The following is a 56398-nucleotide window of genomic DNA, read 5'->3' on the forward strand; positions in this document are numbered from 1 at the left end:
CTGACGTGGAGCGGGAATCAACGCATCATGCGAGAAGGGGCCCGGCGGGACGCTGGGGTCGGCGGAGGGTTACCGCTGGGACCAGGTGCGAGCGAATGCGAGGAAGGCGTCGTCTTCGGTCGGGTTGGTGACCGTGACGCGGACGCCGTCGCCCGCGAAGGGGCGGACAATCACGCCAGCTTCCGCGCAGGCTGTGGCAAACGGGACCGACTGCTCGCCCAGCATCAACCACACGAAGTTGGCTTGGGAATCGGGTACCCGGTAACCCATCTCGCGCAACGCTGCGGTCACGCGACCACGTTCGACGACCACCGCGTTGGTGCGGGCGAGTAATTCGTCCTGGGCGCGCAGGGAGGCGATAGCGGCCGCCTGTGCCACATTCCCCACGGTGAACGGCACGTGCACCTTCCCGAGCGCCTCAATGATCTCCGGGTCGCCGACCGCGTAGCCGACGCGCAAGCCAGCCAGTCCGTACGCCTTCGAGAACGTACGCAGCACGACGACGTTGGGGAACTCGCGCCGCAACTCCAACGCGTCGTAGGCCAGCGGTCCGTCGAACCGGGTGTACTCGAAGTAGGCCTCGTCGAGCGCCACGACGACGTCGGCGGGTACGGCGCGCAGGAACTCGCGCAAAGCGTCCGCCTCCACTGCGGTGCCGGTCGGGTTGTTTGGGTTGCACACAAAGATCAGGCGGGTGCGGTCGGTGATCGCCGCAGCCATCGCGGTCAGGTCGTGCACGGCGTCGTCGGTGAGAGGCACTTGGACCGGCGTGGCACCGACAACCTGGGTGGCGACCGGATACATCTCAAACGACCGCCACGCGAACAACACCTCGTCGCCGGGGCGACAGGTAATAGTGATCAGGTTTTGGCACAGAATCACCGATCCGCAGCCGACCTGAACTTCGGCGGGTGTGACGCCCAGATTTTTGGCGAGCCCGTCAGTCAGGTCCACCATGCCGTTATCGGGGTAGCGGTTGACGACGGTGGCGGCTTCGGCGATCGCGGCGGCCACGCTCGGCAGCGGGGGATCGGTGACTTCGTTGCTCGCCAGCTTGATCGCACCCGGGAATGTCTTCCCAGGAACGTAGACGGGAAGGGTGTCCAGGTCTGGTCGGATTCGCATGCTCACCCCACAAATGTACGTCTGACCTGCGTCGCTGTCCGCACTTGGCTGGTGATTTGCTTCCTGGTGCCGGTCCTGTGTAATGTTTTGCCCCGGCGGGTCGAAGGACTCCACCATGGAGGCGTGCCAGAGCGGCCGAATGGGACTCACTGCTAATGAGTTGTTTCGTGAAAACGAAACCGGAGGTTCAAATCCTCTCGCCTCCGCCGACCGAGACACGTGCTCGGTACAATTGAAGAAGTCGGATCGTAAGATCCACTACGCGCCCGTAGCTCAACGGATAGAGCACTTGACTACGGATCAAGAGGTTAGGGGTTCGAATCCCTTCGGGCGCACATCGGAAGCCCCGTCACCATCAGGTGACGGGGCTTCACCCGTTTCTAGCCAATGCAAATTGACGCCCGTCGCGAACGACCAAGCGATGACGATGGCGCGGCTGGGCTTGCGCTCGCCGCTCTCGTAGTTCGAGACAGATCGCTGGGAGATACCAAGCTGCCGCGCGATCGACGCCTGAGTAAATCCCGCGTGTGAACGCGACTTCATCATGCGGTCGTTCAGTTCAAATTCCAGCACAATGCCTGCTTGGTTGCCTGCTGTAGTCATGCGTGCAAGTTTAACCAAAAGAACACTAAATGGCACCATCGCTTGACTGTGCATATTTAGCACGGCTACCGTGCTGAATATGCACAATGTAATTACAGCGGCGGAAGTCGCAGATTTACTACAGCTGTCACGTACCGAAGTCATCCGCAGAGCGGGCGACGGGCGTCTCCCCACTACCTCGAAGCTGCCGGGCCGCACTGGTGCCTACCTGTTTGATCGCGCTGCGATCGAGGAACTGACCGGTGCGTCGTGCTGACGCCCGCGATCGCCGCCTATGGCCTGCCAATCGTGATCGTCCTGATCCTGTTCGCCCTCGCCTCGCTCGCGGTCATCGCGTTCGACCTCGCGCGCCTGGCCCGCAAACGCTCGACCGTCGCCGCACGACGTGCAGCTGTGCAACGGCATCCCGCCGGACGACATCGACGGGCGCCCGCCCCGCTCGACGTACTGCCGACGAGGCGCGTCCTGTGAGCCCCATATTCGCCCAATCGCTCGATGCCACCAAGATCGCAGGCATCTACTCGGTGACCGTCGAATCCGACCCCGCCGACCCAGAATTCGATTTCGTCGGCATCAGCTGGTCCGCAAACCCCACCGGACACGGGCCGACAATCACCACCTCGCAAATGATTTCGCTCCTACGCGCCGAAGCAGACCGGATAGAGGCGAGCTGTTCGTGCGTCGCGCCCTCGCGTCACGTCCACTGTCCGGTTCACGGTGACGGACTATGCCCACCAAAGACCCCGACGACGACGGCGTAACCGTCCGGTGGCGCTCTGAGTACCCCTCAGACGTGGAGGACAAACGTCACGCGATATTGGCCGCTAAACCGGCGTGCGGTATGTGCGGTCGTTTGTTCCATCCCAGCTACACCCCGCCGCGTGACCTGATCTGCCGCGACTGCCGCAATCAGCCACCACCGGCACCTGATCCCCAAGAAGTCCTGTTCTAGGCACCACATCCCCACCAGCTTTAAGCCCGCCCTGACCCGGCAGGTACGTCGCCCGTTAGAGGGGCATTTCAGCGCGTGCCCAAATGTCAGCAAGGGCACACCCGATTCACTGAGTCGCTGGTAAAGGCGGACTCGGGCAGCAACAACGGCAATCAGTCGTGGCTCAGTGAAATATCCCAGTCCCGGCGTGGCGAGTAATTCCCGACCACGCGTTAGCAGGCTCCATACCTTCCGGCTCCATACGGCAGAGGTAGAGCCCTGCTGATCCAGTCTCACGACGATCAGCAGGGACGCCCACCACCCGACCTCACCACCGGCAGGCGACCTGCCCAACGAGGCCCACAGTCCCGCAAGGGACACCAACAGAACAAGAGGCACCAAAAATGAACCGATACGTCGCGCTCGACCTAGAGACAACCGGCCTGGATATCTTCGAGGATCACCCGCTAGAAATCGCTGCTGTCGAGCTCCCGACCGATGACCCTGACACGCTGTACGGACAGACGATGGTGTTCGTGCCCGCGCACAACACTCGCGACGTGCTCCGCAACGCGTCACCGCAGGCGCTCGCAGTGAATCGCTACTACGAGCGTCGACTGTTCGAGCAGGAGCTCACGCACGCCGAGACCGAAGACCATGCCCGCGATCTGCTGAAGATGCTCGACGGCGCGACCCTGGTTGGTGCGAACGTCGCCTACGATGCCGCTGTGCTGTGGCGGTGGCTGCGTAAGTTCGTCCCGTACACCACGCGCACGACGCCGCCCTGGAAGTTCCGTCTGTACGACGTGGAGCTCGCTACCGCGATCGCGCTCGACCTGGACGCGATCCCGTCGCTGAGTAAGTGCTGCGAGCTGTGGGACTTGGCGCTGGCGGGCGACCTCGCCCATACCGCGCTCGGTGACACGTTCGCAGCTGCTGACGTGTTCCACGCACTGACGACCGCGCACACCGCGCGCCGCGTCGCTGACGCGCTGACTGATCCGGTGCCGGTGCCGGTCCCAACGTTCAAGCGGTGCGGCCACGTCTTCTACGCCGCCAATCAGTCGCACGTCTGCGTCAAGATCAACCTGCACGCGGGTCGCCACAGCACGATCGCCAACGGCAAGCCGCTATATGACCTGAGCCCTCAGTGACCGGTAGTAAGTGGGGCGGTCGCCGCGCGTCTCGACTGCGCGCGGCGACGTTCGACGCCTGGGGCACCGTCTGCCATATCTGTGGCCTGCCCGGTGCCGACAGCGCCGATCACGTCATCCCGCGCTCGCTCGGTGGCCCCGACACCCTCGACAACCTGCGACCGGCTCACCTGGCCTGCAATCAGCGCCGGGGTAACTCACCCCTCAAAGGTCCGCCGGTAACCGTTGTGTGTGGCCCACCGGCAGCAGGAAAGACCACTTATGTGCGCGAGCACGCCCGCCCCGGCGACGTGGTGATCGACTTCGACGCGATCGCCGTGGCCCTACAGCCGCCCGGCGCTCACTCGCACGATCACCCTGCCGCGATCCTGCGCGTGGCCGCAGCTGCACGACAGGCCGCTGTCGCCGCCGCAACGAACGTGCGCGGGCAAGCGCGGCACGTCTGGCTCATCGACTCCATGCCCACACCCAAGCGACGCGGCGGGTACAAGGCCAGTGGGTGGCGCGTGGTGACCATCGACCCCGGCCACGATGTGGTGATGAGCAGAGCGGTGCAGCGACCAGCTCATGCCCTCGACGCGATCGCGCGATGGTACGGCGACGACCCGGTGACGAGCACGACACCGGACCCGTCGCGCGACTGGTGACGACTGCATAAACCACTGCATAAATATACGGCGGGCGCCCGTATGAATATTCATGCGAATATTCACGACGCTGCATAATATGCACCGCGGCGCAGTGAGTGTGTCGCGGTCCGAACCTTTTTGAACGAGCAATGTCCTCGGACGGACCCCTCCTATCCCCTCGTTTTTTCCCAGGTCACCCAGGGTGGGGGGTGGTACATACACACTCGGGCGCACATGTCAACTATGTATAAAGCGGTGCATATTATGCAGTCCGATTCTGCATGTTTATGCATGGATTGATTGCATAATATGCAGTGGTCTCGTATAAAAGTGGTATGCCTCGCCCCGATCCGACCGCCCCGCGCGCTGGTCAAGCTGCCCTGTTTGAGCCCGTCGAGGCTCTGCCGCAGTCGCGCGCCGGGCAGGTACTCCGCGGTCGGCACTCGGTGGCGATGGATGAGGCGCTGGACGCTGCTCGTGACGCTGAAGTCGTGGGCGACATCGACGCCGGTATAGCCACGGTGCTGCGCGCCGGTGCCTGGGCGCTGGACAGCATGGAGCAATCGAACAAGTACTACGGCCCTGCCAAGCTGCTGCCCGCGATCACTGAGGCATTGCGCGATGCGCACATGACCCCCGAGTCACGGCAGACCGACACAGACAGCGCCATTCACGAGCTGCTGGCAGATTTCGCCACGGCAGACACGACGGTCACCGATGACGACACCGCGCTATCTGACCCCGCGTAGTAGCCCGTACACGTTCGGTCCCAAGATCGGGCGTGTCTCGGCGATGCTCGCTCGCAAGCTCATGCCGTGGCAGGTGCTCGCCGCTGACCTGATCGGTGAGTGTGAGCACGGTGGGCGGCTGATTCACCCGCTCGTGGTGATCACAGTGCCCCGGCAGTCGGGCAAGACGGCGCTACTTGCTGCCGTCATGCTGCATCGGCTGCTCTCGGTGCCCGGTGCGCGCGTGTGGTACACCGCCCAAACCGGCATCAAAGCGCGTGAACAGATGTGGGAAATGATGGACGCGATTGAACAATCGCCGCTGTCGAAACTTGTCAAGTGCAAACGCGGTGCCGGTGATACCAGCTTCGAGCTCGTGGCGACCGGCGGGCGCGCCAAGATGCACCCGCCGACCGCAGATAGCTTGCACGGCAACCAATCTGACCTGAACGTCATCGATGAGGGCTGGTTCTTTGACGAGCCGCAAGCTCAGGGCCTCATGGGCGCAATCACCCCCACACAATCGACGCGCAAGAACGCGCAGACCATCATCATCAGTACCGCCGGTACCGCAGAGTCGGTGTGGTTTCACGGACTGGTCGAGCGCGGTCACGACGGCGCGCTGTGCCTGGTCGATTACGGCGTAGGCGATGATGTGGGACCGGACGACTACGCCGCGATCGCTGCCGCGCACCCGGCCATTGGGCACACTCAGCAAGCATCGATTCTCCCGGCGGCGCGCGAACAGCTCAGCGACGGCGAGTTTCTGCGCGCCTACGGCAACCGTCGCACACGAACCGAATCGCGGCTGCTGCCCACTGAGGTAGTCGAGGCAGCAACGTTCACCGCCAAGCTGCCGCCCGGTGCCGCAGTGTTCGGCGTCGCCTTGTCCTTTGAGCGCGATGACGCCGCGATCGTGGCGTGCATGGCCGTCGATGGTGTGCCGTGCGTGGAGCTCGTGGAGCAATTCGACTCCGCTAACGGCGTCGCCGCCCGGCTGCTCGAGCTCGTCCGCAAGCACGACGGGCACGCCGCGATCGCGCCCGGTGGCCCTGCCGGTTCCATCGCTGACGAGTACGTGAACGAGTTGGCCGGTGAGCGTGATGTCGACCGTCTGCGTTGGGTCAACGATGCCGAATTATCAAGTGCTACAAGCGATTTCCTTGACCGTATCCGCCGCGATCCGCCGGGCGTCCTGGTGCGCGGGCATCCCGCGTTCACTGACGCGTTCGATGCTGCCGCTCTGCGCAACTCCGGCGACCGCCTGCACTGGTCGCGCCGTGGCTCTGCCGGTTCGATCGCGGTCCTAGAAGCGGCGACTCTCGCGGTCCGCGCGCTCGCCACCATTCCCGCCGCCCCTGCCGCCCCCATGATTTGGAGCTGATATGTCGAAGAACCCACCGGTCCGCACCAAGGACGCCTTTAGCATCGACTCGACCCCGTGGACTGCCGTCGCGGTCTGTCGTATGCCGGGCTGCTCCTGGCGCGGATCCGGGCACAGTCGGGCCAGTGTCTACCGGTTGCTTGCCTCGCACCTGACCCATACTCACGCCGAACACCAGCGTGCAGCTGAATGTCGTGTACGTGCGCGCCGTGGCCGCGATATTTCAGAAACTCTCATGCCGATCGCGACGGTAGACGCGTGAGTTTCTTCGACCGTGTGCGTACCGCACTTGCTGCCCCTGCCGCCGTGGCCGGGCAGGTGCGCTACCTGTCCCCATACGACGACAGCAATCACCTGCTGTCGGTCGTCGCGCCGGACTGGTTGCCCAGCAACGGTGCGATGACGCGTGAGCTCGCGATGTCGGTGCCCGCAGTCAAGCGAGCTCGCAACATTATTTGCACCACGATCGCGCGTATCCCGCTCGACGCCTATCGTGGCGACGCCGCACTCACCGGCACCGATCGCCCGCTGTGGCTCGACCGCACAGACGGCCCGATCAGCCCGTATCACCGCATGGTGTGGACGATTGACGACCTGCTGTTTTCGGGCTGGTCACTGTGGGCAGTCAAGCGCAACACCGCCGGGCAGGTCATCGCCGCTGACCGCGTACCGATCAACGCCTGGCGCATCGACGGCGCGAACGTCATCTACATCTACCCCAACGGGGTCGAGACGATCGCGGACCCGTCCAGCATCGTCCTCATCCCCGCCTCCGATGAGGGACTACTGGCACAGCCCGGCCCCATCCGGCACGCCGCCGATCTGCTCAATGCGGCCTCGACTGCCGCCGCTAACCCTGCCGCATACCTCGACCTGCATCAGACCAACGGCTACGACATGACCGACGACGAGCGGGACCGCATCATCAACTCGTGGCGCTCTGCCCGTCGCGGCGAGAACGGCGGCGTCGCGTTCAGCTCGGCAGGTATCGAAGTCCGCGAGCTCGGGACGTTCAACGAACACCTACTGCTTGACGGTCGCAACGCTGCCGCCCTCGACATCGCCCGCGCGATGTCAGTCCCGGCGCTCGTGCTCGACGCCGCGACCGATTCGTCCATGACCTACGTCAACGCCCAAGCCAAGGCGCAAGACCTCATCGACTACGGCCTGTCCGCGTTCATGGCACCGGTCGCCGCGCGCCTCGGGCTTGACGACGTATCCCCGCGCGGTACCTCGATCCGATTCAACCTCGACGCGTTCACCGGCGACGGCGCAACCGCAGGCACCCCCGACGACGGCGGCAGCTCGACCCCGCCCGCCCCGACCGAGACAGGAACCAACAATGGCTGACCAATTCCGCGCCGACCGAGACATGCTCTCGCCCAACGATGACGGCGTGCGTTATGGGCGCCCGTCGCTGGTCATCGCTCACACCAACGAGGGCGACGCGAACGGTCGCGCCGACGACCTCGGCGCATGGCTACAAAAGCCTGAGTCTGAGGCGTCCTACACCATGATCGTCGATCGCGCCGGACGCACCGTGCGCAGCAACGACGACAACTACGTTCCGTGGGCTGCCGGATCACCGGCCAACGAACGCGGCCTGCACCTGTGCTTTATCGGGCGCGCCTCGCAGTCGCGTAAGGACTGGCTCAACCAAGACAAGCAACTGCGCGCCGGTGCCCGCGTCGCCGCCGACTGGTGCCGCCGGTACAACATTCCCGCCGGGTGGCTCTCCGGCGACCAAATGCGCTCGGGCCTATCCGGTATTGGCGGTCACGACACCACCGTGCAGGCATGGCACGCCACCGACCACACCGACCCCGGCACCGGATTCCCGCGTGACCGATTCATTCAGCTCGTGAACGAATACCTCACGGGCGCAACAGAACAGGACGACGGCATGGCATTCACCGACGAAGATCGCCGCAAGCTCAACTACATCTACAACCAGCTGCGCCCCTGGCCCCAACTCGGTGCCAACGCCAAGGGTGAGCCGCTGACGCTGGTCGATGCCGTCGCCTCGATCAAGGATGAGGCCGCGTAATAATGGCCTTCATTTTCGGTGTGCTCACCGGTGTGGGGCTCACCCTGACGGTGCTTGGTGGGTGGCTGTGCTACATGCTCGGCAAGGTCGGTGATGGCCTGTGAGTCACCGCCTACCCGACGATGATGCCACCACGCAAGTACGGCACCCCTCGCGCGCTGTTGTCCGGTCCTCGGTCGCCGCGACGGTGGGTATTGTCCCGCTCCTGTGGCCCCTGGTTAATCGCGAGCTCGGCCCCATCTGGGCGACCGTCGCGGTCGTGTCTGCCGTCGCCGGTAACGCGGTCATCACTCGACTGCTGGCCTACCCCGGCGTGGAGGCGTGGCTACGGGAGATGCTGCCCTCGCTGGCCGCATCGCCGCCCGATCGCCGCGACCGCCTCGACCTGTCCGCGCCGCTGCCAACGGTCATGGCCTCCGATGGTGGCGATGTCGTCATGCTCGACGGTGGCGGCGCGGTGCACGCCTCCGACACAGACGAACGGATCGTGTCCGGTCTGGTCATTCCGTGGGACAAGCAAGGCAACACCACTGCCGGTCCGCTGACGATCCCCTCGGGTGCTGTCCGTGTGCCTGCCGACATCACGCGAGTCAAGCTCATGTTCAAGCACACCGGCACCGAAGGACACAAACCGGTCGGTCGTGCCCTCTCGTACGAGGGCAGACAAGACGGGCTGTGGATGACGTTCTCGATCGCCCGGACACCGGACGGTGACGCCGCGACCCAACAGGTTGCCGAACACGTCTTTGACGCATTCAGCGCCGAACTACGCAAGGTCAAACAAGACGGCACCCGCGTCACCGATTCGATCCTGACCGCCGTCGCCCTCGTAGACACACCCGCCTTCGCCGATGCCCGCGTGCACACCCTCAAAGCGCAATACACCCCCTCAACCCAGGAGAACGAAACCGTGAACGTGAAAGCCTTCATTCAGTCCCTCATGGCCGCTGGTGCCAGCGCTGAGACCGCGCGCGCCAAGGCCGCAGAGTTCTACGATGCCGCAGACATCGCCGCCGTCGATGTCACCGGATTCATCGCCCCAACCTCACCCGCCCCGACCTCACCCGCCCCGACCTCACCCGCCCCGGCTGCGCCTGTCGCGGCCAACGCTGGCTACACTGCACCGCTCGCGCCGGTCGTGCCCGCTGGTCTGCCTCAGCATCACAGCCCGGCAATTGTGCACGCGTCGGCGTTCGACGCGGCACAGACCATCCTCGACCTGTCCCGTAACCGCGATCAGGTCGTGCACGCCGCTCTCGCGGACATCACCAACTCCGGGCTCACGGACGCGCTGCCCCCGGCCTGGTTGGGCGAGCTGTGGACCGGACCGGCTCAGACGCGCGAGCTCGTGACGCTGCTCAACACCAAGCCCTTGCGGTCGTGGCGGATGCAGGGCTTCCGGTGGAAGGACCGGCCCCTGGTTGCCGCGTACGACGGTGACAAAACAGAGATCCCCACCAACCCGGTGAGCATTGAACCCTACGAGTCTGAGGCAACCCGCTGGGCTGGCGGTCACGACCTCGACCGCAAGTTCTGGGACTTCGGCGACGCCGGTATCCTCGCGTCCTACTGGGCCGCGATGAACGAGTCCTACGCGATCGTCACCGACGCTGCCGCCGGTGCGTTCATCGTGGCAAACGCTAAGGTCGTCGCGCCGATCGCACCGACCGACGCCCCCAACGTGCCGCCGATCGTCCTGGCAATGTACGCGGCCAAGAACAGCGTCAAGAAGGCCACCGGCACCAACCCGTCCTACTACTTGGCTAACCCCGCCGATCAGCTCGCACTGTTGACGCTGACCGCATCGAACAAGCCCGCGTTCTGGGACCAGCTCGGCGTCGATCCGTCGATGCTGCTGTGGCGCGATCAGGTTCCCGCAGGCACCCTCATCGCCGGTGCCAAGCCCGCGACGACGTTCTGGGAACTGCCCGGCTCGCCGCTACGGGTGGAAGCTGAACACCTGAGCCACGGTGGCCGCGACCGCGCCATGTTCGGGTACACCGGGCAGACCATCGACAACCCCGACGGTCTGGTCAAGATCGCGTTCACCCCTGCGCCATGACCTCGCCTACCGCGCCGGTCATCACCGATGAACGGGTTGCTAAGTGGCTCGGCATGGATGCACCCGATGATCACGTCACCACGGTGACCGCCGCCGTCAACGTGTATGTGAGGGAGATACACGGTGACGGTGAGCTCGGTGACGCGATCGGGCTCGGTGCGCTCATGCTGGCCGCGCTCATCCACCGACGCCGCAACAGCCCCGGCGGTGTCGAGTCCTTTGGCGACCTCGAACCCTCGTTCGTGGCCCGCTATGACCCGACGATCAGCCAGCTACTCAAGCTCGGGAACTTCCGGCGTCTGGTGGTGGGCTAAGTGTCTGAGCTCGTGGCCGCGCTCGATCGGGTCGTGACCGCACTACGCGGGGCGGGCCTGGCCGCGACGACCGACGCCCGCGACCTCAACCCGCCGTGCGCCTGGGTCACCGTGCACGACATCGGGACCCCGACGCTATGCGGTGGGTATCAGGTGCGCGCCGACGTGTGCCTGATCGCCGGTGATGCCGGATCACCGCAATCGTTGACCGCACTTGGCGCGCTGCTCGACAAAGCGCTGACCGTCCTCACGTTGGAAGAACCGGCCCGCCCGATGACCGTGCAGCCGCCCGGCGTCGGCGTCGCGCTGCCCTCACTCGTCATCACCACCACCACCTGAAAGGCACCACAATGGCTATCAAACGCAACATTCCGCCGCTCGGCCCCGGCTCACTCGTCTTCGGCGAGGTCTCCGTCGATGAGCTCGACATCAGCTGCCAAGTCACCGCCTGCAAGATCACCATTGACAGTGACAAGGAAGACGACCTACCCACCCTGTGCGGCGGCGTCATTGTCGGCGAAAAGACGTACACGTTCAAGCTGGAAGCGAGTGCCGCGCAAGACTTGGAAGCTGACGGCCTGATCGACTGGACGTGGAAGAACGCCGGTAAGGAGATGCCGTTCAAGTTCATCCCGCGCAAGGAAGAAGTGGCGACCGTCGCCGGTTTCGTGACCATTGATCCTGTCGAGCTCGGCGGCGATATCAAAAAGCGCAACATCAGCGACTTTGAATTCGACATTGTCGGTATCCCGACGTTCACCCCCGACGCGACCCCCGATAGCGGCGAGTACCCGCCGGTAGAAGCACCGGCGGGCTAACCGCGTGCAGACCTTACGCGTGGATGTTCGCGGCGATAAGCGGATCGCGGCGAGCCTGCGCCGCGCGGCGGTGCGTATGGACAACCCGCGCCCGGCATTGGCGCAAGCGGCTAAGGCTGTCGCGGCTAAGGCCGGCGAGCTCGCGGCCAAACGCACCGGGCGACTGTCCCGGCAGAACCGGGCGCGGGTCACCGTGCGCACCGCGACGGTCAGTAACCGTACCCGCTACGCCTGGTATCAGGAAGAAGGTACCCGTGTCATGCGGGCGCACCCGTACCTGCGCCCGGCACTGACGACCACTCCAATCGGTGAAATTTTCCAAGACTTCGCCAACGACATCACCAACGACATCTAAGGACCAACCACAGTGAGCACTATCAAGCGGATCATCCTCAACGTCCTCATGACTGACGGCACCGAACACCTCGATGTCGTGGTCACCAACGCCGACCGGTTCAAAGGCGAACACATCGGACGCCGCCAAAAGTGGGCGACGCTTGAAGAGTCACCGCAGACCTACATGATGTTTTGGGCGTACGCGGCCCTCTCGCGCCTGGGCAGGTTCTCGGGCACCTTCGATGACTTCGTGCAGCAATCAGAAACCGTCGATGAGGCAGGCACCGAAGACGTGGACCCTACGGGGACAGCGACGCCGGGCGTCTAATCGCCTCGCTCGCTGTCGCCCTGCAAGTCCCGCCGTCCTCTCTGTCCAATGAGTCAGACGAGATGCTGGCAACCCTCATAGACATCCTCGAACAACAAGCACAGGAGGCTAAGCGTGGCTGAACAGACCGCCGTCGTGCGGATCATTTCGCGCACCGACAACTCAGGCATCGCCAAGATGTCGCGCAGCCTCGCCAAGTTCTCCGCGATCGCTGCCGCCGCTGTGCCCGCTGCCGCCGGTGCAGCGGCCAGCGTCGGAACCATCGCGGTCGCCGCCGCCGGTCTCGGTGCTGTCGCGGCCCCGGCGCTCGCGGTAGTGCTCGCCGGTCTCGACGGCATCAAGAAAGCAGCGGGCACCATTACACCGCAGTTCGACTCGTTCAAAGCCGCGATGTCGAGCTCGTTCTCGGGAATGTCCAAAGGTTTCGGTCTGCTCGGTGCCACGCTCGGGCGGATCACCCCCGCGATGGCCGGTGTCGGGACCGCGATCACCGGCGTGTTCAACACCGCCGCCGCCGCGATCGCCCGCAACTCGGGCAGTATCAGCAAGCTCGCGGCGACCTCGGCGGCACTGGTCACCAAGATTGGCCCCGCCCTCGGCACCCTCATCAGCAAGATGTTGCAGTTCGCCGGGTCGATCAAGCTCGATTCGATCCTCGGTGTCTTCACCCAACTGTGGGCACTGCTGCAACCGATCATCAGTTTGTTCACTCAGCTCGCCGCAGCTGCTGGCCCGTTCGGGTCGGTGCTGGGCATCATCGGCGGCGCGATCACCGCGATCACCCCGGCGCTGGTGGACCTCGCCGCAACGGTGGGACCTGTTCTCGCGCAGTCGTTTACGACTCTGGTCCCGACTATCGGGCAGCTTGCCGACGCGTTCGCGACGGTCATCACTGCGATCGCCCCGGTACTGCCGGTCATCGCGCAGCTGGTCGCCTCACTCGTCTCCGGTCTCGGCCCGGCCCTGCCGTTCGTCGTCGCCGGGATGCTCGGTCTCGGTATCGCCGCCAAGGGCCTCATGGGCATTGCCTCGGTCGTCAAGACATTCGGCAAACTACGTGCCGAGCTCTCGGGCCTGACGATCATTTCCCGGATCGGCCCGGCACTGGTGGCTGTGCGCGCCGGATTCATGACCGCTGCTGCTGCTACCTGGTCGTGGACGGCGGCACTACTTGCCAACCCGATCACGTGGATCGTCATCGGCATTATCGCTCTGATCGCGGTGATCGTTTTGATCGCCACGAAAACCACCTGGTTCCAGACGATCTGGCAAGCAATGTGCGCGTTTGTTATCGCCGCCTGGAATATCGTCTGGAACGCCATTAAAACGGTCGCCACGGTCGTACTCGCGGCGATACAGGCATATATCCAAATGTGGGTCACGGTCATCACCGCGATATGGACGGTGATTCTTACGGTCGCTACTGCCGTGTGGAACGGGATCGTCGCCGCCGTACAGTTCGCGATATCGGTCATCTCTGCGATCGTCTCCGCCGTTGTCGCCGGAATATCTGCCGGGTGGAACGCAATCATGGCGGTCGCCTCGGCAGTGTGGAACGCGATCAGCTCGGTCGTCTCCGCCGTCGCCGGTGCCATTAGCTCCGCTGTCGGCGGCGCAGTCAATACCGTGATATCGGTATTCAACCGACTCAAGGGCGTCGCGTCGTCGGTGTGGAACGGCATCAAGGGATTCATTGACGGCGTAGGCAATGCGATCCAAACGGTTATCGGTTTCGTCTCGGGCCTCATGGACAAGCTCAGTAGCGCCGCCTCGATTGTGTCGAGCCTCAACCCGTTCGGTGCGGTCGCCTCGGCGCTCTCACCGGGCCTGTCTGTCAACCTCTCGCCCCCGCCCAACCTCTCGACGCTGCAACTGTCGGCAGGATTCCCCTCGTTTACCGATCTCGGTGGCCTCGGCGGCGGCGGGCGCCCGACGCAGGTGATCGACGCCCGCACCATCGTCAATGTCGATGGGTCTGGGATCGCGGACCCGCAACAGGTCGCGCACGCCGTGGCCGGGTCGGTGGGCCGCAACAACAAAACTCGTGGGCTGACCTTCGCCGTCAAGGTCGGTGGGTGACATGCCCAACCCGACACCGACTGTATGGGTGCAGGTCCGCCAACCCGGCGGGCCGATCAACACCACCAATGTGGGCTGCTCGACCGTCCTGGACGCCGAAGGACGCGAGTGCCTGCCCCATCGGCGGGCCAGTATTTTAGGTGAGCTCACCGTCGATTGGGGCCGCTCCGATGTGTGGGCTCAACCGGACCCGGCAGTGTTCACGATGACAGTGTGGCAGTCCGATGCTGCCGCCCAAGAATGGCCAGATTTCGACCTCGCTCACGCGACACCCGGCAGCGGCATGGTCAGTTTGAACACCTCGATCGGACTGTTAGACGCCCACGGGAACACCTACTACGTTTTCCAGGGCCGCATGACCAACGTCGATGCCGAACGTCAACAGGTTCGCACCGAACGCGGACTAGAAAACGGTTGGCTGCTCCGTATCCAGGCATCGGACCGGGCAGGCGGACTCGCCCAAGTCGATAAGCAAGGGTTCGTCAAACTTGACGCCGGGCGCACCATGAAAGCAAACGCTGATTTCCTCAACGTGTTTTCCGGTTGGGCCAACATTCGAGAAACCTATTTCGAGGCTCAATATCAGAACGGAAAATGCCGGTACGTCGATATGGTCGACAAGACACTGTATGACGTTCTCGTCGAACTCTATGCCTCGTTCTCGCACCAGTTTTGCTATAACTCGCGCAGGAACACGCTTAACCGTATTCCTGCCGCGTACAACCATGGCGCGTACTCGCTCGCACTTGGGCGCACCGCAGTCGGTGGCACAGTCCGCCTGTATGCGCCTCGATGGGTCGATAACACCGGGCGTGAAGACCCGCAAGATAGCCAGTCGTACGCGTCGGGGTATATCGGTGGTAATCAGGTCTCCGGCGATGTCCGCATATCGGCAGATCAAGGACAGGCGATATCGCACATTGAGTGCAAGTGGCACGACGCCTCCCGCACCGATGACGATGTAGTCTCTCGCGTCCTGGTCACCTCGAGCGCTAACCGTGGTCTGCTCCGCTTTGACTCGTGGTTTTCAGACGGCCTCCAGATCGACCCAATCATGCAAGATGTCAAACGCAAATGCCTCGCCGAAGGATCGCGCGCCTTCCATCCGACAGTGACCTGGGATACCCGCGTTGCCGGGGAAGTGCCGGACTGGAACACCTTTGAAGCATTGACCTTGCCCGCGCAGACGGTGGCGATGGTCGTTGTCACCGGCTCGCCGTACGCCTCGTTCATGGCCTCACCGCCGGTGTGGTATCCGGCAGGTGGTGTCATCGCCTACAGCGGCGGGTATTGGCGGTTCACGACCAACCTTGCGCCCGCCCCGCTCGTGCTGTCGGGTACGCCGATCACGTTCGCAGACCTCGCGGCATCCTCGACCGGCTCGACGCTCACCATGGGCCAACTCGACGGCTCAATTTCCTCCTACGACATGCGGTACGTCACCAACCCGACACTAGAAAATTGGGAGTAAGCCATGCCAGCAACCACACGCTCACCGTTTATGCTGCCCTATCTGCTCGATTCAGACCCGGTATCTATGGTCTCGGCCAACACCCAAGCTCTGGCCGAACGGCTCACAGAAATGTTCCCCGACGGCGAACTGCCCGACCCGCCGGTCGTTGCCCCCGCGATCCCTGACTCGGTGCGCATCGCGCGGACCTCCACGCAGTCGATCGCCAACGCGACCGATGTCACCGTGGTGTGGCAGACCGCAGAATGGGACTCCCGCCCCGGCGGGGCCGCGCAGTGGGACTCGACCGGCATCACAGTCCGCCGTGACGGCATCTACCACCTGACCGCGATTTGGCCGTGGCTCGCCAACGGTCAGGGCCGCCGCAACATGAAAATCCTCCTGAACGGGACCACGCCGAACACCTACGCAATCGTCGGGGACGCGATCTTGGCCTCACCGTGGGAGAACATCACCAGCGTCTCCGATCAGATCCGCCTCTACAACGGCGACAAGCTCCGAATGGTCGTCGCGCAAGACTCCGGCGGCACACTCTCCGGCGGCTATGGAGCAAGCGCCGCAGTCAGCATTACCGGCTCAATGTCGCTGACCTGGCTTCGTCCTGCCGTCTAGCAAAAACGCTAGACGGCCATATAAAACCCTACAAAAGGAGCACCACCATGGCACGCCATACCGCTTACATCGTCCCCGGCACTTGGGAAATCGGGCCCGGCAACTTCCCGAACACTCCAATCGGGATGCTCAAGGGCGTCTCTGATCGCCTCGACCGCAACATTTGGGACGTGCAGCACGTCAACTACCCGGCGTCGTTCGGGCCGATCGCCAACAACGGTCAGCCGCCGCTCTCGCAGCTCGGTAGCCCCAGCTATGAACAGTCCGTACAGATGGGCGTCGATGAGGTCGTTCGCCTCATCAAGTCCAAGCCGGGTAGCTTCGCCGTCCTGGGCTACTCGCAGGGCGGTGCTGTCGCCTCTCGCGTCGGTCAGGAAATTCTGACCGGGCGGCTCTCGGACCGCATCAACGACTGCAAGTGGCTGCACACGTTCGCGAGCCCGCACCGCGATCAGCGTTCGAGCGTCGAACTGAATCTGACCGGCCACGGCATCAGCGGCGAACCGATCGGCGGGTTCCGCATCAACGGTGTCCCCGACGACATGGATTGGTTTGACTACGGCCTGCCCAACGATGTCTACGTGAACGCCCCGATCAATTCCTACTGCGTCGGCGGCTACGAGCTCGTCAAGGACATGAGCCTGACGGACCCGATCGGGTGGGCAACGGCGATCGGCCTAGCCCTGACGAACGGCGAGATCGCTGAGGCCGCCAACGATCTGGCAACCAACCCGCTCGTGTTCACCGCCAAGGTTGCGACGACCATCGACGCGGCGAACCGCTTCGGCACCTCGCACACTGATTACGGCATCAAGAAGGTGTTCGCGGGTAAGACCGCGATCGAGCACTCGGCCTTCCACCTCAACTACTGGGGCAAGCGCCGATAACAAAAAGGCGACCCTCGGCACTGTGTGCCCAAGGGTCGCCTTTTGGTGTTCGCCGATTCAGTAGGCGATCGAGTTTAGAAATCGAGTGATCTCGCTGATTGCGCCGGACAGGCCGGGGACTGACTGCATCCAAAGGCTGAACTGTGCGAGCGGGTCAACAATCATTCGAGGGTTCCTCCCAGTTGTGCTGATCGCGTCTACCGCGACCTGCTTGCATGGTATGTCGTGAAAAACATTGTGCGCGTTACTGTCTCCTATCCCGCGATCGCGCGAACGGTATCGCGTAGTGCTGAACGTGGCACCAGCACGTACCGCCGGGTGGTCTCTGGTGAGGAGTGCCCTAGCAGTTCCTGCACCGTAAACATGTCGTGATCGACGCTGTAGGCACGCGTCGCGAACCGGTGCCGCAACTGGTGCATCGTCGTGTCACCCGGCAGGAGCTCGGTTGCGATCTTCCCAACCCACCGGGGCGACAGGTGGCCCTCAAAGTCGCCGGGAAACGCCCAACCTCGACCACGCTCACGGATTGCTGAGGCTAGCCCATCCGGCAGCGGCACTACCCGCTGTCGTCCGCCCTTGCCGTGCACGATCAGTGACCACCCTGACAAGTCCTCGATCAAGTCGCGACTGTGAACCTGTGCGACCTCAGCACGCCGCAATCCGGCTTCAGCCGCTAGCCGCAGAATCAGACGCGCACGACTGTCAGCGCGCACCAGTGCCTCACGGTAGGTGATTTCTCCGGCTGGTCGCGGCGACGGGATCGCCGCCCGAACTTTTGGGAGTGCATTGGCTGGATTCTCGCGCGTCCGATCGCTGGCGACAGCCCACCGATAGAACGCGAGCAGCGAGGCGCGCACTCCCCGCCGCGTCTCGACCGCCCAATCTTGCTGCCCGCACCACGCGACGAGCCGCTCGCTCTCGACCTCGAACGGTGTGCCACCAAGTTCGCGACCGACACGACGAATATGTGCCCGTCGCGTCGCGATCGTCGTGTGAGGTGATCCACCGGCGCGCAGCGCAGAACAAAAATCATCAATGGCCGCGACCCATGCAGGCGGAACAGGTTTTACCTTGAGTGTCATGTATTTACTATTTACGCCGCCGGGATACTAACCAAAGGCGGTGTGCCCCAACGGTTTTGCCTGCTCACAGCGGTACGCCGCGTAGACCAAGAGGTTAGGGGTTCGAATCCCTTCGGGCGCACAGGTAGAACGCAGGTCAGAGATTCTCTGGCCTGCGTTTCTCGTTGTGGGGGCAGCATGCAATTCGTGACTGGCGGGCACAGACTTGCTCCGGGACGACGGACTCGTGATCCAGGCCGGGGACACTGTTGGTCGGGAGTCGAGACTGCGAAGGGAACCCGATGAATCACGCACGAGGGCGGGTGTTGCCCGAACCGCAACGCCGCCTGCTGGCAGACGGTCGCCAGATCGCGTACTTCTCCAACGCTGAGACGCCGCCGGAGCCCGGCGTCGACCGCCGCGAGTTCACCCCGCGACCCACCTCCTCGCCGACCCACCTGCGCCGCGACCCCCGGACCGGAACGTGGGTCATGATGGCCCCGGCGCGCCAGGACCGCACCTACAAGCCGCCACGCAATATGTGTCCGCTGTGCCCGGACGAGACGGGACAATCCAGCGAGGTGCCCGGCACGTCGTACGACGTCGCGGTCTTCGAGAACCGCTTTCCCTCGCTGTCTACGGCCAGCGTTGGCAGCGACTTCACACTCCCTGCACCGATCACGGACTTGGAAGTCCAGGCGCCCGGCTACGGGCGCTGCGAGGTGGTCTGTTTCACCGACCGGCACGACGGCTCGTTCGCCGAGCTGACGGTGGATCAGGCACGCCTGGTGATCGACGCCTGGTCGGAGCGGACCGTCGACCTGCTGAGTCGCGACGGCGTCGAAGAGGTGTTCTGCTTTGAGAACCGCGGCGAGGAAATCGGAGTGACTCTGGCCCACCCGCACGGACAGATTTATGCCTACCCTTTTCTGACCGAGCGCACGGCGGCACTGCTGGCCGAGGCTCAGCGATATCACGCAGCATCCGGTCGCGACCTCTTTGAGTCGATCCTTGACGCCGAGCGGGCGGACGGGCGACGGATTCTGCTGCAGACCGAACACACGACGGCGTTTGTGCCGTACGCCGCGCGCTGGCCCGTCGAAGTGCACGTCTATTCAAATCGCAAGGTCGGCCAGTTGGCGGAGCTCACCGAGGCCGAAGCCGACGACCTTGCCCGCACATATCTGACGGTATTGCGCGCATTCGACGCCCTCTACGACGAGCCGTTGCCGTACATCGCGTCGTGGAACCAGTTCGGCCCCACCGTCGACGGTCGGTTGCATGCCGAGCTGTTCTCGATTCGACGCAGCCGCGACAAGCTTAAATATCTGGCGGGCTCGGAGTCCGCACGCGGTGCCTTCGTCACCGACAAGACACCGGAGACAATTGCCGCCGAACTGCGGGCAGTGTTGCCTGCCATCGAGACAGTCGAGGAGGGGGCATGACGGTCATCGGCGCGTTTGCGCCGGGCCGTGTCAACTTGATTGGCGAACACACCGACTACAACCTCGGGTTCGCGCTTCCCATCGCCTTGGAGCTTGGCACGACCGTCATGTTCACTCCCGACGGTTCTGCGGCGATCACCGCAGTCTCGGACTCGGAGACCGCGTCGTCAGTGATTCCGCTGACGACGGCACCCGGTGGCGTCACCGGCTGGGGTGCGTACGTCGCTGGCTGCGTGTGGGTGCTGGGAGAGGGCGGTATCGCCGTGCCTGGCGGTCGCTTGGAAGTGTCGTCGGATGTTCCGGTTGGTGCGGGACTGTCGTCGTCTGCGGCGCTCGAGTGTGCGGTGCTGCTCGCGCTGACGTCGGCAGCTGACGGTCCGGTTCCCGACCGCATTGCGTTGGCGAAACTGGCCCAGCGGGCCGAGAATCACTACGTCGGTGCACCCACCGGCCTTCTCGACCAGTTGGCAAGCCTGTGCGCGGAACCGGACGCGGCGCTGCTGGTCGACTTCCAATCGCTGGACCTAACAACGGTTCCCGCAGACTTTGGCGATTGCTATCGGCTGCTGGTGATTGACTCGCGGGCCCCGCATCGGCACGCGGACGGCGAGTACGCGGCCCGTCGGTCCGTGTGCGCGGCAGCGGCGGCGGAGTTGGGCCTCGACAGTCTGCGGGACGCCGCACCCGACGACTGGCGGCGGCTCGTCGATCCGGTGCAAGCTGCCCGGGCCCGTCACGTGATCACCGAGAACGCTCGAGTCGTCGATGCTGCCGACGCCCTGCGGGCCAGTGACTATGCGCGGTTCGGGGCCTTGATGAATGCCTCGCATATTTCGATGCGTGATGACTTCGCCATCACGACCGACCAGATCGACTTGATTGCCGGCACCGCCGCCGCCATGGGAGCGATTGGCGCGCGGATGACCGGTGGCGGCTTCGGTGGCTCGGTGATCGCCCTCGCGAGCGCCGAGGCAGCCGAGCGGATCATCGCGGATCTGCCGACTGCCGTTGTGGATGCCAGGTTCAACGAACCAACGGTGCGCGCGGTCCGCCCCGGCGCGGGTGCCCATCTGCTCTAGCCCGGAGCGGGCGAGGACTGCGTGTGATCGCCAGCGCGTTGAGGGCGGCCCAGGCTGACCGCTAGCTACGCAGGTGCTCGACGATCGCCGGTGTAACGATCTCCGGTTGCTGAGCGTTGGCGAGGTGAGCCGATTCGGGGACCACCAGCAGGCGTCCGTCCGAGATGTTGTCGACGATCGCGCGGAGGGAGTCTGGCCCGGTGGCGGGGTCTTCGGCACCGGCGATCGCGAGGGTGGGTGCGCTGATCGCGGCGAGATCATCGCGCAGATCCATCGCGGCGATGGCTTCGCAGCAGCCCGCGTAACCCTCGTCGGGAGTGGCGGCGACCATAGCCTCGTATGACTGCTTCCGGTCGACGTTAGCCGTCAGGTAGTCGGGGGTAAACCAACGACTGACCACAGCCTCGGCAATGGAAGCGATACCGTTGGCTCGGACGGTGGCGGCACGATCAAGCCAGCCCTGGGCGGGCGGCATGTGCGCGCTCGTGCACAGCAGCACCATGCGGTCGACGCGTTCGGGATTGCGGGCCGCGAGACGCATGCCGGTCATACCGCCGAGCGACAGCCCCACGAAGTGCGCGCGCTCGATGCCGAGTCCATCGAGGAGGGCAACGACGTCGTCGGCTAACTCATCGATCGAATACGGGCCCGCCGGAACGGGACTGGAGCCGTGGCCGCGGGTGTCGTAGCGGATCACCTGAAAATGCTCTTCCAGTGCGCTGACCTGTGTGTCCCACATGCGGTGGGTTGCGCCGAGGGAACTTGACAGGATTACGGCGGGCCGATCGGGACGGCCGGAAATCACGGTGTGAACATCAACAGTCTCGTTCGTCATGGATCCACCCTAGGTTCAGCGATACATACTGTGAAGTACACATTTCACTCTGGCTGAAACTGAGACGGTATCAATCATGGAGCTTCGTCACCTGCGATATTTCCGCGTTGTCGCCGAAGAACTGCACTTCCGGCGGGCTGCGGAACGACTGCACATCGCGCAACCCCCGCTGTCGGCGCAGATTCGACAACTCGAGGAGGAACTCGGCGTTCAACTCTTGAAGCGGTCGACGCGGCGGGTGGAACTGACACCGGCCGGAGTGGTCTACCTGGAACGGGTCCGCGAAATCCTGGATGCCGTCGATGCGGCGGGCGATCAAGCGCTGCGGGTTGCCGAAGGCTCGCAGGGCAGTCTGTCGATTGGCTGTGTCGGATCGGCCACCTATTCGCTTTTTCCCCGATTGGTCCGGGCGCTGCGCGACGAAATGCCGGGTGTTGATCTCAGTATCCGCGGCGAGATGCTCGCACCGGATCAACTGGCGGCAGTGGAAGCCGGACAGATTGATCTGGCGCTGCTTCGACCACCCATTGCCAGCTCGCGGGTGGTGCTGGAAACGATGCGTCGCGATCGGCTGATTGCCCTCTTGCCTGACAGTCATCGCCTAGCGGACCGTGCCGAGCTCGACATCGCTGATCTCCGCGACGACGATTTCGTCGCTCACGCCGGGCGTGGCCGTTCAGTGATGAGCGGACTGGTCACCGGGATGTGTGCCGATGCGGGGTTTGTTCCGCGCATTCGGCACGAGGTTGCCGAGACGTCCACGCTGGTGACGTTGGTGGCGGCCGGCCTTGGGGTCGCGGTGGTTCCGGAGCCGACGGCGGCCCTCGATATCGCTGGCGTCTGCTACCGCCCGCTCACGCCGGAAGTCGGAGCGGATTTGGCGGCGGCTTGGATTCCGGGTTCGTCACCGCTGGTGGATCGAGCGGTCGCGGTGGTCCGCCGGGTTGCCGCTGTCCCCAATTGAGAAACAAAAAGTCTTAATCATCGAAAACCATGTACTGGTCTTGTATGGATAGACGCCCTACCGTAGTTGATGAATGATCCACATCACACCGTGGCGACCGCTGGCGGTCGACGGCGATGTGTGGTCGAGCAACTGCCGATGGGAGAAAAGAAGGTGAAAATCACCCGGGTGGAATCGATTCCCTTCTCGATTCCCTACCGCAAACCGCTGCATTTCGCGTCCGGCGAAGTTTATGCCGCCGAACATGTCTTGGTGCGCGTGCACACGGACGATGGGGTGGTTGGGGTCGCTGAGGCGCCGCCTCGTCCGTATACCTATGGCGAGACTCAACGGGGGATCGTCGCCGTAATCGAGGATGTTTTTGCCGCCCAATTGCAGGGCCTTACCCTGCTCGAGCGTGAGCAGGTTGGTGCGCGGCTAGCGCGGACCATCGGGAATCCGACCGCAAAATCAGCTATCGACATGGCAATGTGGGATGCCCTCGGCAAAACACTCAAGCTCCCAGTTTCGGAGTTGCTTGGCGGGTACACCGACCGCATGCGGGTGAGCCACATGCTTGGTTTCGACGAGCCGACGACCATGGTCGCCGAAGCCCAACGGATGCTCGACACCTACGGCATTTCCACCTTCAAAGTGAAGGTCGGTCGGAGTCCGGCCAAACTCGACACCGCCGTCGTCCGGGCCCTTCGTGAGCACTTCGGCGACACGATCGAACTGTACGTCGACGGAAACCGCGGTTGGACGGCCGCCGAGTCGGCACGAGCCATGCGTGAGATGTCCGACCTCGGGCTACTGTTCGCCGAAGAACTCTGCCCCGCCGACGACGTCCTCGGTCGACGGTGGCTCGTCGGGCAACTCGATATTCCATTCATCGCCGACGAGTCAGTCCCCACCCCGGCGGACGTGACGCGGGAAATCCTCGGTGGCTCGGCGACCGCGATCAACATCAAGACGGCCCGCACCGGGTTCACCCAGTCGATGCGGGTGCATCACCTTGCCGAGGGCCTCGGGGTCGAAATGGTGCTCGGCAACCAGATCGACGGCCAAATTGGCACGGCCTGTGCGGTGGCCTTCGGAACCGCCTTCAAGGCCACGTCGTCGTACGCCGGCGAACTGTCGAACTTCCTCGACATGAGCGACGACCTGCTGACCGAGCCCCTGCAGATCCGCGATGGCTACCTACAGCGATCGTCGTGTCCGGGCCTTGGCATCGAGGTCGATGAAGACAAACTCGAGCACTACCGAACCGATAGATAAAGATCTCCACCTCCCCAGCCCCACCGTTAACACCGCCTTCCCAACGAGGAGAAGAACAGATGACCACTACCGAACACAGCCCCAGCGCCGCAGCTTCCGGTGCCTCCGCGACCGAGCGCTTCCACCAGGACAAGTCACCGTACGAGGCCGTCAAAGACGTCGCCCCGGAGCGCGTCAACAAGTTGGCGCAACAGGTTCTCGCTGGCGTGCACCAGACCATCCGCGACAACAATGTCACCTACGACGAGTACAACGCCCTCAAGGCGTGGATGATCCAGGTCGGTCAGGACGGCGAATGGCCACTGTTCCTCGACGTCTGGGTGGAGCATGTCGTCGAAGACGTGAACACCTCGCACCGCCACGGCAACAAGGGCTCCATCGAAGGGCCGTACTACGTACCGAACGCACCCGAGCAGGGTGCCGACGGCGTCCTCCCGATGCGGGACGGTGAAGCCGGCGACCGCCTGGTGTGGGATGGCCAAATCACTTCGACCGACGGCACTCCGCTGAAGGGCAAGGTGGAACTCTGGCACGCCGACAGCGACGGCTACTACTCGCAGTTTGCACCCGACATCCCCGAGTGGAACCTTCGCGGCTCCTTCTCTACCGGCGACGACGGCAAGTTTCACATCACCACGATTCGTCCCGCGCCCTACCAGATTCCGACCGACGGCTCGTGCGGCAAGCTCATCGCGGCCGCGGGCTGGCACGCCTGGCGTCCGGCTCACCTGCACGTCAAGGTATCTGCCCCCGGCCACGAACTGCTGACCGCGCAGCTGTACTTCCCGGGCGACCCGCACAACGGCGACGACATCGCCGACGCGGTGAAGCCGGAACTGATGCTGGAGCCGAAGGGCGACGGCCAGGGCGGCTTCACGATCGACTACGGCTTCGCGCTGGATCCGGTGCAGGGCTGATCGACGATGCTCTTTCACGTTCGGATGGATGTTCACCTGCCGCACGACATGGATCCCGCGGTGCGCGAGGACACGCTCGCCCGCGAGAAGGCGTACTCGCAGGAGTTGCAGCGCGCCGGGAAGTGGCCCGAGATTTGGCGCATCGTCGGCGAGTACGCCAACATCTCGATCTTTGATGTTGAGTCGAACGACGAACTGCACCAACTGCTATCGGGGCTGCCACTGTTCCCCTTTATGAAGATCACGGTGATGCCGCTGGCGGTACACGCGTCCGATGTCAAGGCTGGATAGTCAGCACATCGGCAATACTCAAGAACATGGCACCCGCGGCGACCAATTTGGTGGCTGCGGGTGCCACCCGTCTGCAGTGATTCTGGCACCATCGAATTGCACGGTTTATTAGCGCAGCATGTTCGAGGGAGAGATCGTGGACCGGTCAGTCGGTGCGAAGGCGGACGGGCAGTCGGCGCCGGACTATCGGCGACCGGTGGCACCGGGACAGTCGTACCCGCCGCTCGGCTACAGTGACCGCGGCGCACCCCTGTTCACCTACGACGACCGCGAGCGGGCGTTGGCGGGGCCACAACCGGTGGTCGTAGCGCCCGAACCTGAACCGCAACCACCGATGGTCGAACCGCAACCGCCGGACCGTCGCCGCAATCTCGCGATTGGGGTCGGGGTGATTGCGGTGGCGATCCTTTGTTTGGCGTTGGCTTTTCAAACGTTTGGTCGCGGTAATGCAAACGATTCGGTTACCCGCGCCGATCCACCCGCAACCCAATCCACTGACGACCCGTATCTGCAGGGCATTCCGGACGGTCCGGAGTCGACGGTTCCGCGCGATCCCAGCGCCGCTCCGTCGACCGTGCCCGGAGATGCGAGCGTGGTTTACGAAGTGGAGTCCGGCAGGGCGACGGTCCTGTATGTGGACGGTGCCGATGTAAAGATTGCGAGCAGCCGCGGCGGAGTGTGGAAGCAATCGGTCGGGCGCGGCACCAACGCGCTGTTCCGCATCACCGTCGTCCCATCCGACGCTGAGCCGGTCAAGTGCACGATCACGATCGACGGGAAGGTTGTGGACCAGCAATCCAGCGCCAATCAGCAGACTTCTGGAATGGTGACCTGCCGTTTTGAGGGCTGATGGGTGGGCGCCTCTTGGCCGCCCCGCCTATTTTGTTGCGGCGAGGGCTACCGTGAGGGGGTGACTTCCTTCGATGCGTCGCCGACTGATGCCGGCGTCAAAGCGATGCTGACCTGGCGCAGCTCCGACAACAGCCGACTCGAGCAGGTTCGACTCAATCTCAACGGATCGCGGGTGCGCGCTTACGGGCGCATTGTGGCTGCGGCAACAGACGATAGTGCGGCGTACTCCGCGTCGTATGAACTGGTTACCAACGATTCCGGCGTGACGCGTCGCCTTTCCGTTCGGGTGCTGCGCGCCGACGGTGACAGCGCTCTCGATCTGAGCCGCGACATGGACGGCCGGTGGATGGTGCAAACCCCGACCAGTACGGTTCGCAGCGACTTCGACGGTGCCGAGGTGGTCGACCTGGAACTCTCACCGTTCTTCAAGGGACTGCCGGTTCGCCGCTTCGGTATCACCCCGGGAGTGCGCCGCACGGACCTTCCGGTCGTCACGCTCCGCCTCCCCGACTGTGAAATCGATTCGCTGACCAAGAGTTACGTCGGGCTTGCCGACGGCCGCGTGGAAGTGATCGGGCCGAAGGGCTCGAAGTTCCTGACGGTCAATGATGCCGGGGTGGTCAGTGACTACTCGGGCATCGCCAGCCTCATCGGGTAGTCGAAGCGGCTAGCCGACCCAGACTTTTCCGCGGTGGGCTTGCCGACGAAGTTCTTCCTGCCAGCCGTCGTCGCCGACCGTCACGCCCGTGATGGCTTGCGGCTGGGCGTTGGCGATCGCTTCGTATTTGGCGCGAGCACGATGGCCATCGTCGATGATCGCCGCCACGTCACCGTTGTCACGTAACGCGTCGCGGGCGGCCGTGAGACGGTCGATGGTGGTGCTCAAGGTGTTCAGCAGCGCGATGGAGTTCGCTTCGAGCATGGCGCGCTGAAGGTCGGGGGCCGTGCCTGCCACCCGGGTCCCGTCGCGGAAGCTGCCTGCGGCCAGACGGAGCGCCAGATCGCTTTCGCCAGCACCGACGGTGGCAGTGACGGCAGCCATCAGATGTGGGTTGTGCGAGATGGCGGCGGCGGCGCGGTCGTGGGCGTCGTTGGCCGCGGGCACCACATAGGAGCCTGCGGCGCGGGCCAGGTGCGCCACTGCGAGCCAATCGTCGGCATCGGTGTGGTCGTCGGTCGTCACCATCCACATGGCGCCGTCAAACAGGCTGGGATCAGTGGCCAACCAGCCAGAGTGCGCGGTCCCGGCCATCGGGTGCCCCCCGATGTAGCGACCGTGGGGATGCAGGCGAGCGATCAGATACGCGACCTCTTCCTTCACGCTGATCACATCGGTGAGCAGGCACGACGGCGCGTGATCGCGGATCGCTTCCACCATCGTCGTGGCTGCGGTGAATGGCGTCGCGAGGACGATCAGAGCGTCGGACTCGGCCGCCTCGCGCAACACCGCGACAAGGTCGCTGGAGGCGGTGTAACCGTCGGCGGCGGCCGCGTCGACGGTGGCGACGGAGCGGTTGTAACCGAAGGTGCGGTGGCCCGTGTCGGAGAGGCGGCGCAGCAGTGACCCGCCGATCAAACCGAGGCCGAGGACGCAGATGGGGCGAGTGAGTGCAGCAGACACAAACCCAGCGTGGCACATTCGCGTGAATCTAACTTGGGAGAGTCCTCAAAAGCGGCTACCGTGGCGAGCATGGCGAAGCCTGATGCGCAGAGCGAATACGACGATGTCGATGGTTTTGCCGTGGCGGTGGTCCGCGAAGAGGCCGGGTGGAAGGTGACCGCGCTCGCGCCGTCGGCCCTTGACAGCGTCGACGATGCCGAACTTCAACTCCGTGAACTCCGCGCCCCGGGTGCGGTGTTTGGGCTCCTCGACGTCGACGACGAGTTCTTCATCATCGTGCGTCCGTCGCCCGCGGGTGCGCGGTTGGTGCTTTCGGATGCGACGGCGGCCGTCGACTACGACGTCGCCGCAGATGTCCTCGACGCTCTTCACATCGACATTCCCGATCTGGATCCGGACGAACTCGACGATGTTGACCCGTGGGAGGAAGGCGACCTGGCGATCCTGACCGACCTGGGCTTGCCGGATGCGGTCCTCAGCATCATTCTTGGCGACACTGACCTCTACGCCGATGAGCAAATCGGCATGATTGCGGCGCGCATGGGTTTTGCCGATGAATTGTCGGCTGTGCTCGACAAACTCGGCCGCTAACACCGCTATGACATCCCGTCCCGCCACCCCCGCAGCCGCCGGGTCGCGCCCGGATCGGGGGCAGGTTGATCGACTCGCCGAGTCGATGATGTCCGCGGCCCTCGACGCGGCGCGCACCGCCGATCCCGCTGACGTGCCGATCGGCGCGGTGATCTTTGGCCCGGACGGGACGGAACTGGCGCGGGCGTCGAACCGACGTGAGGCGGACGGCGACCCCACCGCTCACGCCGAGATTCTGGCGTTGCGGGCTGCCGCGCGCGTTTTCGGCGACGGGTGGCGGCTGTCCGGGTGCACCCTGGTGGTGACTGTGGAGCCGTGCACGATGTGTGCGGGCGCGATCGCTTTGGCGCGCGTGTCCCAAGTGGTCTTCGGCGCGTGGGAGCCAAAGACCGGCGCTGTGGGATCGCTGTGGGACGTGCTGCGAGATGAACGCCAGATGCATCGACCGGAAGTGCTGTCGGGCGTGCGTGAGGACGAATGCGGGGCGCTCGTGCGGGAGTTCTTTTCCGAGCGTCGGGGTTAACCCTGACCCGGCCCTGATCTTTTCGTTAGGCCTCACCACTTCGTGGCGGACTGTGGCAGATTTGGAGATGCGATCGTGCCGAGGTGCAGGTCGCGGAAGGGGAAAACCACATGTCGGATCCAATGGACAAGATCAGCGAGGCCCTGGCGACCGCGGCAGGCAAGCTCGACGAGTTCGCGAAGAGCGAGCAAGTGCAAGGCGCCGTCGACAGTGCCAAGGAGAAGCTGTCGGAGATCGCGAACAATGATCAGGTGCAGGGCGCGGTCGAGACGGCAAAGACCAAACTGAACGAGATCGCGAACAACGAGCAGGTGCAGAGCGCCGTCGAGACTGCCAAGACTAAGGTCGGCGAAATCGCCGACAAGCTTTCCGGCCACTAAAGGTGCTCTGACCAGCCGATTTCGTACTGATGAACCACTGCGGTACAGTTTTCCGCGGTGGCGTGTCCGAGCGGCCGAAGGTGCAGCACTCGAAATGCTGTGTACGGTGACCCCGTACCGAGGGTTCAAATCCCTCCGCCACCGCGCAAGGCCCTGATCTGCTAATGCAGGTCAGGGCCTTTTTCATGCTTGTTCCCGCATTGCCGCACACAGGGGATTCTGAGGACCCGACGCCGGAGGTGCTTCAAAGCAAGTTCGACCCACCATCAGTGGAGGTCAACTGCTGTAAACCAGCGATTCTGTGCACATCTTCTGCCCTCTAACGGCTATGGTCATTTGCGATGATTGCCGGACGGCGATCGACGGTCTTATCAAGGGGAGAGTCACATGCGAATCAAGAATCGGGTGTACGCGGTTGCAGCCGCGGCGTCAGCCGCAGCCTTGCTGGTTACCGGATGTAGTTCAGGGGACTCGAACGACAACGCGGCCTCGGCAACACCGACAACCAGCGCGGCATCGCCCGGCGACACGGCAGTGGCCGGAGATTGCGCAACGCCGTCGGGCAAGGTGACCGATGCGAACCATCAGCCCGGAGAGCCCACCTTCGGCCTCCTGACGCTGCCCGGATGGGACCGAGTCACCTCGGCCGATAGTGACGTGGTGCGACTTGCCGTTCGGAACGCGGACTTGCGGTCGGGCAACTTTTCGCCGAATGCGGTCGTGACCGTCGAGAAATCGCCAGTTTCGGACATCGAGAGCGAAACCGAGCGGCAGATCGAGGGGCTGAAGCAGTCCACCGTTTCGCCGACCGACATCAAGACTGAGGCCCCCACAACCACCTGTGGCTTCCCAAGTCAGACGCTGACCTACTCGATGAAGAACCAGGCCGGCAGCATGTCGTCGGTGACCGCGACCATCTTCATGGTGCCGAATGCGACCGGTTCCACGGTGGCTGTGTTGACGATGCAGACCACCGAACCCGATAACGAGGAGTATCAGGCGGCGGTGAAGCAGATGATCGAGGAATTCCAGATCGAGAAGTAGTACTGCGGACAGAGGCGTCCCCGCGAGCGGGTGTCGAGGGAGAATCTCCCTCGGTACTGGCTCTCGGGGACGTTTCTGGCTGTACCGGGTAAGTGACCGCTGGCGTCAGTGCTCAGTCGAGAACGAACTCCGCCGCCGGTGCACTTCGAGCGCCAACGCCACGAGACGGTCAATGAGATCGGGGTAGGCGATCCCCGTCGCTTCCCACATCTTCGGGTACATCGATGATGGTGTGAACCCGGGAATCGTGTTGACCTCGTTGAGCAACCATCCACGACCACCCTCTTCGTAGAAGAAGTCGACACGGGCCATACCTGCGCAGCGCAGCGCGATAAATGCATCAGCCGCGTACTCGCGGATCTGCGCGATCGCATCTTCGGGCAGGGGAGCGGGGATCATGAGTTCGGCGGCGCCGGTCAGGTACTTGTCGGCGTAGTCGTAGAAGTCCGAACCGATCTTCACTTCACCGGGCAGTGAGGTGTCGGGTGCGGTGTTACCAAGGACCGCGACTTCAATCTCGCGTCCAACGACGGCCTCTTCGATGATGACGACATCGTCGTAGCGGAGGGCGTGATTGATGGCGGCGTCGAGTTCTTCGCGGTTTTGCGCGCGGCTCACGCCGACCGACGATCCCATGTTGGCGGGCTTGACGAACACGGGCATGCCCAGCTGTTCTTCGACGTCGGTGAGGATCTGGCGGGCATCGTCGACGCCGTCGCGGAAGGTGATCCACCGGCACTGGGGGATCCCGGCGCGTGCCGCGATCTCCTTGGTCATCGCCTTGTCCATGCACACGGATGAGGACAGGACGCCGCAGCCGACGTAGGGGAGCTTGAACAGTTCCAGCATGCCTTGGACGGTGCCGTCTTCGCCGTGCGGTCCATGCAGGAGGGGGAACACGACGGTCAGGTCCTCGGGTGGACCGTTCAGCACCTCGAACGGATTGACCGTGGGGCCTTCGATCTCCAGGCTGTTGGGTAGTTCCGCACCTGCGGCGATGGCCTCGGCGGCGGCGTCGTTGCGGTGCCACACGCCGCGTTGGTCGATGCCAACGGGGATGATGCGGTACTTGGTTCGGTCTGCGGCAGCCAACACATGTGCTGCGCTCACGCGGGAGACGTCGTGTTCTGCGGATACTCCGCCATAGAGGACGACAAGCCGGATGAGGGGAATGCTCATGGGTGCAACGATACGTGCACCCTTGTAGCGTAGTTCGACGTGCGCCTCTCAACTTCTCAGATCGCCGCCGCGACCGGCGGAACCCTCCATGGACCCGACGTTGACATCGATTCGGCCAGTATCGATTCGCGGTCGGTCCGTCGAGGTCAATTGTTTGTGCCGATTGTCGCCGCGCGCGACGGTCACGACTTCATTTCGGCGGCGGTCGAGTCCGGGGCGTCGGCGTACCTGACGGATCGGGCACCCGATGCGGCGGTCGATGCGACAGCGATCCAGGTGGCCGATACGGCGGAGGCGCTGGCGGACGTGGGCCGCGCGGTCCGCGCCCTGCTCCCGGGTCGGGTGGTTGGCGTTACCGGTTCGGTCGGTAAGACATCGACCAAAGACCTGCTGGCCGGCGTGCTGGAGACGACGTTTGTGACTGCGGCGAGCGCGAAGTCGTTTAACAACGAACTGGGGCTGCCGCTGACACTGGCCGGTGCGCCCGACAGCACCGAGGCCGTGGTCTTGGAGATGGGTGCCCGGGGCGTCGGCCACATTGCCCAACTGTGTTCGATCGCCTCACCGACGGTGGGGGTCCTGACTCGTGTCGAGGGCGTCCACCTGGAAATGTTCGGCACTATCGAAGATGTGGCACAGGCCAAGGGGGAGCTCATCGATTCGCTGCCCGCCGACGGTCTGGCGGTGTTGAACGCCGACGATCCGCGGGTGGCGGCAATGGCATCGCGAACCAGCGCACGAGTGCTCACATACGGCGTCGAGAATGCAGCGGACGTCTACGCCACCGACATCACCCTTGACGATGAACTGCGGGCGAGTTTCACCCTGCATAGCCCGTGGGGGCAAGCGCCGGTGAAGCTCGGTGCGCGCGGCGAACACCAGGTGGGCAATGCGCTGGCCGCTGCCGCCGCTGGCGGAGGTTTGGGAGTGCCGCTCGACCAGATCGTCGAGGGTCTCTTCGCAGCCGAACTGTCGGGGCTGCGAATGGAAATGAGCACGACCGCGGCTGGCGTCACGATCGTGAACGACGCATACAACGCCAACCCCACGTCGATGGGTGCCGCACTAACTGCACTGGCGCGGCTCGATGCGAGCCGCAGGTATGCGGTCCTCGGCACCATGGCCGAACTCGGCGACGACAGCGCTGCTGCCCACCGAAGCGTCGCCAAACAGGCCCTTGACTTGGGCGTGACGGTCATTGCGGTCGACGAACCGCATTACGGAGACGGCGTGACGCACGTCGCCGGGGTCGACGGCGCGGTCGCTGCGCTGAGCGAACTCCAGCGCGGCGACGCGGTCCTGGTGAAGGGCAGCCGAGTCGCCGCCCTGGAACGTGTCGCCGACGCTCTGAGCGAGTAGTTCTCGATCAGTTCGGCATTAGTGCGAACGCCTGGCTGCCCTTGGTGCACCGGGCGAGTTCCCCGACGACCTTCGACGGTCCGCAGTCCCATCCGGAGACGGTTTGGGGTGCGCCGGTAGCGATCAGCGGGCCATACTCCTTCGCGATGGTTTTGGCGGTGTCGCACGAGACGTCACCTTCGACGATGTGAATTTGGAGGGCACCGTCCGGGCCCTTGGTGGCACCGCAGGTCTGATCGCCCTCAGCGGACCTGCTCGACGGCGCGGCATCCGCGGAAGTCGTCTTCGGCTTGGGGCCGCCAACCACGGGGATGCTGCTGTTCGCCGGTGGCGTCACCACAGTCGCCGACGAATCGGCGCTCGAGGTGGCATCGTTTTCCGACCCGCACGCCGTAGCTGTGAGGACCACTGAGAAGCCGAGGAACGCGGTCGCAAGCAGTTTCTTGGTGACAGTCATGGGCTCTACGCTAACGAATTTGAGCGTGTACGTGCACGACTGGGATGATGACGAGTGTGACTACCAGCCACTTCGCACCGCGCACGTCCCTACCCGGCACTGCCGGCCGTACGGGAACCATCACGACGCCGCACGGTCAGATCCAGACGCCAGCCTTTGTGCCGGTCGGAACCAAGGCGACTGTGAAGACGGTGCTGCCCGAATCGGTGGAGGCCCTTGGCGCGCAAGCCGTCCTCGCGAACGCCTATCACCTCTACCTGCAGCCGGGGCCGGAGATTGTCGACCGGGCGGGTGGCCTGGGCAAGTTCATGAACTGGCACGGCCCCACCTACACCGACAGCGGTGGCTTCCAGGTGATGTCGCTGGGCGTGGGCTTCAAGAAAGTCATCTCGATGGATGTTGTCGGCGAGCAGGACGACACCCGGATCGCCGAGGGGAAAGAGCGGCTCGCAAACGTCGACGACGATGGCGTCACGTTTAAATCGCACCTCGATGGTTCCAAGCATCGCTTTACGCCCGAGGTGTCGATGCAGATCCAGCACCAACTCGGTGCCGACATCATCTTTGCGTTCGACGAGCTCACCACGCTGATGAACACGCGTGGCTACCAGGAGAGTTCGTTGGAGCGCACCCGCCAGTGGGCTATCCGCTGCCTCGCCGAGCACAATCGACTCTCGGTTGAGCGGGACCATCGCCCGCAGCAGGCACTGTGGGGAGTGGTGCAGGGTGCCCAGTACGAGGACTTGCGCCGCAAGGCGACACGCGACCTCGTCGAACTGAGTCGGATCGACCGGGAAAACGGCGGCAAGGGTTTCGGCGGCTACGGTATCGGGGGCGCGCTGGAGAAAGCGAACCTTGGGACCATCGTCGGATGGGTCACCGACGAGCTGCCCGACGACGCACCCCGTCACCTGTTGGGTATCAGCGAGCCCGACGATATTTTCACCGCGATCGAGAACGGCGCTGACACGTTTGACTGTGTTTCACCGACGCGTGTGGCACGTAACGGGGCGATCTATTCGTTCGACGGTCGTTACAACATCACAAACGCTAAGTACCGCGACGACTTCTCGCCGTTGGATGCCGAACTCGACAACTATTCGACGCAGTACACCCGCGCCTACCTGCATCACCTGTTCAAAGCCAAGGAAGGTCTCGCATCGACGTTGGCGACGTTGCACAACCTGTCGTTTACGGTCACCTTGGTTGAGCGTGCCCGCCACGCGATTGAGGCTGGCAACTACTTCGAGTACCGCGACGAATTTCTGCGACGGTATTACGCGGGCGCGAAGTAGGTCATTTCGGCGGGATAAAGATCCACGGTTCGCGGGGCAAAGCCGCGGGGTCAAAACGGGCGGCCAGCGTCTGCATCGTCACCGGCTCGCCCGGCGAAGCAAGCCCCAGCGACTCCGCGATCATCGACAGTGCGCCCGCCGCGTCGATCCCGTGCTCGGCGAGGTCTTCGAGGGTCACCGCACCGTCGCGTTTGGCGAGGCGAACGTGCTTGTCGTTCAGCACCATCGGCACGTGCGCGTATTCGGGCGGCTGATGGTGCAGCAGTGTCGCCAGGTACGACTGCCGCGGTGCCGAACTGAGCAGGTCATCGCCGCGAACCACCTGGTCGATACCGGTAGTGGCGTCGTCGATGACGACGGCGAGATTGTAGGCGGGCGTGCCGTCGCCGCGGACAAGAACGAAGTCGTCGACGTCGCCGGTGTACTCGCCGTGCAGAGTGTCGTGGACGGTGAAGGTCGACACGTCGGCGCGCAAGCGGATGGCGGCGGGGCGGGATGCGCGTCGTTCGACCCGTTCAGCCCGAGTGAGGTCGCGGCAGGTTCCCGGGTACGCGCCCTGCGGGGAGTGCGGCGCGCTGGGGGCGTCGAGGATTTCTCGACGGGTGCAGTAGCACTCGAAAGTACGGTCGGCGGCGATGAGCTCGTCGACGATGCGACGGTATTCGGCCAGCCTGGCCGACTGGTAGACGATGGGCTCGTTCCAGGTGAGGCCGAGGGCGGCGAGGTCGGTGAGTTGTCGGCGATCTGAGCCCGGTGCCACCCGGTCGAGATCTTCCATGCGAATCACGAAATCGCGGCCGCTGGCGTGGGCAAACAGCCACGCCAGGACCGCGGTCCGCAAGTTCCCGATATGTAGGTCGCCGGATGGCGATGGCGCAAAGCGACCTGCGGCAGGTGAAACCGATGGCATTCCTACACGGTAGTTTCTGCTGCTTTCGCGTCGGCTTCCCGCTGCAGTTTGGCCCGGTATTCCGGGCGGGTGCTATCCGGGCGGACCATGAACGCCACGGCAATCACGCCGATGATCATCACGGCCGCGGGGAGCAGAAGTGACTGCTCCATCGCCGTTGAGAATGGTGCCAGTAGGAAGTTCGGCAGGGAACCGGCACCGATGGCGTCGGAGTGCCCGGCACTTTCCGGCATGTTGGCAACGAGTCGGGACTGCATTGCGGCGGCAATTGCTGCCGAACCGAGGACCGAACCGATCTGCCGCGTGGTGTTGTAGATGCCAGCCCCGGCACCGGCCTGGCGTGGTGGCAGATTTCGGGTTGCCGTCGTCGCGAGCGGACCCCACATGCCAGCGTTCGCCAGGCCCATCAATGCGGAGGGGAGTAGGAACATCCAGATCGGGGTATCGACGTTCATCATCGATGCGTACCAAAACAGGGCGACGCTGAAGAGCCCAAGGCCGGGGATCAGCAGGTAGCGCGGATCTGTCCGGTCGAGGAGTTTCCCGGCAAGGGGCGCCAGGACGCCGGCGAGGACGGCCATCGGAATCATCAGCAATGCCGACTGGGTGGGGGTGAGTCCGCGTCCGAGCTGGATGAAGAACATCATCGGCAGTGTCATGCTGGTTACGGCAAAGCCGACAACCGCGATTCCGAGGTTGGAGATCGTGAAGTTCCGGTCCTTGAACAGTTCGAGCGGAACCAGTGGTTCAGATTTGGTCCGCGACTGCTGCCACAAGAACACGCCCATGACGGCCACACCGCCGAACACCATCGCCCAAATGCCGGTGGACCAGTTGTACTTTTCGCCTTCCTGGAGCCCAAAGACGATCAGGAACATGGCGATGGTGCTGAGGACGACACCGATCATGTCGAAGCGGTGCGGGTGGGTCTCCAGCTTCGGCACCAACTTCCATGCGGCGATGATGCCGATGACGCCGACCGGGACGTTGACGAAGAAGATCCATTCCCAGCCCGCATGGTCGACGAGGAGACCGCCGGCGAGTGGCCCGACGAGCATGGCGACACCGGCGACAGATCCCCACAGGCCCATCGCGGTTCCGCGCTGATGCGGCGGGAAGGTACGCGTGATGACGGCCATCGTCTGCGGGGTCACCAGGGCGGCACCCAAACCCTGGATGGCGCGAAACCCAATGAGTTCACCCAACGACGACGACAGTCCGCACGCCAGCGACGCGAGCGTAAAGATGGTGATGCCGATGAGGTAAATGTTGCGGGGACCGAAGCGGTCGCCGAGACGGCCGGTGATGAGCAGTGGCACCGCATACGCCAACAAGTAGGCGCTGGTGACCCACACGACGTTGTCGAGGTTGCTGGTGTCGGGGTCGAGCGCAGCTTTGATGGCGGGGTTGGCGACCGACACGATCGTCGTATCGACCAGCACCATAAAGAAGCCGATGACCAGCGCCCACAGCGCAGGCCATGGACTCCGTTCGGCGGTGGCGGAGGGGGTGGTCATGAGGTGGCGTCTTTCGATTCGGGATGGTGCGAACTGGGGAAGCGAGCATCGACGCCCCACAGGTAGTTGGGGTCGCCCAGATGCGTAAGTAGTCGGCGGGTCCACCGGAGATCGGTTTCGATGAGTTCGGCCTGCCGGTCAATTTCGATGAGGAACTGAGGTGGGGTGTCCCGTTCGGCGGCACCGGCGAGGCCTGCGTGATGCCCGTCAAGGTCGGCGATGAGGGCGTCGCGTCGTTGGCTGAGGAGTTCGACCGCTTCGGCACGGTCGAGGTTGTGGGCTTCGGCGAGGGCGACGCGGAACTGAGCCGGTCGTGTGTTTTGGGGGAGTTCGGCGCGAACCCATGCGACGACGGCGTCGCGCCCGGCGTCGGTGAGGGTGTAGGTGGTGCGCTCGGGGCGGTTGCCCTCGCGATCAACGCCCACTTCGCGGACCAATTCGGCATCTTGGAGGCGGGCGACGGTGTGATAGAGGGTTCCGTTGGTGATGGGGACCATGCGGTCGTTTCGCCGCTGTTTGAGGGTGCGCGCCATCTCGTACGGGTGCATGTCGCCCTCGCGCAGTAGCGCCAAGACCATTACTGCCAGCGGCGTAAGACGAAGGGATTTGCCCGGCATTCGAAGTCCCATCCACATTGATTAGTCCATACCAATTAGTCAACATGGACTATAGGTCGACGGCTGACTTCGTCAAAATCGGCACGTTCCTTCCGTCGCGCTAACGCGTTGAGGGTCGAACGCGGCGTGTCCGCTTCTTCGGCGTGTCGAACCTGGCTGCTCCCTCTGGCTCTCCCTCGTGCGGAATGCCCTCAGATTCCGATCCAAAATTGTCAGACCCTCTAATTAGAATCGAACGTAAGTTCGAGCTAGCAATTCGAAGGGGAAATTAGATGACTACTCGCACCAGTACCCGCCCGCCGGCCTCCACGGTTGAGGTTTCCGACGGGGAGATTTTGATCCGGATCGCCCGCCCTGCCCCGGTTGCCTCTGGCGGTTCGGCGGAGGGTTCGGCTGCCTCTTCTGGTGTGGTGCGTGATTCGCGTGCGCAGCGGTTGGCGTTTGCGGCTCGGGTCGATTCGTTTGCCGGGGTGGTGATGTGGCATCGCTACAGCGAGATTTGCTCGCTGCTGCAGGAACGGTTTGCCGAAGCGCAGGCCGATACGACCTCGGATGTGTTTGCCCGCGTGTACGACCCGTTGTGCCAGGTCGCGGCGTCGTATGCGACGGCGGCTGGAGTGCGGCAGTACACGGCCGAGCAGTTTGTCGAACGGGCCGTAGCGTGTGTTGAACGCATTCCGGCGGTGGGTGGCTTGTTGCGTGATGGGCTGATCCCCGACGCCTGGTTTGCTCGTGTGGTCGAGCAAACTGCCCTGGTCGACGACCTCGCTTTGCTGGCCCTGATCGACGCCGAGGTCGCTCACCGACTGATGGGTTTGGGGGGCCTTTCGGCCAAGCGTGTGGAGGCCGTTGTTGCTGCGGTCGTCGCCGAGCATGACCCCGATGCGGTCACGTTGACTCGTGAGCAGGTCAAGGCCTACAAGAAGGTATTGGTCAACCCGCTCAGCGAGGGGATGTCGGAGTTGATCATTACCGCTGCGGCCGAGGACGTGCGTATCGCTAAGGAGGTCCTTGATGCGGTGATCGCCGGGGTGTGCCCGAAAGATCCCCGCACCAAGCAGGTCCGTCGCTCGGATGCGGCGATGGCACGGTTGAACGGTACGGCGTTCACCTGCCAGTGCGGCGAGGATGATTGCACCGCTGAACTGTCGGCCGAGCAGGTTCAGGCTCGGTGTGCGCGGGTGGTGTTGCATGTGGTGGTGCGGGAAGAAACCCTCGACGGCACGTCCGAGACGCCGGCGCAGTTGGATGGGTTCGGCCCGATCTCGGCCCAGCATGTTCACGAGATCGCTGCCCGTTCCGATGCGGTGGCCCGCAAGGTCGATCTGGGTGATCTGCTCGATCACCAGGCCCAGCCGGGTAACAACTACCGGCCCACTGCCACTCTCGATGTGGTTTTGCGGGGCCTGTTCGGGACATGCACCTGGCCCGGCTGCAGCGAGCCAGCGTTTGCGGCGGATTTGGATCACGTGTGCGAGTATGACCACGACGACCCGGCCGCTGGTGGCCCGACGTGCTTGTGCAATATCAACCCCAAGTGCCGGTTCCATCACGGGCTTAAGACCAGTGCCGAAGGCTGGCTTGACGATCAGATCGTTGACGCCAACGGCGTGATCTGGACCGAGGTGACGACCCCGGAAGGGTTCACCGTTCGTCAGCAAGCGTTGAACACGTGGCTGCTGCCGGAAGTGGGGTTGATTCCGTGCTCGCACCCCACGTTCGGCGGGACACGCCCGGATTCCGGACACGTCGAGGACGGCCCTCAACGCACAAAGTCCCGCACGAAGGCCAAGCACGATTACCGAATTGCCCGCCGCGCCGCCAACCGCCGCATCCGCGAGGAAGCCGAAGCCCGGGAATTAGCTGAGGACGGAGTCCCACCGTTCTGACCAACGCGGCAGCGCGTCAGGTTCGACACGCCGAAGAGTCGGACACGCCGTGTTCGACCCTCGACGCGTTAGCCCGAAGGCGTCCGCGATTGTCGCGTACTCCTCGATTAGGGGGTGCGCTCGCTTCGCTCGCGGCCCCACTCGGAGAGCGAGGGGAAAGGTTAGCCCGAGTACGGGAGACGCCGGAGTTTGGAACATGCACCTGAAGTCGTTGCCAAGCGACTGGTACTCGGGAACGATGGGCGAGTGGACCTTCCGGTAAACCCGCCCGTGCAACCGATGCTCGCGAAAGCCGTCGGTGCTGTTCCGGACCAGCCAGCTGAGGGTCCGGTGTGGTCGTACGAGCCGAAGTGGGATGGTTTCCGCGCCTTGATCTTCCGCGACGCCGACGAGGTTGTGATGGCGTCGCGCGGTGGCAAAGACCTGGCCCGCTACTTCCCGGAAATCGTCGACGCCGCTCGCCGTGCACTACCGCCGCGCATCGTGCTCGACGGTGAGGTGGCGGTGGCCAGGCCTGTCGGCGGTGTCAATCGGCTCGACTGGGACTCGCTTTCTCAGCGCATCCACCCCGCGGCGTCGCGGGTGGCGAAGTTGGCTGAGGAGACGCCAGCCGTGTTCATCGGATTCGATGCCCTCGCCACCGACACTCTCGATCTGACCGGCGAACAGTTCGACGTCCGTCGCGCTGCGCTGCTCGAGGCCGCCGCTGACTCCGGGGATGAGCGGATCCAAGTCAGTCGTGTCACCAGGGACCCAGACGTCGCCAAAGCGTGGTTCGCCGAATTTGAAGGCGCGGGACTCGACGGCGTCGTCGGTAAACGACTCGACGGAATCTACGTGCCTGGCAAGCGTGAAATGGTGAAGGTGAAGCACAAGCGCACCGCGGACTGCGTGATCCTCGGCTACCGCGTTCATAAGTCCGGAACCGGGCTCGGCTCAATGCTTCTCGGCCTCTTCGACGACACCGGCGACTTGCGGATGGTTGGCGGGTCGAGTGCCTTCGCCGACAAGGTGCGCCTTGAATTGCAAGAACTGCTGGAACCGATGCGCCTCGATCCGGACAACGTGGCGCAAGGGGAGGTCAGCCGGTGGCGCAGTGCCGGAAGCGCCGAGTGGATTCCGGTGCGACCGGAACTGGTCGCCGAGTTCGCGTACGACCAAATGGAAAACCAACGCTTCCGGCACACCGTGAAGTTTCTGCGCTGGCGTGCCGACCGCGAACCGGAAAGCTGCGGGTACGACCAACTCGAAGTGCCGCTCACCTACGACATCTTCGACGTCCTCGAGACCGGAAAGAGTTCCTGATGCCGCCCAAACCGAAGCCCGTCATGCTCGACGTCGACGGCGTCGAAGTGAAAATGAGCAGCCCCGACAAGATCTACTTCCCGGAACTCGGCGACGACGGCGGACGGAAAGCCGACCTCGTCGACTACTACCGGACCATGGCGGTGACCGGACCCCTCCTGACGGCGATCGCCGGGCGGCCAACCTTTCTGCAACGCTTCCCCGACGGGGTGGAGGGTGAGCAGATCTATCAAAAGCATCTGCCGAAGTATCACCCCGAACACGTCCAGTCGACGCGGATCGTCTTCCCGTCCAAGCGTTCCGGTGATGCGTTCTGTCCGCGAATTGCCGCTGACGTGGTGTGGGCCGCCAACCTGGGGACGTTCACGTTCCACACCTGGCCCACCGTCGACCCCGACAACGATCACCCGGAGCAACTGCGAATCGATCTGGACCCGCCGGATGGAAAGTCGTTCGACGATGTCCGACGCGTGGCACTCGACCTCGTGAAGCCGTTCCTCGAAGAAATTGGCATGACGGGATTCGTGAAAACCTCCGGAAGCCGCGGGGTGCATGTCTTTGTCCCCATCCGGCCGGAGTGGGATTTCATCGCGACCCGACGCACGGTGATTGCGCTCGGACGCGAGCTGGAACGCCGAGAACCGAAAGCTGTCACCACATCGTGGTGGAAGGAAGAACGCGGCGACCGGATCTTCATCGACTACAACCAGAACGCCCGTGATCGCTCGATGGCCTCGCCGTATTCGGCGCGCAAGTCGGCCCGCGCCCGCGTCTCCACCCCGGTGACCTGGGAAGAGCTCGTCGACATCGACCCTGAGGACCTCACGATTGCGACCGTTCCGGCCCTCGTCGAACGTCGAGGCGACCCATGGGCCGACATCGCCGATCACCGTTCCGGCTTGGAGAAACTCCTGGAAATGGTCGAGCGCGACGAAGCCGACGGCCTGGGTGACATGGTGTACCCGCCCAACTATCCGAAGATGCCGGGCGAACCTCCGCGTGTTCCGCCGAGCAAGATGGTCGCCGAACATTGGGATGAAGACGGGAATCGAATCGAGCCGAGTTAGCGCTCGTTGGCTGGGGAAAATTCTGCCGCCCGTCGCGCCAGCAATGCCCCGGGCGCGAACCCGGTCAGCTCGGTGAACTCGCGCGACATGTGCGGCTGATCGGCATACCCATAATCCGCCGCGACCGCTGCTGCGGGCAGTCCCGATTCGAGGGCGGCGCGTGCGGCGTCGAATCGAGCCAGTCGAGCGGCCTGCTTTGGCCCGACACCGAACTCCGCGACAAAAAGCTTGGTTAGATACCGCGCCGACCACCCCGACAATTCGACGAGTTCGGCCACTGTCACCTGGCCGCGCCTGCGCGCGATCACATCCCACGCGGTCTGCGCGTCGAAGGCCGGAGTGGTGTCGGCGGCGATGGCGGCGAGCGCGCTCGCACACACCTGCGTGCGGCCCGCTGGCCGCGCGTGCGCCAACTGTTCGTGCAGGCGGCGTGCAAAGTCCGTGTTTACCTGCGATAACTCGATCATCTCGCCGGTGAGTTCGCCGAACGGCATGCCGAGGATGGCTCGTACCGCGGTGGGCGAGAGGGCAAGCTGCACCCCGTGCTGGGAACCATCGTGATGAATTGTCACCGGCCTCAGGTGCATTCCGGCCAGGCAGCAGCGGAAGGCGGTGGTCCCGCGGGTGCTCTCGCTACTGAGAACTAAACCGTCGGCCAGGTCGACCACCAGCGTCGCGGAGGCGGAAGGCAGCCCGAGATGCTCACCGGGTGCGGCACCGTCGATGTCGTACGGGGTGATCGTGACGCCAGTTAGCCCGCGTAGGTCCCGAAACTCCATACGTTGCCTTCCGGATCGGCGATGGAGAACCCTCGGGATCCATAATCGGCGTCTTCCATCTCTCGGACAAGGGTGGCACCGAGCGCGGTGGCCTTGGCGAAGACCGCGTCGGGGTCGGTGACGACCACGTACAGGCTTCCGGAGCCGACCGGTCGGTTGAAGGTTTTGTCGGCCTTGTTTGCGGAGTGGATCATCACTCGGCCGCCGTCGGGCCACAGCATTTCGGAATGCATCACTTCTCCCGCGCCGTCGCCCTCGACGAGGACGCCGGGGATGAATCCGAGTTGCTCGAGCCAGTCGCGCTGGGCGATCGCGTCGTTGCAGGTGAGCCCGGGCCAGATGTTGGTGTCTTTGCGTGTGTTCATGACCTCAGTTTGGGCCTGTCTTTCGCGCGGATCTTGGAAAAATCGGCACAAACACCCGGGTGGATGGGACTTTGGTCCCGGTTGGCTCGAAAAGCTCGTAGGTTAGGGTTAGCTTATGAACAAGCTGTCGCGGCTAATCGTCACACTCGTTTCCGGTCTGATGGCCGTGGCATTGACAGCTGTCGCGGTTGCGCCTGCGACAGCAAAACCCTGGAAGCCCGCGATCACCGTGTACCTCGCCGACGGTGTGACCCCGGTCGGCACCACCGTGCTGCACCCCGGCGACGTTGTCGTTGTGAAGGGCACCGGCTTCGATCCGAACGCCAATACCTCCGGTGGTTTTCCGGTTCCGGTGCCGCCGGGCGTTCCGCACGGCACCTTCGTCACGTTCGGGGCGTTCTCACCCAACTGGCGTCCATCACAGGGGGCGCCGGAATCCTCGCGCACCACGGTCCGCGCGCAAACCAAGTGGGCACTCTCCCGCGATGCCCTTAATCGCGTTCCGAACGTGCCGTTCGACATGCGTCGCACCGTCCGCCAACAGTGGACCCCGGTGAGCCGCGCCGGCGAGTTCACCGCACGCATCAGCCTCGCGACTCCGAAGGAACTGCCAGCGAACGGCCGCTGGGGCATCTACACCTTCGGTGCTGCCGACGCGGTAAATGCCGCCCAGGAACTGCGCGTTCCGTTGAACTACTCCACCGAGAACGGCCCCAACACCCCGACTCCGGCACCAAAGAACCTGATCTGGGCTTACTCGCCGTCGTTCGCCGACACCGTCAAGAACACCACGTCGGGAGGACTGTCGGGCAGCGACGGTGCGGCCATCGACAGCAACGGGCGGATGTCGTTCAAGCTCGTCGGCAACAGCCTCAGCAACGGCAAGGGCCAACTGCGCTACCAGGGGACCGTCGTCGCGTTCACCAAGTTCCACCTGCTCGAGATTGCGCTGGCCGATCCAGTCATCACCGTCAATGGCACGCGAGCGGTGTTGAGCATGCGGACCTCAACCACCGACCAGAACGGCAATGACGTGCTGCGTCGCGTCAACATCGCCGACCTGACACTGACCGCCGCGCAGGCCGCCCGTCTCGCCAAGGGTGAGGACGTTTCCGGGATTGCCGCAGCTTTCCGCCAGGGCATTACGCCGACCTCGCTCGCCGCGCTGTCGTTGGGTAACGCAGCCCCGGTGACGCTGGACTTTTAGTCGGTCCGTTTCTCGACGATCGCGAGTAACGTCGCCGGTGTGAGTTCCGCACCCGACGAGGGGCCCAAGAAACTCGCCGCCGAGATCGTCAGCGGTGTCGACAAGAACGACCCGGATTGGGCTGCGACGCAGGTCAATCCGGGTCTTCGCGTGGCCGCAGCCTGGACGTGGCGACTGCTGATCGTCGGTGCGGGGTTGTTTGTTCTCGGGCAGATTTTTCTCCGTTTTAAAGAACTCTTTGTTCCCGTGGCGATCGCGATTCTGCTGTCTGCACTCCTGGTTCCGATGGTTGGTTGGCTCGAACGGCGCCGGATTCCGCGTTCGATAGGCGTCCTGCTGGCCGTCGTACTAACGCTCGCGGTGATTGCCGCCGGGCTGAGTTTTGTTGTCCAACAACTCATCACCGGTGTTCCGCGGATGTCCGACGACATCGCCAACTCGGTGTCCAAGGTCCGCAACTGGCTCGAGACCGGCCCCTTCAAGATTGACTCCGAGACCGTTCGCAGCAGCAGCAACGACATCATCGGGTGGCTGCGCGCCCACGAGGCCACCATCGCGACAGGTGCGATCGATACCGCAGCGGTCGTCACCATGCTGGCGACGGCCACCCTGCTGACAATCTTCCTGCTGATCTTCTTCCTGTACGACGGTCGCCAAATCTGGCAGTACGTCACCAAACTCATCCCCTCGGCACACCGCGAGCACGTTCGTGCCGCAGGCGATGCGGGATTCCGGACGCTGCAGTCGTACGTGCGCGCCACCGTGCTCGTCGCCCTGATCGACGCCATCGGAATCGGTATCGGCTTGGCGATCCTGCAAGTACCGATGGTGCTACCGCTGATGGCGCTCATCTTCTTGGGTGCCTTCATCCCGATCGTCGGTTCGGTCGCCGCCGGATCGCTGGCCGTCCTCGTCGCACTCGCCACGCAAGGCTGGGTGACTGCGCTGCTGGTGGTCGTCGTGCTGGTGGTGATCATGCAAGTGGAAAGCCACGTGCTCCAACCGTTCCTCCTCGGACGGTCAGTGAAGCTCCACCCAGTCGCCGTGATCATCGTGATCGCCGCAGGCATCATGTTCGCGGGCATCGTCGGCGGCCTCCTCGCAGTACCCATCCTCGCGTTCGTGAACACAGCGATCGGGCATCCGCGCGGATCCTCTGGCGGCGAACCGCCGCTGCTGCCCGGTGAAACCGAGATACCGCTCGATGGGGAGCCACCGCTTGCCGAAGGAAGTTGACCTCACCGCCGAGGATTTGCGGGCCGTCGTCGAATTCGCGCTGACCGCAGCCCGCAGTGTGCTGCCGCTGTATGTCGAAGCGTGCCCTGATAGCCCGATGCCGCAGGCTGCGCTCAACGCGGCACAGCGTTTCGTCGACGGTGAACCGCGGTCGAACCTGCAGCGTCGAACTGCTGTCGACGCGCATCGAGCGGCGAAAGCTGCGCCAACGATTGCGGCTACCTGTGCCGCCTACGCAGCCGGTGACGCGGCCGCAGCTGCCTACCTGCATCCGCTTCCAAAAGCGACGCAGGTCGGTCACATTCTGCGGGCGTCGGCGTACGCAGCAGCGGCGGTCGAAGCTGACGGTTCAGCGGCAGACGCCGAGCGCTTCATTGCCGCAGAAATCGCGCGCATGCCCGCGGCAGTGCTCGACGTCCTTCGCCGCTATCCGCCCGCACCAAAAGGGAAGACCCGCGTCGCGCAGTTAATGTTCCTGCTCGACGCGACGCTGCGCCCAGAGGTTTTCCCCGAGCCGTGAAGTAGGCAGGTACCGCCCCAGCTTTCTTTGGGAGGCGGCGTTATTCCAGTGATGAACGTCCTACCCTGGCGAGAGATACGCGTCCTGTACTGGAGGAGAGTCATGAGCTACACCGTCGCTGACCTGATTGTCGAAACTATCGCTGCCGCGGGCGTCGAGCGTATCTACGGAATTCCGGGTGACTCTCTCAACGGCTTCACCGATGCGCTGCGGACCTCGAAGTCGCTGGCTTGGACCCACGTGCGGCACGAGGAGGGTGCGGCTTTCGCTGCGTCGGGTGAGGCGGCGATTACCGGTCGACTGGCAGTGTGCGCGGGTAGTTGCGGGCCGGGAAACCTGCACCTCATCAACGGGTTGTATGACGCGCACCGTTCTCGGGTGCCGGTTCTGGCGATTGCGGCGCAGATTCCAGCGGCTACCGTCGGCACCACGTACTTTCAGGAGACCCACCCTGAGCAGATCTTCGCCGAGTGCAGCGACTACTGCGAGACGATCAACACTGTCGAACAGGCGCCCCATCTGATCGACATCGCGATCCGTACGGCCGTCGAGCAACGCGGTGTGGCTGTCCTGGTGATTCCGGGGGAGTTGTTCCTCGCCAAGATCGACCGTCCCGAACGAGTTTCCCGGATCCGTGCCGTGGAGACCGTGATGTATCCGGCGGTGGAACCGTTGAGCTTGGCCGCCGTCCGGCTCAACGAATCCAAGAGAGTCACGATCCTCGCTGGCGCGGGCACTGCAGGTGCTCACGACGAATTGGTTGCGCTCGCTGCCGCGTTGAAGGCTCCGATCGTCCACGCGCTCCGCGGGAAGGAGCATGTGGAGTACGACAATCCGTACGACGTTGGCATGACCGGCCTGCTCGGATTCTCGTCCGGCTATCGCGCCATCGAGCACTGCGACACCCTGCTGATGATCGGCACCGACTTCCCCTACTCGCAGTTTCTGCCGTCGAAGGCGTTTGTCATCCAACTCGACGTCCGCGGCCGCCAAATCGGCAGGCGTTGTCGCGTCGACCTTCCGTTGGTCGGCGACGCCGCCGACACGATGCCGCGCCTCACTGAACGGATCGTTGATGGCCGTGACGGCGGGCACCTGGATGCCGCACTTGAGCACTACCGGCGAACCCGCGACGGACTCGACGAACTGGCAGCCCCAGCCGGGCCGGGCGAACCGATCCATCCGCAGTACCTGACCAAACTGCTTTCGGATGCGGCGGATGACGACGCGGTCTTCGTGCCCGACGTCGGCTCGCCGGTGGTGTGGGCATCCCGGTATTTAAAGATGAATGGTCGCCGCAGGCTGATCGGCTCTTTCAGCCACGGATCCATGGCCAATGCGCTCTCCCAGAGCGCTGGCATCTCGGCGGTCTCGCCGCAGCGGCAGGTCATTGCACTTGCCGGTGACGGCGGGCTCGCGATGTTGCTCGGCGAGTTGTTGACGCTGGTTCAAAATTCGCTGCCGGTGAAGGTCGTCGTCTACAACAACGCGTCACTCAATTTTGTCGAGCTTGAGATGAAGGCCGCCGGATTCGTTACCTTCGGCACCGACCTCAAGAACCCCGACTTCGCGGCACTCGCCGAATCGGTCGGGATCTGGGGCCGCCGCGTCACCGAATCAGAGGATCTGCCCACCGCGGTCGACGCCTTCCTGGCGCACGATGGCCCGGCACTGCTCGATGTCACGACGGCACGCCAGGAACTGTCGATCCCACCGACGATTTCGGCGGCACAGGCCAAGGGGTTCGCGCTTTACGCCCTCCGGACGGTGATGTCAGGTCGCGGCGACGAACTCGTCGACCTAGCCGAGACGAATCTGCGGCGACGGCTGTTCTGATCGGCTACTCGGCGGCCCGGCGCACCATCTCGCCAATCCAGATCGGCGCATAGGGCGACGTGCAGTTCGGTGGTGTCGGATAGTCCTTGAGTACCTCAAGCTTTTCGCCGATCGCGATGGCGCGACTCCGCAGGTCAGGGTTATTGATGCCGATCTGGGCGAGGGTCTCGTTCATGGGCCACTGAAGGTCGGACGGGGCGTCCTTCATGTCGGCTTCAATCGTGTCGAGCAGTCCGGACAAGTCCAGGCCTTCGCCGCCCTTCGCGACACGAACACTCGTCAGGTGCCAGCCCGCGCCGGCGATCGTCGGATCCGGGTCGTCGAACCATGCGACGCGAAGCTCCTCCGCATAGCGGCCCTTCTTCACCAGGTTCGCCAAGAGCCAGTCCCGCACCTTCGGAGTCCGCGCCTCACGGAGCATGGCGTCCAACTCAGCCGCTGAATAGTTGCTCGGCCGACTGACCAAGATCGCGAGCAGTCGTGCTGCTGTGTCATCCGTCGCCCACAGCTCACGCGCCAAATCCGGCTGGCCCTTAAGGCGCTTCCCAATCGCCCGCAGCTTGCTCAGATTGACGCCGTGATCATCGCCGTGGCGGACATTGACCGCGAGGACCTTCGGGTCGTTAAGGGCATCCAACTCGGCAAGCAGGTCATCGACGGTGGGCATGGTGTCGAGGGTAGCGGGGCTCAAACGGCAACGAAGAAGTTGTCGCGCACCTGCTGGTTGTCCTATGTCGCGCATGGTCTTCCCGGCTGGGCCCAGCTGCGGTCGGATAGAGGAACCGTCGCTACGCTCCTCCCGAATCCGCAGTGCTCAATATGCACAACGCGGCCCCCTGCCTTCGTTCCTCAGGCAGGGGGCCGCGTTGTGCATGGCGGAGGATAGGGGATTCGAACCCCTGAGGGCTATTAACCCAACCCGCGTTCCAGGCGAGCGCCATAGGCCACTAGGCGAATCCTCCAGGCAGAAATGATCGTAACGGGTGCCGTGCATGGAACCCAAAACGACCCGCTACACTGGTCTACGGATCCCGCGCGGCGTGCATCCTGTGAACTCCCCCAGGGCCGGAAGGCAGCAAGGGTCAACGGGCTCTCTCGGGTGCGCGGGGTCCGCTAACTTTTTCAAGCGTCACATCTGCAAACGCCGCGAGGCGCGTTTGTGGGAGAGGTCCTCCGTTGAACTTTCACTCTATGAGTGTCGACCAACTCCGCACCACCCAAAACGACCTCCGCAAACGCTACGAAACACTCAAAGCCGCCGGCCTCAAACTCGACCTCACCCGCGGCAAACCAGCACCCGACCAGCTCGACCTCTCCAACGAGATGCTCAAGCTGCCTGGCGACGTCTACACCAGCCCCGACGGCACCGACTGTCGTAACTACGGTGGCGTCACCGGACTACCCGGACTCCGCGAAATCTTCGGCGAACTCCTCGGCACCGGCGCCGACCGCACCATCGCCCTCGGCAACGCCAGCCTGCAAATCATGCACGACATCACCGTCGCCGCACTGCTGCACGGCACTCCCGACTCCGAAACCCCGTGGTCGCAGAGCCCCATCAAATTCCTGTGCCCAGTCCCCGGCTACGACCGCCACTTCGGCATCACCGAGCGGTACGGCATCGAAATGGTCAACGTCCCCATGAACCCGGACGGCCCCGACGTCGACGCCTGCGCCGAACTCGTCGCAAACGACCCCAGCATCAAAGGTATGTGGGTAGTTCCCACCTACTCCAACCCCACCGGCTACACCGTCAGCGAAGACGTCGCTCGACAACTCGTCGCCATGCCCGCAGCCCCCGACTTCCGGATCTACTGGGACAACGCCTACGCCGTCCACACCCTCGTCGACAGCGAGCCGACACCGGTACCGATCCTCGACCTCGCCGCCGAAGCCGGAAACCCCAACCGCGTCTACGTCTTCGCCTCCACCAGCAAAATCACGTTCGCTGGCGCAGGCGTCGCATTCCTCGCATCATCGAAAGCCAACCTCGACTGGTACGGGAAAAACGCCGGCGTGGCGACCATCGGTCCCGACAAGCTCAACCAACTCCGCCACCTCATGTTCTTGCGCGACGCCGACGGCGTGCGCGAACACATGGCGAAACACCGTGCACTCATCGAACCCAAATTCGCGGCCGTCCTCGAGATCCTCGAAAACCGTCTCGGCGAAAGCAAAATCGCCTCCTGGACGCACCCAGAAGGCGGCTACTTCATTAGCCTCGACGTCGTCGACGGTGCCGCAGCGCGCACCATCGCCCTCGCCAAAGAAGCTGGCATCGCCCTCACCGCTGCAGGCTCCACGTTCCCGTACAAGAACGACCCCCGCGACGAAAATATTCGCCTCGCACCGACCTTCCCGTCGATCGACGAACTCGGCACCGCCATGGATGGCGTCGCGACATGCGCATTACTGGCCGCCACCGAAGTGCTGATCGACAAAAACTAGTCGGCGAAAACAGCGCCAGTTTCACGCCAGGGCCAACGTCCCGGCATGGCTGTCACACGTCGCCGGTAGTCTTGCTCCGTGGCCCTCTATCGCACCTATCGTCCGGCAACATTCGCCGAGGTCGTCGGCCAGGAGCACGTCACTGAGCCCCTGAGTCGAGCCCTCGATACTGGCCGCATCAACCACGCCTACCTGTTCTCCGGTCCGCGCGGTTGCGGCAAAACATCATCCGCGCGAATCCTGGCCCGCTCGCTCAACTGCGAGCACGGACCCACCTCAACGCCGTGCGGCACCTGCGCGTCATGCCTAGCGCTGGCACCGGGCGGGCCCGGCAACCTCGACGTCGTGGAACTCGACGCCGCGAGTCACGGTGGCGTCGACGACACCCGAGACCTCCGCGACCGAGCCTTCTATGCCCCGGCCGAATCCCGCTACCGCGTCTTCATCATCGACGAAGCGCACATGGTGACGCCCGCGGGCTTCAACGCGCTCCTGAAGATCGTGGAAGAACCGCCAGAACACCTGATCTTCATTTTCGCGACCACTGAACCGGAAAAAGTGCTGACGACCATCAAGTCGCGCACCCACCACTACCCGTTCCGACTGCTCGCGCCGCCAGTCATGCGCGGACTGCTGGAGAGCATTTGCGAACGCGAAGGTGTCGTCGTGGCGCCGGAAGTGTTCCCGCTCGTCATTCGGGCAGGCGGCGGCTCTCCGCGCGACAGCCTCAGCATCCTCGACCAACTCCTCGCTGGCGCGGGCGACGAAGGCGTCACCTATCCCCGCGCATTGTCACTGCTTGGTGTCACCGATTCGGCCCTGATCGACGGTGCCATCGACGCACTAGCCTCGAGTGACGGTGCCGCCCTCTTCGGTGTTGTCGAGAGTGTCGTCGACGCAGGCCACGACCCTCGGCGCTTCGCGATCGACCTCCTCGACCGCTTCCGCGATCTGATCCTTCTCCAAGCCATCCCCGATGCTGCCGACCGAGGCCTCGTTGAGGCCCCGGAAGATCAGATCGCTGGAATGGTCAACGCCGCAGCCAAACTCGGTCCCGCAACACTGACCCGCTACGCCGAAGTGGCGCATGCTGCGCTCGGCGAAATGCGTGGAACCACGTCGCCGCGACTGCTGCTGGAAGTGATGTGCGCACGGCTGCTGCTTCCGGCGGCCTCCGCCGACGATGCGGCGCTCCTGCAGCGCGTCGAAAGCCTCGAACGTCGTCCCGCAGGAAGCGGTCCCGCCGTCGTCGAAGGAGCCCCAGCGGTGGCGCAGGGTGCACCCGCGGCTGCTCCGCAGGCCCCGGCAAGCGAGGATGCCCCGCCGCGCTTTGTCCGACCGTCCCAACGCAAGGCTGCCCCCGAACCGGCACCCGCCGCGGCCGCACCGGAACCGGCACCCACTCCGGCACCCACTCCGGCGCCAACAACAGAGCCGACAACAGAGCCGACGCCCGCCCCGGAACCGGAGTCAACACCGGAACCCGTGCGCGAGCAAGCCACGCAGCCGGAGCCGACCCCGGAACCTGAGCCGACCCCGGAACCTGAACCGGTCCGCGCAACCGTGCATCCGCCGGTGGAATCAGATCCGCGAGCACCGGAACCGCCCGTCCGCGATCAGGGCACGCAGCGTGGATCACGTCCCGCGCAGGCACCGCCGCACGACGACATCCCGCTGCCACCGGAGCCGCCGATGGAGTCGGATTACATTCCCGAACCGGAACGGCACGTGGCGAAGGCCCCCGTAGCGTCGGCCGCGCCCAAGCCGGAACCGGAGAAGCCGTCCGGACTCACTGTCGAGGCTGTCACCGCCAAATGGCCGGAGATCCGCGCAGCGGTCCGCAAACAAAGCACCGTCCTCGAGGCGATGCTGTCTGCGGCGTTCGTCCATCACGTCGACAGCCCCAATGTTGTTCTCGGGCATCCACATTCGGCGCTCGTGGGACGACTTTCCGATGACCGCGGCCTCCGTGCACTGAACTCGGCGGTCACCGAGGTGTTCGGTCCGGGCCTCAGCGTTTCGCTAGTGCACGCGCAGCCGGGTTCGGCCCCGGCTAGCGCGCAGTCGCCGTCGAACGAGCAGGCGCAGTCAACTCCGCAGCGTCGCCAGACGTATACGCGGCCAAGTCAACCCCAGGGTGGGCAGGCGGCTGAGGCGAGTCGGGAAGCGACGCCGGAGCTTCCGGAGCCGGAAGCACCGCCTGTCCCCGACGAAGAGCTGACCCACGCCGAACGCGCAGAGATGGTGGAGCAAGCGCAGACGGGCACTCCCGACCATCGCCTCGACCCCGACCAGGTGGCCCTGGAGTTGCTGAAGTCTGAGCTCGGCGCTCGCCCGGTGGAGTAGTTCGCCGCTCTGGCAAGAATTGTCAGACCCCAGCGGTACCGTCCAGCTTGTCGGTTGGTGATCGCTGGGGGAGCGGATGACGACAAATCTAGATGTGGGTAGACAATCGATCTACCATCAAGAGATGAAGACCATCACGGTGGCTCAATTGCGCCAGAACCCAACGGAGGCGTTGGAGGCAGTCGCTCGTGGCGAACGTTATGTCGTCACTAAGCACCGACTCGCGGTGGCGCACTTAGTTCCGGTGGACGACGCGCCAATGGGGATTCGTCCTGCGAAGGAACCTGGCAGCGCACGCCTGCGCGAGCAGACAGACCTGCCCGACCTGCCCATCGAGGAGGTCGAGGGGTTGCTGGCTGAGATGGAAGAGGACCGGTGACGACGCGGTATTACGTCGATACCTCGATCGCGGTGCTAGCCCTCACCAGCAACTCCGCAGCCCGATCTTGGTTCGACGAGGCGACCGCCACCGGATCGCTCTCGTCGTCTCGCTTACTGAAGACAGAGTTGACGAGAGTACTCCGGCGAAAGGGCCTCCCGGTCGCCTTGAGGTCGCGGATCCTCGATTACGTCAGCGTCGTCCCGATGACAGAACAAGTCCTCGTATTAGCGGAGGCTATTTCGCAGCACGTGAAGACGCTCGATGCGATCCACCTTGCCTCGGCTTTGCAACTCGGTGAAGCGACGGTAGTGAGCCACGATGCGAAGATGCTGACCGTTGCTACTGATCTCGGTCTGGAAACGTTGGACCCGTTTGGCTGAGGCCTGACGCTTTCGGAGTCCACCAACTCCTACGGCGTCCACCAGTCTTTACGGCGTCCACCAACCTCTACGGCGTCCACCAACCTCTACGGCGTCCACCAGGGCCGCAGCGGCAGCGTCGTCGTCGAATCGAGCTGCAGCTTGGTCGCCAGCACATGGTGCAGCTGAACAATGTTGCGCTCGAACCCAATACGACAGCCAGCCATGTACAGGCCCCACAGGCGTGCGGTGCCCTCGCCGACCTCTGCGACCGCTTCGTCCCAGTTGGCGACGAGGTTGGCGTTCCAGTCGCGCAGTGTCATGGCGTAGTGCAGGCGGAAGTTCTCCTCGTGCAGCACCTCCATCCGTCCGACATTCTGGATCTTGGAAATGATGGTGCCCGAACCGGTCAGTTCCCCATCGGGGAACACATAGCGGTCGATGAACGGGCCAGCCTTGCTGCGCCTGCTGTTGTGCGGGCGGGTGATGGAATGGTTCAGGATTAGGCCGCCCGCACGAACCTTGTCGCGCATGAAGGCGAAATACTTCGGATAGTTTGCGACGCCGATGTGCTCGGTGAGGCCGATCGAGGAAATCGCGTCGAAGCCGGATTCGGCGACGTCGCGATAGTCGCTGAAGCGGACTTCCGCGAACTCCGACAGTCCCTCGTCAACGATGGCCTTCTGTGCCCAGCGTGCTTGCTCGGACGAGAGGGTGACGCCCAGGGCGTACACGCCCCTTCGTGCCGCATACCGGACCATCCCGCCCCAGCCGCAGCCCATGTCGAGCAGGCGATCGCCTGGCTTGAGATCGAGCTTCTCGAAGATGAGCCGGTACTTGTTCTCCTGCGCCTCCTCCAGGGTGGCTTCGGGATTGTCGTAGACGGCGCATGTGTAGGTCATCGATTCGCCGAGGACCAGTTCGTAGAAGCGATTCGACACGTCGTAGTGGTAGTGAATAACTTCGGCGTCGCGTTCCTTTGTGTGGCGCAACCCTTCGGCCATTCGACGCCACCGAGGCAGGCTCTCCTGCGGGGGCGGGGCAATGAGCTTGAAGTGTTCGCGACCGATGGAGCGGGCTACCTTCGCCAATTCCACCGGGCTCGGTTTGGTGAACTTCAGGTCGCCCGCGAGGGCCTGAAGGGCACCGTAGGGATCCCCGGGATGCGAGCCGATAAGTTCCAGGTCGCCGGCAATGTAGGCACGCGCGAGCCCGAGGTCGCCGGGTGCGGTTACCAGGTAGGTGGTGCCGCGCGGATTCTTCAGATTCAGTCCGTACTGGGCGTCTTCCGGTCCGGCGCTGCTGCCGTCGTAGGCCGTGACGCGCACGGCGAGATCGTTGCCGACCAGCGTTTCCAGGACTTGCGCGAGCTTCATGCGTGTTTCACCGCTTTCTCGTATAGGCCGAGCAGACGACGTTCGGGGTCGTACTTTGCCTTCAGTGCATCGTAGGTACTTCCGCCGTAGAGTTCTGCGAATTCTTCTGCGCTGTAAAAGGATTCGGAATACAGCGACTTGTGTCCACCCAGTTCGCTGACCTTCTGCTCGATCCGTCGATTGGTATAACCGGGCTGGCCGGGGGTGACGGGCACACCGGACCAGAACCCAACGTTGACGTAAAATTTCCCGCGTTCGAGCGGATACAGAGACCACGGCTGGACCGCGTCGGTGCCGATCGGCGAGGGCTCCGTCAGTTTCAGTGGGCACAGCCAAATCGGTTCAATCGGCACTTGCTCGAGGAACCAGTCGATGAAGTCGACGGCCGCTTCGATCGGAACCTCAATGTCTTGGACCACCCGCTCAGACGCGGGTAGTCCCTTGCGGGCGTTGAGTTTGTCGCCGATGTCCCACCGTTGGTCGTAGCCGATGAGTTTCCAGTAGAAACTGCTGCGCAGGTACTTCTTTGGCCAGAAACGGCGGACCTTGGGATTCTGGGCCCCGAATGCACGCGAACACCAGAACCAGTCGGTGTCCCAACGCCACAGGTAGTCGCTAATCGTCAACCGGTCGCGCTTGGGCTCGGGACTGTCGTGCTGGATGGACCGATAGAAGATGCGGTGATTCGTGTAATCACTGACCGGGCCGGGATCGTCGGACTGCCTCCCCAGGACCAGGTAGCCCTCGTCTGCGGAGAAGACCACCCCGTCGAGGTAGTCGACGCGCTCGCCGAGATACTCGCGGTCGGTGGCAATCTGCGCCATCAGGTCGCGCAGTTCGCGGGTGCCATGCACGCGCACGTGCCGCAATTCGACGAAGCGGGGCACTTTTTCGAGGGCAATTTCCAAGCGCACGCAGTATCCGAGCGTGCCGTACGAGTTGGGGAAGCCGAAGAACAAGTCTCGATACTCGTTGTCTGGACGCGCGATCACCACTTCGCCCGCGCCGGTGAGGATCTCCATTTCCAGCACGGACTCGTGTGGCAGCCCGCTGCGAAACGAACTGCTCTCGATGCCCAAACCGGTAACGGCACCGCCCAGCGTGATCGTCTTCAGCTGCGGAACCACCAGGGGCACAAGGCCATACAGCAGGGTGCGCGCGACGAGATCCTCGTAGGTGCACATCCCGGCCACCTGTGCCGTCTGCTTAACGGGGTCGACTGAAATGACGCCATTGAGATCGGAAACATCCAATCCGGGCGACGACACTTCCGCGCGCTTCCGGAACAAATTAGAGGTCTTCTTCGCCAATCGGACATTGGTTCCGGTCGGAATTGCGTGGTAACTGTCCAGGAGCTTGCTCCTGCCGCGCCGGAATGCAATGTCGTTGTACTCGGATGCGTTCAAAGCCACATTCCCACCGTAGCCCCATCGCCAGTACGGTGGATGGAGTCCATCGCCACCGCCGCATTGAAATCAGCGGGGCGATACCAAAAGCGGCATGCACTCAGTGCCGATCCATCCATAAGGAGCCACCAAAAGTGGGACAGGTAACCGCCTCCGCCAGCATGTCGATTAACGC

Annotated in this window: 60 protein-coding genes, 4 tRNA genes and 1 other RNA gene (1 of these 65 cut by a window edge); 49 read left to right on the forward strand and 16 right to left on the reverse strand. The window is 63.9% G+C overall.

All coding sequences use genetic code 11. The features are described from left to right. Positions 1-69: 69 nt before the first annotated feature. A complete protein-coding gene (gene hisC, locus WBA38_RS11810) occupies positions 70-1131 on the reverse strand; it encodes a histidinol-phosphate transaminase (protein ID WP_424322775.1) in 1062 nt (353 codons plus the stop codon). A 111-nt stretch (positions 1132-1242) separates the two neighbouring features. Here hisC and WBA38_RS11815 point away from each other — a divergent pair. Both WBA38_RS11815 and WBA38_RS11820 read left to right on the forward strand, forming a co-directional pair. Then, positions 1243-1331, forward strand: a tRNA-Ser gene (locus WBA38_RS11815). A gap of 56 nt (positions 1332-1387) precedes the next feature. Next, positions 1388-1460: transfer RNA gene (locus WBA38_RS11820), tRNA-Arg, on the forward strand. Here WBA38_RS11820 and WBA38_RS11825 read toward each other — a convergent pair. Further along, complete coding sequence (locus WBA38_RS11825; protein ID WP_424322776.1) at positions 1426-1728, reverse strand: helix-turn-helix domain-containing protein; 303 nt, start codon at positions 1726-1728, stop codon at positions 1426-1428. The two genes, WBA38_RS11820 and WBA38_RS11825, sit on opposite strands and share 35 nt — an antisense overlap. 79 nt (positions 1729-1807) lie before the next feature. Between WBA38_RS11825 and WBA38_RS11830 the strand changes: the two genes are divergently transcribed. The 19 genes from WBA38_RS11830 (at position 1808) to WBA38_RS11920 (ending at position 17508) form a co-directional block, all read left to right on the forward strand. Further along, positions 1808-1984, forward strand: coding sequence for a helix-turn-helix transcriptional regulator (locus tag WBA38_RS11830; protein ID WP_424322777.1), 177 nt, complete (start codon positions 1808-1810; stop codon positions 1982-1984). Beyond that, complete coding sequence (locus tag WBA38_RS11835; protein ID WP_424322778.1) at positions 1978-2199, forward strand: hypothetical protein; 222 nt, start codon at positions 1978-1980, stop codon at positions 2197-2199. The genes WBA38_RS11830 and WBA38_RS11835 overlap by 7 nt, the downstream gene beginning before the upstream one ends. After that, positions 2196-2489 (forward strand): hypothetical protein, encoded by a 294-nt coding sequence (locus WBA38_RS11840; RefSeq protein WP_424322779.1) that lies wholly within the window; start codon positions 2196-2198, stop codon positions 2487-2489. Before WBA38_RS11835 ends, WBA38_RS11840 begins: the two co-directional genes overlap by 4 nt. A gap of 574 nt (positions 2490-3063) precedes the next feature. After that, complete coding sequence (locus WBA38_RS11845) at positions 3064-3813, forward strand: exonuclease domain-containing protein (protein ID WP_424322780.1); 750 nt, start codon at positions 3064-3066, stop codon at positions 3811-3813. Then, a complete protein-coding gene (locus WBA38_RS11850) occupies positions 3810-4460 on the forward strand; it encodes an HNH endonuclease (protein ID WP_424322781.1) in 651 nt (216 codons plus the stop codon). The genes WBA38_RS11845 and WBA38_RS11850 overlap by 4 nt, the downstream gene beginning before the upstream one ends. 317 nt (positions 4461-4777) lie before the next feature. Further along, a complete protein-coding gene (locus tag WBA38_RS11855) occupies positions 4778-5191 on the forward strand; it encodes a hypothetical protein (RefSeq protein WP_424322782.1) in 414 nt (137 codons plus the stop codon). Next, positions 5160-6554, forward strand: a complete 1395-nt coding sequence (locus WBA38_RS11860; protein WP_424322783.1) for a terminase large subunit domain-containing protein — start codon at positions 5160-5162, stop codon at positions 6552-6554. Before WBA38_RS11855 ends, WBA38_RS11860 begins: the two co-directional genes overlap by 32 nt. A gap of 258 nt (positions 6555-6812) precedes the next feature. Then, positions 6813-7904 (forward strand): phage portal protein, encoded by a 1092-nt coding sequence (locus WBA38_RS11865; protein WP_424322784.1) that lies wholly within the window; start codon positions 6813-6815, stop codon positions 7902-7904. Then, positions 7897-8601 carry a peptidoglycan recognition protein family protein gene (locus tag WBA38_RS11870; protein ID WP_424322785.1) on the forward strand — a complete coding sequence of 235 codons (705 nt, stop codon included), beginning with the start codon at positions 7897-7899 and terminating at the stop codon, positions 8599-8601. The genes WBA38_RS11865 and WBA38_RS11870 overlap by 8 nt, the downstream gene beginning before the upstream one ends. A 100-nt stretch (positions 8602-8701) precedes the next feature. Continuing rightward, a complete protein-coding gene (locus tag WBA38_RS11875; RefSeq protein ID WP_424322786.1) occupies positions 8702-10663 on the forward strand; it encodes a hypothetical protein in 1962 nt (653 codons plus the stop codon). Next, positions 10660-10977 (forward strand): hypothetical protein, encoded by a 318-nt coding sequence (locus WBA38_RS11880; protein ID WP_424322787.1) that lies wholly within the window; start codon positions 10660-10662, stop codon positions 10975-10977. The genes WBA38_RS11875 and WBA38_RS11880 overlap by 4 nt, the downstream gene beginning before the upstream one ends. Beyond that, a complete protein-coding gene (locus WBA38_RS11885) occupies positions 10978-11316 on the forward strand; it encodes a hypothetical protein (protein ID WP_424322788.1) in 339 nt (112 codons plus the stop codon). Positions 11317-11327: 11 nt separating this feature from the next. After that, complete coding sequence (locus WBA38_RS11890; protein WP_424322789.1) at positions 11328-11795, forward strand: hypothetical protein; 468 nt, start codon at positions 11328-11330, stop codon at positions 11793-11795. A 4-nt stretch (positions 11796-11799) separates the two neighbouring features. Continuing rightward, the gene (locus tag WBA38_RS11895; RefSeq protein WP_424322790.1) at positions 11800-12150 is read left to right on the forward strand and encodes an HK97-gp10 family putative phage morphogenesis protein; all 351 of its coding nucleotides are present in this window, start codon (positions 11800-11802) and stop codon (positions 12148-12150) included. Positions 12151-12162: 12 nt separating this feature from the next. Next, on the forward strand, positions 12163-12459 hold the full coding sequence (locus WBA38_RS11900; RefSeq protein WP_424322791.1) for a hypothetical protein: 297 nt from the start codon (positions 12163-12165) through the stop codon (positions 12457-12459). Positions 12460-12573: 114 nt separating this feature from the next. Further along, entirely contained in the window at positions 12574-14538 is a 1965-nt protein-coding gene (locus WBA38_RS11905; protein ID WP_424322792.1) for a phage tail protein, read from the forward strand. A gap of 1 nt (position 14539) precedes the next feature. Further along, positions 14540-16009 carry a hypothetical protein gene (locus WBA38_RS11910; RefSeq protein ID WP_424322793.1) on the forward strand — a complete coding sequence of 490 codons (1470 nt, stop codon included), beginning with the start codon at positions 14540-14542 and terminating at the stop codon, positions 16007-16009. A 3-nt stretch (positions 16010-16012) separates the two neighbouring features. Then, positions 16013-16621, forward strand: a complete 609-nt coding sequence (locus WBA38_RS11915; protein ID WP_424322794.1) for a hypothetical protein — start codon at positions 16013-16015, stop codon at positions 16619-16621. 47 nt (positions 16622-16668) lie between these two features. Next, on the forward strand, positions 16669-17508 hold the full coding sequence (locus WBA38_RS11920) for a PE-PPE domain-containing protein (RefSeq protein ID WP_424322795.1): 840 nt from the start codon (positions 16669-16671) through the stop codon (positions 17506-17508). 254 nt (positions 17509-17762) lie between these two features. Here the strand turns inward: WBA38_RS11920 and WBA38_RS11925 are convergent, their stop codons facing one another. Next, positions 17763-18590 carry a tyrosine-type recombinase/integrase gene (locus WBA38_RS11925; protein WP_424322796.1) on the reverse strand — a complete coding sequence of 276 codons (828 nt, stop codon included), beginning with the start codon at positions 18588-18590 and terminating at the stop codon, positions 17763-17765. A gap of 281 nt (positions 18591-18871) precedes the next feature. Between WBA38_RS11925 and galT the strand changes: the two genes are divergently transcribed. Further along, the gene (gene galT / locus WBA38_RS11930) at positions 18872-20014 is read left to right on the forward strand and encodes a galactose-1-phosphate uridylyltransferase (protein WP_424293423.1); all 1143 of its coding nucleotides are present in this window, start codon (positions 18872-18874) and stop codon (positions 20012-20014) included. Next, a complete protein-coding gene (gene galK, locus WBA38_RS11935) occupies positions 20011-21093 on the forward strand; it encodes a galactokinase (RefSeq protein ID WP_424293424.1) in 1083 nt (360 codons plus the stop codon). Before galT ends, galK begins: the two co-directional genes overlap by 4 nt. A gap of 61 nt (positions 21094-21154) precedes the next feature. On the opposite strand, the gene pcaD is transcribed toward galK, so the two are convergent. Further along, positions 21155-21928 carry a 3-oxoadipate enol-lactonase gene (gene pcaD / locus WBA38_RS11940; RefSeq protein ID WP_424293425.1) on the reverse strand — a complete coding sequence of 258 codons (774 nt, stop codon included), beginning with the start codon at positions 21926-21928 and terminating at the stop codon, positions 21155-21157. 76 nt (positions 21929-22004) lie between these two features. Between pcaD and WBA38_RS11945 the strand changes: the two genes are divergently transcribed. The 6 genes from WBA38_RS11945 (at position 22005) to WBA38_RS11970 (ending at position 26867) form a co-directional block, all read left to right on the forward strand. Next, on the forward strand, positions 22005-22892 hold the full coding sequence (locus WBA38_RS11945) for a LysR substrate-binding domain-containing protein (RefSeq protein WP_424293426.1): 888 nt from the start codon (positions 22005-22007) through the stop codon (positions 22890-22892). Positions 22893-23045: 153 nt separating this feature from the next. Next, entirely contained in the window at positions 23046-24149 is a 1104-nt protein-coding gene (locus tag WBA38_RS11950) for a mandelate racemase/muconate lactonizing enzyme family protein (protein ID WP_424293986.1), read from the forward strand. A 59-nt stretch (positions 24150-24208) separates the two neighbouring features. Further along, the gene (catA, locus tag WBA38_RS11955; RefSeq protein WP_424293977.1) at positions 24209-25066 is read left to right on the forward strand and encodes a catechol 1,2-dioxygenase; all 858 of its coding nucleotides are present in this window, start codon (positions 24209-24211) and stop codon (positions 25064-25066) included. Positions 25067-25072: 6 nt separating this feature from the next. Further along, entirely contained in the window at positions 25073-25357 is a 285-nt protein-coding gene (gene catC / locus WBA38_RS11960; protein WP_424293978.1) for a muconolactone Delta-isomerase, read from the forward strand. 136 nt (positions 25358-25493) lie between these two features. Next, the gene (locus WBA38_RS11965; protein WP_424293979.1) at positions 25494-26207 is read left to right on the forward strand and encodes a hypothetical protein; all 714 of its coding nucleotides are present in this window, start codon (positions 25494-25496) and stop codon (positions 26205-26207) included. Positions 26208-26267: 60 nt separating this feature from the next. After that, positions 26268-26867 (forward strand): putative glycolipid-binding domain-containing protein, encoded by a 600-nt coding sequence (locus tag WBA38_RS11970; RefSeq protein ID WP_424293980.1) that lies wholly within the window; start codon positions 26268-26270, stop codon positions 26865-26867. A 9-nt stretch (positions 26868-26876) separates the two neighbouring features. Here WBA38_RS11970 and WBA38_RS11975 read toward each other — a convergent pair whose 3' ends face one another. After that, positions 26877-27830 carry a prephenate dehydrogenase gene (locus tag WBA38_RS11975; RefSeq protein WP_424293981.1) on the reverse strand — a complete coding sequence of 318 codons (954 nt, stop codon included), beginning with the start codon at positions 27828-27830 and terminating at the stop codon, positions 26877-26879. A 69-nt stretch (positions 27831-27899) separates the two neighbouring features. On the opposite strand from WBA38_RS11975, the gene WBA38_RS11980 reads away from it, so the two are divergent. The 5 genes from WBA38_RS11980 (at position 27900) to WBA38_RS12000 (ending at position 30368) form a co-directional block, all read left to right on the forward strand. Next, positions 27900-28421, forward strand: a complete 522-nt coding sequence (locus tag WBA38_RS11980; RefSeq protein WP_424293982.1) for a tRNA adenosine deaminase-associated protein — start codon at positions 27900-27902, stop codon at positions 28419-28421. An 85-nt stretch (positions 28422-28506) separates the two neighbouring features. Then, complete coding sequence (locus tag WBA38_RS11985) at positions 28507-28944, forward strand: nucleoside deaminase (protein WP_424293987.1); 438 nt, start codon at positions 28507-28509, stop codon at positions 28942-28944. 110 nt (positions 28945-29054) lie between these two features. Next, positions 29055-29324: a hypothetical protein gene (locus WBA38_RS11990; RefSeq protein ID WP_424293983.1), complete on the forward strand. Its 270-nt coding sequence runs from the start codon at positions 29055-29057 to the stop codon at positions 29322-29324. Between the two features lie 56 nt (positions 29325-29380). Next, a tRNA-Ser gene (locus tag WBA38_RS11995) sits at positions 29381-29468 on the forward strand. A 243-nt stretch (positions 29469-29711) separates the two neighbouring features. Continuing rightward, positions 29712-30368 carry a hypothetical protein gene (locus WBA38_RS12000; RefSeq protein WP_424293984.1) on the forward strand — a complete coding sequence of 219 codons (657 nt, stop codon included), beginning with the start codon at positions 29712-29714 and terminating at the stop codon, positions 30366-30368. Positions 30369-30473: 105 nt separating this feature from the next. Here WBA38_RS12000 and WBA38_RS12005 read toward each other — a convergent pair whose 3' ends face one another. Next, on the reverse strand, positions 30474-31547 hold the full coding sequence (locus WBA38_RS12005; RefSeq protein WP_424293985.1) for a D-alanine--D-alanine ligase family protein: 1074 nt from the start codon (positions 31545-31547) through the stop codon (positions 30474-30476). A gap of 39 nt (positions 31548-31586) precedes the next feature. On the opposite strand from WBA38_RS12005, the gene WBA38_RS12010 reads away from it, so the two are divergent. Further along, a complete protein-coding gene (locus WBA38_RS12010) occupies positions 31587-32906 on the forward strand; it encodes a UDP-N-acetylmuramoyl-tripeptide--D-alanyl-D-alanine ligase (protein WP_424322797.1) in 1320 nt (439 codons plus the stop codon). 7 nt (positions 32907-32913) lie between these two features. On the opposite strand, the gene WBA38_RS12015 is transcribed toward WBA38_RS12010, so the two are convergent. Then, positions 32914-33363: a hypothetical protein gene (locus WBA38_RS12015; RefSeq protein WP_424296982.1), complete on the reverse strand. Its 450-nt coding sequence runs from the start codon at positions 33361-33363 to the stop codon at positions 32914-32916. Positions 33364-33407: 44 nt separating this feature from the next. Between WBA38_RS12015 and tgt the strand changes: the two genes are divergently transcribed. Continuing rightward, positions 33408-34658 carry a tRNA guanosine(34) transglycosylase Tgt gene (gene tgt / locus WBA38_RS12020; RefSeq protein ID WP_424296980.1) on the forward strand — a complete coding sequence of 417 codons (1251 nt, stop codon included), beginning with the start codon at positions 33408-33410 and terminating at the stop codon, positions 34656-34658. A gap of 1 nt (position 34659) precedes the next feature. Here the strand turns inward: tgt and gluQRS are convergent, their stop codons facing one another. From gluQRS to WBA38_RS12035, 3 genes are read right to left on the reverse strand one after another with little or no spacing between them, the layout of a single operon-like run. Next, a complete protein-coding gene (gene gluQRS, locus WBA38_RS12025; protein ID WP_424296978.1) occupies positions 34660-35568 on the reverse strand; it encodes a tRNA glutamyl-Q(34) synthetase GluQRS in 909 nt (302 codons plus the stop codon). A 2-nt stretch (positions 35569-35570) separates the two neighbouring features. After that, positions 35571-37085, reverse strand: a complete 1515-nt coding sequence (locus WBA38_RS12030) for a DHA2 family efflux MFS transporter permease subunit (protein WP_424322798.1) — start codon at positions 37083-37085, stop codon at positions 35571-35573. Then, positions 37082-37702, reverse strand: a complete 621-nt coding sequence (locus WBA38_RS12035) for a PadR family transcriptional regulator (protein WP_424322799.1) — start codon at positions 37700-37702, stop codon at positions 37082-37084. The genes WBA38_RS12030 and WBA38_RS12035 overlap by 4 nt, the downstream gene beginning before the upstream one ends. 272 nt (positions 37703-37974) lie before the next feature. Here WBA38_RS12035 and WBA38_RS12040 point away from each other — a divergent pair, with 272 nt between their 5' ends. From WBA38_RS12040 to WBA38_RS12050, 3 genes are all read left to right on the forward strand, one after another. Beyond that, positions 37975-39591 carry a DUF222 domain-containing protein gene (locus WBA38_RS12040; RefSeq protein WP_424322800.1) on the forward strand — a complete coding sequence of 539 codons (1617 nt, stop codon included), beginning with the start codon at positions 37975-37977 and terminating at the stop codon, positions 39589-39591. A gap of 246 nt (positions 39592-39837) precedes the next feature. Next, a complete protein-coding gene (locus tag WBA38_RS12045; RefSeq protein WP_424296521.1) occupies positions 39838-40896 on the forward strand; it encodes an ATP-dependent DNA ligase in 1059 nt (352 codons plus the stop codon). Further along, positions 40896-41963: a DNA polymerase domain-containing protein gene (locus WBA38_RS12050; protein WP_424322801.1), complete on the forward strand. Its 1068-nt coding sequence runs from the start codon at positions 40896-40898 to the stop codon at positions 41961-41963. The genes WBA38_RS12045 and WBA38_RS12050 overlap by 1 nt, the downstream gene beginning before the upstream one ends. Here WBA38_RS12050 and WBA38_RS12055 read toward each other — a convergent pair. Beyond that, the gene (locus WBA38_RS12055; RefSeq protein ID WP_424296512.1) at positions 41960-42742 is read right to left on the reverse strand and encodes a helix-turn-helix domain-containing protein; all 783 of its coding nucleotides are present in this window, start codon (positions 42740-42742) and stop codon (positions 41960-41962) included. The two genes, WBA38_RS12050 and WBA38_RS12055, sit on opposite strands and share 4 nt — an antisense overlap. Further along, a complete protein-coding gene (locus WBA38_RS12060) occupies positions 42715-43107 on the reverse strand; it encodes a VOC family protein (protein ID WP_424296510.1) in 393 nt (130 codons plus the stop codon). The genes WBA38_RS12055 and WBA38_RS12060 overlap by 28 nt, the downstream gene beginning before the upstream one ends. Before the next feature lie 115 nt (positions 43108-43222). Here WBA38_RS12060 and WBA38_RS12065 point away from each other — a divergent pair, with 115 nt between their 5' ends. The 4 genes from WBA38_RS12065 to poxB all read left to right on the forward strand — a co-directional run bounded on the left by WBA38_RS12065 (position 43223) and on the right by poxB (position 47906). Beyond that, on the forward strand, positions 43223-44314 hold the full coding sequence (locus WBA38_RS12065; RefSeq protein WP_424296508.1) for an HtaA domain-containing protein: 1092 nt from the start codon (positions 43223-43225) through the stop codon (positions 44312-44314). A 39-nt stretch (positions 44315-44353) separates the two neighbouring features. Then, positions 44354-45550, forward strand: a complete 1197-nt coding sequence (locus WBA38_RS12070; protein WP_424296506.1) for an AI-2E family transporter — start codon at positions 44354-44356, stop codon at positions 45548-45550. Beyond that, positions 45534-46070, forward strand: coding sequence for a putative immunity protein (locus WBA38_RS12075; RefSeq protein ID WP_424322802.1), 537 nt, complete (start codon positions 45534-45536; stop codon positions 46068-46070). The genes WBA38_RS12070 and WBA38_RS12075 overlap by 17 nt, the downstream gene beginning before the upstream one ends. Before the next feature lie 102 nt (positions 46071-46172). Further along, positions 46173-47906: a ubiquinone-dependent pyruvate dehydrogenase gene (gene poxB, locus WBA38_RS12080; protein ID WP_424322803.1), complete on the forward strand. Its 1734-nt coding sequence runs from the start codon at positions 46173-46175 to the stop codon at positions 47904-47906. A 4-nt stretch (positions 47907-47910) separates the two neighbouring features. On the opposite strand, the gene WBA38_RS12085 is transcribed toward poxB, so the two are convergent. Next, positions 47911-48573, reverse strand: a complete 663-nt coding sequence (locus WBA38_RS12085) for a DNA alkylation repair protein (RefSeq protein ID WP_424322804.1) — start codon at positions 48571-48573, stop codon at positions 47911-47913. A gap of 206 nt (positions 48574-48779) precedes the next feature. Then, a tRNA-Ser gene (locus WBA38_RS12090) sits at positions 48780-48868 on the reverse strand. 60 nt (positions 48869-48928) lie between these two features. Between WBA38_RS12090 and ffs the strand changes: the two genes are divergently transcribed. The 5 genes from ffs (at position 48929) to WBA38_RS12115 (ending at position 53462) form a co-directional block, all read left to right on the forward strand. Further along, an RNA gene (gene ffs / locus WBA38_RS12095) (signal recognition particle sRNA small type) lies at positions 48929-49025 on the forward strand. A gap of 57 nt (positions 49026-49082) precedes the next feature. Beyond that, positions 49083-50354, forward strand: a complete 1272-nt coding sequence (locus WBA38_RS12100) for an aminotransferase class I/II-fold pyridoxal phosphate-dependent enzyme (RefSeq protein ID WP_424322805.1) — start codon at positions 49083-49085, stop codon at positions 50352-50354. A 78-nt stretch (positions 50355-50432) separates the two neighbouring features. Then, positions 50433-52700, forward strand: coding sequence for a DNA polymerase III subunit gamma and tau (locus tag WBA38_RS12105; RefSeq protein WP_424322806.1), 2268 nt, complete (start codon positions 50433-50435; stop codon positions 52698-52700). Between the two features lie 124 nt (positions 52701-52824). Further along, positions 52825-53079, forward strand: coding sequence for a type II toxin-antitoxin system Phd/YefM family antitoxin (locus WBA38_RS12110; RefSeq protein WP_424293052.1), 255 nt, complete (start codon positions 52825-52827; stop codon positions 53077-53079). Continuing rightward, positions 53076-53462, forward strand: a complete 387-nt coding sequence (locus tag WBA38_RS12115) for a type II toxin-antitoxin system VapC family toxin (protein ID WP_424293051.1) — start codon at positions 53076-53078, stop codon at positions 53460-53462. The genes WBA38_RS12110 and WBA38_RS12115 overlap by 4 nt, the downstream gene beginning before the upstream one ends. 86 nt (positions 53463-53548) lie before the next feature. Here the strand turns inward: WBA38_RS12115 and WBA38_RS12120 are convergent, their stop codons facing one another. Together WBA38_RS12120 and WBA38_RS12125 are read right to left on the reverse strand one after the other, a co-directional pair. Next, positions 53549-54817: a class I SAM-dependent methyltransferase gene (locus WBA38_RS12120; protein ID WP_424293050.1), complete on the reverse strand. Its 1269-nt coding sequence runs from the start codon at positions 54815-54817 to the stop codon at positions 53549-53551. Next, positions 54814-56229 carry an FAD-binding protein gene (locus tag WBA38_RS12125; protein ID WP_424293049.1) on the reverse strand — a complete coding sequence of 472 codons (1416 nt, stop codon included), beginning with the start codon at positions 56227-56229 and terminating at the stop codon, positions 54814-54816. Before WBA38_RS12125 ends, WBA38_RS12120 begins: the two co-directional genes overlap by 4 nt. Positions 56230-56357: 128 nt before the next feature. Here WBA38_RS12125 and WBA38_RS12130 point away from each other — a divergent pair, with 128 nt between their 5' ends. Further along, positions 56358-56398: the start of an SRPBCC family protein gene (locus tag WBA38_RS12130; RefSeq protein WP_424293048.1), read on the forward strand. The gene runs 397 nt beyond the window's last position; the window shows 41 of its 438 coding nt (coding positions 1-41); it begins with the start codon at positions 56358-56360; its stop codon lies beyond the right edge, outside the window.

Source organism: Gordonia sp. (in: high G+C Gram-positive bacteria), from assembly GCF_049647785.1.
Classification (GTDB): Bacteria; Actinomycetota; Actinomycetes; order Mycobacteriales; family Mycobacteriaceae; genus Gordonia.

Bases quoted from the DNA above. Each gene is read 5' to 3' on its own strand.
- WBA38_RS11825 (WP_424322776.1), bottom strand. From the start codon at position 1,728: ATGACTACAGCAGGCAACCAAGCAGGCATTGTGCTGGAATTTGAACTG.
- WBA38_RS11830 (WP_424322777.1), top strand. From the start codon at position 1,808: ATGCACAATGTAATTACAGCGGCGGAAGTCGCAGATTTACTACAGCTG.
- WBA38_RS11845 (WP_424322780.1), top strand. From the start codon at position 3,064: ATGAACCGATACGTCGCGCTCGACCTAGAGACAACCGGCCTGGATATC.
- WBA38_RS11855 (WP_424322782.1), top strand. From the start codon at position 4,778: ATGCCTCGCCCCGATCCGACCGCCCCGCGCGCTGGTCAAGCTGCCCTG.
- WBA38_RS11860 (WP_424322783.1), top strand. From the start codon at position 5,160: ATGACGACACCGCGCTATCTGACCCCGCGTAGTAGCCCGTACACGTTC.
- WBA38_RS11870 (WP_424322785.1), top strand. From the start codon at position 7,897: ATGGCTGACCAATTCCGCGCCGACCGAGACATGCTCTCGCCCAACGAT.
- WBA38_RS11880 (WP_424322787.1), top strand. From the start codon at position 10,660: ATGACCTCGCCTACCGCGCCGGTCATCACCGATGAACGGGTTGCTAAG.
- WBA38_RS11890 (WP_424322789.1), top strand. From the start codon at position 11,328: ATGGCTATCAAACGCAACATTCCGCCGCTCGGCCCCGGCTCACTCGTC.
- WBA38_RS11910 (WP_424322793.1), top strand. From the start codon at position 14,540: ATGCCCAACCCGACACCGACTGTATGGGTGCAGGTCCGCCAACCCGGC.
- WBA38_RS11915 (WP_424322794.1), top strand. From the start codon at position 16,013: ATGCCAGCAACCACACGCTCACCGTTTATGCTGCCCTATCTGCTCGAT.
- WBA38_RS11920 (WP_424322795.1), top strand. From the start codon at position 16,669: ATGGCACGCCATACCGCTTACATCGTCCCCGGCACTTGGGAAATCGGG.
- WBA38_RS11925 (WP_424322796.1), bottom strand. From the start codon at position 18,590: ATGACACTCAAGGTAAAACCTGTTCCGCCTGCATGGGTCGCGGCCATT.
- galT (WP_424293423.1), top strand. From the start codon at position 18,872: ATGAATCACGCACGAGGGCGGGTGTTGCCCGAACCGCAACGCCGCCTG.
- galK (WP_424293424.1), top strand. From the start codon at position 20,011: ATGACGGTCATCGGCGCGTTTGCGCCGGGCCGTGTCAACTTGATTGGC.
- pcaD (WP_424293425.1), bottom strand. From the start codon at position 21,928: ATGACGAACGAGACTGTTGATGTTCACACCGTGATTTCCGGCCGTCCC.
- WBA38_RS11945 (WP_424293426.1), top strand. From the start codon at position 22,005: ATGGAGCTTCGTCACCTGCGATATTTCCGCGTTGTCGCCGAAGAACTG.
- catA (WP_424293977.1), top strand. From the start codon at position 24,209: ATGACCACTACCGAACACAGCCCCAGCGCCGCAGCTTCCGGTGCCTCC.
- catC (WP_424293978.1), top strand. From the start codon at position 25,073: ATGCTCTTTCACGTTCGGATGGATGTTCACCTGCCGCACGACATGGAT.
- WBA38_RS11980 (WP_424293982.1), top strand. From the start codon at position 27,900: ATGGCGAAGCCTGATGCGCAGAGCGAATACGACGATGTCGATGGTTTT.
- WBA38_RS11985 (WP_424293987.1), top strand. From the start codon at position 28,507: ATGATGTCCGCGGCCCTCGACGCGGCGCGCACCGCCGATCCCGCTGAC.
- WBA38_RS11990 (WP_424293983.1), top strand. From the start codon at position 29,055: ATGTCGGATCCAATGGACAAGATCAGCGAGGCCCTGGCGACCGCGGCA.
- WBA38_RS12000 (WP_424293984.1), top strand. From the start codon at position 29,712: ATGCGAATCAAGAATCGGGTGTACGCGGTTGCAGCCGCGGCGTCAGCC.
- WBA38_RS12005 (WP_424293985.1), bottom strand. From the start codon at position 31,547: ATGAGCATTCCCCTCATCCGGCTTGTCGTCCTCTATGGCGGAGTATCC.
- WBA38_RS12015 (WP_424296982.1), bottom strand. From the start codon at position 33,363: ATGACTGTCACCAAGAAACTGCTTGCGACCGCGTTCCTCGGCTTCTCA.
- tgt (WP_424296980.1), top strand. From the start codon at position 33,408: ATGATGACGAGTGTGACTACCAGCCACTTCGCACCGCGCACGTCCCTA.
- gluQRS (WP_424296978.1), bottom strand. From the start codon at position 35,568: ATGCCATCGGTTTCACCTGCCGCAGGTCGCTTTGCGCCATCGCCATCC.
- WBA38_RS12030 (WP_424322798.1), bottom strand. From the start codon at position 37,085: ATGACCACCCCCTCCGCCACCGCCGAACGGAGTCCATGGCCTGCGCTG.
- WBA38_RS12035 (WP_424322799.1), bottom strand. From the start codon at position 37,702: ATGCCGGGCAAATCCCTTCGTCTTACGCCGCTGGCAGTAATGGTCTTG.
- WBA38_RS12040 (WP_424322800.1), top strand. From the start codon at position 37,975: ATGACTACTCGCACCAGTACCCGCCCGCCGGCCTCCACGGTTGAGGTT.
- WBA38_RS12050 (WP_424322801.1), top strand. From the start codon at position 40,896: ATGCCGCCCAAACCGAAGCCCGTCATGCTCGACGTCGACGGCGTCGAA.
- WBA38_RS12055 (WP_424296512.1), bottom strand. From the start codon at position 42,742: ATGGAGTTTCGGGACCTACGCGGGCTAACTGGCGTCACGATCACCCCG.
- WBA38_RS12060 (WP_424296510.1), bottom strand. From the start codon at position 43,107: ATGAACACACGCAAAGACACCAACATCTGGCCCGGGCTCACCTGCAAC.
- WBA38_RS12065 (WP_424296508.1), top strand. From the start codon at position 43,223: ATGAACAAGCTGTCGCGGCTAATCGTCACACTCGTTTCCGGTCTGATG.
- poxB (WP_424322803.1), top strand. From the start codon at position 46,173: ATGAGCTACACCGTCGCTGACCTGATTGTCGAAACTATCGCTGCCGCG.
- WBA38_RS12085 (WP_424322804.1), bottom strand. From the start codon at position 48,573: ATGCCCACCGTCGATGACCTGCTTGCCGAGTTGGATGCCCTTAACGAC.
- WBA38_RS12110 (WP_424293052.1), top strand. From the start codon at position 52,825: ATGAAGACCATCACGGTGGCTCAATTGCGCCAGAACCCAACGGAGGCG.
- WBA38_RS12120 (WP_424293050.1), bottom strand. From the start codon at position 54,817: ATGAAGCTCGCGCAAGTCCTGGAAACGCTGGTCGGCAACGATCTCGCC.